This window comes from Cryobacterium sp. PH29-G1 (genome assembly GCF_030063365.1).
GTDB lineage: Bacteria > Actinomycetota > Actinomycetes > Actinomycetales > Microbacteriaceae > Cryobacterium.
Map to the genome: position 1 here is coordinate 57,672 of NZ_JASISY010000015.1, position 41,997 is coordinate 99,668.

Consider the following 41,997-nt stretch of genomic DNA (forward strand, 5'->3'; position numbering starts at 1 on the left):
GCGTTGCAGGCGCCACAGGTGTAAACGCCGGCCCGACCCTCATCGAGCAACTCGCCGGTTCCTGGGCGTTCGGTGCCGGCCTCGCGCAGCACCGCGAATTTCTCGGGGCCGAGCTCGGAGCGCCACTCGCTGCTTGACTTGTTGATTGCATAGTCCATGGTGGATATCCCTTCGTTCCGGCCGTCCGGGTCACCGAACAGCGTCTACCCAGCCTAAACTCGCCCGCCCACACGTGCATTCCGCACCCGAGGGTTTCGCAGCGTTTACACGGCACGCGCGAGTCGGCCACTGCGCCGACGCCGGGCGTGCCGGGGCAACATACAGCCGCCCACAAATAGGATTGGCCCAACGGAGTAGCCGTTGCAACTGTCTCGGGGGAGAAACATTATGAGCGAGGAACTACCAAACACGACGCCACCCGCCGAGGTTCCGGCGCAGCTGAGTGAGCGTGATGAAGCCGTGCTCTCCTTCGAACGACAGTGGTGGCGGCACGTTGGCGCCAAGGAGGAGGCCATTCGCGACACCTTCGGCCTGTCCGCTGCCCGGTACTATCAATTGTTGGGAGCTCTGGTCGATTCACCGCTGGCGCTGGCTTTTGACCCCATGCTCGTGAAACGGTTGCAGCGGATGCGTTCCGCCCGTGCCGAGGCGCGCGCGACTCGTTCGCTGCTCAACCACGACTAGCCCGAACCGTTTTCCGCCAGCACACCGACCACGGCCGCAACTCGATTCGGCCCGGCCGACCAACCAAGGATCCAACCAACATGGCGCGAAAATTTGCGAAAGACCGTTTCGATACTCACGCCCACGCTCTGGACCGCGTCGGTGCGCACCGGGCACCGGGTAAGAAAGGTCGCCACTGGGTCGCGTTCTGGTGGGCGCTTGGCGCCACGGTGCTGCTGATCGTCGTGGGCGTCATCGGAATTTTCGCCATCAACAATCGGCTCGACTTTTCCAACATTCCCGGTCTCGCCTCGGCCAGTGCCACGCCAACGCCCACCGAGACCGTCATTCCCACCGCCGAACCCACCGTTGACCCGGCGCTGTCGGTCAGCGTGCTGAACGGCTCGGAGAACAACGGTGTGGCAGCATCCGTCAGTGACACCCTCACGGCCGCCGGCTGGGACGTCGTTGACACCGGAAACGCGAGTGTCAATACGGAACCGACCACCGTGATCTACTACGCCGAGGCGACCACGGAAGGCGCCGCGCGGGGCCTCGCCGCCTCGCTGCCGGGATCGAAGATCGTCATCTCCACCAATTTTGTCGATTCGGGAGCCGACCTGACCGTGGTCGTTGGCAACGACTACGTCGCACCAGCGGGCTGACGACGCGGGCTAGAACACTCCGCGACTTAGTGGGCATTGTTCCATTCGTCAAGCCCTTTCCTTTCGCTGTGGCTTCAGTAATATCTGGTCTTGGTCACACATTTTGTTCGGGCAATACCCGCCCGGATCAGGAACGCTCGCCCAAGGTAACTTGCACTATCAGGTAACTTGCAACAGACGACTTGCTCTCGGGGATTTGCTGCTCGCACAGAATGTACGCAGTCTCTGCGGCAGGGCCCGGAACAGCCAATGGGCCGTTGCCGTCGAAATTGAGCAAGGAGTAACACATGGCGAACGGAACCGTAAAGTGGTTCAACGCTGAAAAGGGTTTCGGCTTCATCACTGTCGATGGGGGAGGCCAAGACGTTTTCGTCCACTACTCGGCCATTGACATGACCGGTTACAAGGTTCTCGAAGAAGGCCAGCAGGTTGTCTTCGAGGTCGGTGCCGGAGCGAAAGGCCCCCAGGCCGAGTCGGTTCGACCCGCCTGACCCACCCCACATTCGGGGTCGGTCCCCCACCTAACGCCGCCCGCTGCAACGGGCGGCGTTAGTGTTTACCGGTGATCAAGAAAAAAACAGCCAGCACCGCTCGACCCGTCAAGAGTGCTGCACTGCTCGCCTTGGTCGTACCGGCACTGCTGCTGAGCGCGTGTTCCGGCAGTACTCCCGGGCCCTCCGCCTCGCCCAGCGGAACCGCCTGGAACTCGGACTATGTCGACCCTGCCGCCACCCAGATCGCACCGCTGACCGGGATGACCGTCGCTGGGGACTCGGCGGCCAGCCCGTCGCTGGCGGCCAAGATCGACAATCATATTGCCGCCCGTCCGCAGATCGGGATCGATCGCACCGACCTGGTCTTTGAAGAGCTGGTTGAGGGTGGAATCACGCGGTATGTCGCGGTGTGGCAGTCCGACATTCCCGACCAGGTCGGGCCGGTGCGGTCTATCCGCCCGATGGATCCCGACATCATTGCCCCGTTCGGCGGCCTCGTCGCCTTCTCCGGGGGGCAGCAGCGCTTCGTTGATGCCATGAACGCCACCGGGCAGGTCAGCGCCATCTTCGACTACGATACGACCGGCTTGTTTTCCCGGTCCAGCGCCACCGCGGCCCCGCACAACGTGATTCTCGCGGCAACGGAATTCGTCAACCGCAACGCGTCCGTCGCCCCACCCACACAGCAGTATGCCTATGCGGCTACGCCCGCCGGGGCATCCGCTGCGGTCGATGGTGCCCCGATATCGGTGATCAACAACCGGTTCTCCACCTCGAGTGTTCGCAGCTGGACCTGGAACGCCGAGTCCGGCACCTATCTGCGCGCCCAGGACGGCGCTCCCGACCTGACGGCTGAGGGCACCCAGTTGGCTGCGACCAACGTTGCCGTGATGCGGGTGAACGTCACGGTTGACCAAAGCATCCCCAAAACCGAGCTCATCGCCTCGGGTGACGCAACGGTTTCCAGCGGAGGTAAGACTCTTCCGGCCACCTGGAGCAAGGAGTCGCAGACGGCGCCGATCCGCCTCGTCGACGCCAACGGAGTGACAATTCGGCTGGCACCGGGCAATACCTGGTTTCAGTTCGTGCCCAATGGCACCGGCGCAACCGATCTCGTTCCCTGACTGTCGGCAGAGAGCCGCCGATCAGCCCCGACGCTCGCTTGCACTCTCGACCCCAGAGTGCCAGAATCGTTTTAGCACTCTCGTCACCTGAGTGCTAACCCCCATCATCATTTTGGAACGTCCGGGAGGGACGAGTTACACATATGGCAAAAATCATTGCATTCAATGAAGAGGCCCGTCGTGGGCTTGAGCGCGGCCTGAACATTCTCGCCGACACCGTCAAGGTCACCCTCGGCCCGCGCGGCCGCAACGTCGTTCTGGAGAAGAAGTGGGGCGCCCCCACGATCACCAACGACGGCGTGTCCATCGCCAAGGAGATCGAGCTCGACGACCCGTACGAGAAGATCGGTGCGGAACTCGTCAAAGAGGTCGCCAAGAAGACGGATGACGTTGCCGGCGACGGCACGACCACCGCAACCGTTCTCGCCCAGGCCCTGGTCCGCGAAGGCCTGCGCAACGTCGCAGCCGGCGCCGACCCGATCAGCCTGAAGCGCGGCATCGAGAAGGCTACGGCCGCGGTCATCGCTGAGCTCGTCGCCAGCGCCAAGGAGATCGAAACCAAGGAAGAGATCGCGGCCACCGCATCCATTTCTGCGGGCGACCCCGAAATCGGCGCGATCATCGCCGAGGCCATCGACAAGGTCGGCAAGGAAGGTGTTGTCACCGTTGAGGAGTCGAACACCTTCGGCACCGAGCTTGAACTGACCGAGGGCATGCGCTTCGACAAGGGCTTCCTGTCGGCGTACTTCGTCACCGACCCCGACCGTCAGGAAGCCGTCTTCGAAGACGCTTACATCCTGATCGTCAACTCCAAGGTCTCCAACATCAAGGACCTGCTCCCCATCGTGGACAAGGTCATCCAGACCGGCAAGCAGCTCCTCATCATCGCGGAAGACGTCGACGGCGAGGCTCTGGCCACGCTCGTTGTGAACAAGATCCGTGGCATCTTCAAGTCCGTTGCCGTCAAGGCTCCGGGCTTCGGCGACCGTCGCAAGGCTCAGCTCCAGGACATCGCCATTCTCACCGGTGGACAGGTCATCTCGGAAGAGGTCGGCCTCAAGCTCGAGAACGTCACGCTCGACCTGCTTGGTAACGCCCGCAAGGTCGTCATCACCAAGGACGAGACCACGATCGTTGAGGGTGCCGGCGACGCTGACGCCATCGCCGGTCGCGTTTCGCAGATCCGTGCCGAGATCGAGAACACCGACAGCGACTACGACCGCGAGAAGCTCCAGGAGCGTCTCGCCAAGCTTGCTGGCGGCGTTGCTGTCATCAAGGCCGGCGCCGCAACGGAGGTTGAGCTCAAGGAGCGCAAGCACCGCATCGAAGACGCCGTGCGTAACGCCAAGGCTGCCGTCGAAGAGGGCATCGTCGCCGGTGGTGGCGTTGCACTGATCCAGGCCGGCAAGACCGCATTCGAGGGCAAGGCAATTCTTGACCTCGTTGGCGACGAGGCAACGGGTGCGAACATCGTGCGCGTCGCCATCGACGCCCCGCTCAAGCAGATCGCGCTGAACGCCGGCATGGAGCCGGGTGTTGTCGCCGACAAGGTGCGCAACCTGCCCGTCGGATGGGGCCTCAACGCCGCCACCGGCGAGTACGTCGACATGATCGCTGCCGGAATCAATGACCCGGTGAAGGTCACCCGCTCCGCGCTGCTGAATGCATCGTCGATCGCCGGACTGTTCCTCACCACCGAGGCCGTCGTTGCTGACAAGCCCGAGAAGAACTCGGCTCCGGCCGGCGACCCCTCGGGTGGCATGGACTTCTAAGTCCCCGCCAGCTAGCACCTGCACCACAAAGTGGGCGTCTCCCTCGGGAGGCGCCCACTTTTTTGTGTCCCACCACCGACGGTGAGTTGCGCGCCATTTTTTCGCGCGCACATCGGGTCGAACCTGTGCTGGCGTCAGCGAAGCGGATGCCGGTCAGCGGGCGAAGAGGCGGGTGTTGGCCTGCTCGGTCTCCGCGTACTGCTGCCCGGCCATGGTGAGGGCCTGGTTGAGCACGGTGAGGCTCTCCTCCAGCTGCTGGTGCATGCCGCGCCACTCCGCGAACGCCCCCTGAAAGGCGGCCGAGGCCTGACCGGTCCAGAACCCTTCGAGGCTGGTTAACTGGGCGTTGAGGTCGCCGACATCCGCCTGCACCCGCGCAATCGTGCCGCGGGCGGTGCTGGCGGTGCTCTGCACCGCGTCGCTGTCGACCTGGAAGCTCGTCATGGTGTGCCTTTCTGCTACGTAACAGTGTGGTTGGTGACTGTGAGCGTAGAAGGCGGGGGGTCGGCATCCACCGGTTGGGCGCGCATCTGTGAGCGGATGCGGCTCACCCCCGCCGGTGCAGGACCGGCGAGCAACCCCGCAGCCCCGAGGTAACTCAGCGGCAGCCGTGCGGCGCTCGGCCAGGGCCTCGGGCAGCCGCCTTACGGGATGATGGGCTGCGCGTGCTGCGGCGCGCTGGGCGTTCCGGCGAGGGGGAGCGAGACGCGGAACGTGGCGCCGCCGCCCGGCGTCTCGACGACATCGACTGTGCCGTTGTGGCTGGCCACGATCGCCGCGACGATGGCCAGCCCGAGGCCGCTACCACCGGTTTCTCGGGCGCGAGACGAGTCGGCCCGCCAGAAGCGTTGAAAGATCTTCTCGCGAATCTGCGGCGGGATGCCTTCGCCGTGGTCGACCACGGCGATGGATGCTCGTTGCGTGCGCGGGTCGACCATGACTTCGAGCTCGATCGGGCTCTCCGGTCCGGTGAAACGCATCGCGTTGCCCATTAGGTTGGTGATGACCTGACGAATCTTGTTCTCCTCGGCCATGACGACCGGGGGCAGTTGTGGCTCGACCGGCAGCACGGTCAGCTCGCTGTCGGGCAGTACGGCCGTTCCGCGGCGGGGCTTGCGGGTGCGCAACCGGGCCAGAGTCGCTCCAGCGAAGGCAATGGCGCCGGTGGGTGTGCCCGTGCCCGACGGCCGAGTGATGGCGCCGGTCGTGACGTCGGCCGCGCCCGTCTCGAGCGGCAGGATTTCTCCGGTGTCGCCGTCGAGTGGCGCGTCGTGCTCGAGATCGGCATCGAGCGGCCCGAAGAGTGGCGGGGGAGTGAGCACGGTGACCTTGCGGCCCGGGGAACTTGCCATGGCGTCGAGGGCGGCATCCCGGGCCAGGGGAACGAGGTCGACCGGTGTGAGGGCCAGCGGCTTGGTCTCGTCGAGACGGGCGAGTTCGAGCAGGTCTTCGACCAGCCCGCCCATGCGAATCGCCTCTTTCTCGATGCGTTCCATGGCCTGGGCGACATCTTCCGGTGTTTGCAGCGCGCCCATGCGGTAGAGCTCGGCGTAGCCGCGCACCGAGACGAGCGGGGTGCGCAGCTCATGGCTGGCATCGCCGACGAAGCGACGCATCTGGTCGATTGTGCGTGCCCGGTCTTTGAACGCCCGGTCGATGCGGCTGAGCATGATGTTGAGCGACCGATTGAGGCGGCCGACCTCGGTGTTCGGGGTCGCGCCGCCGAGCCGCTGGCTGAAATCGCCGTCGGCGATCGCGGCGGCGGTCTGCTCGGCCTCGCGCAGCGGAACGAAGGTGGTCGTGACGAGCACCCGGGTGAGCATGGCCCCGATCAGTACGACGCCGGCTCCGAAGCCCAGAAAGATCGTGAGGTAGGTGGCCATGGTGTTCTCGGTCGGCCGCAATGAGACCGCCATCACGAGCGTGCCGTAGGTGCCGGTCGGGGTGATCACGACGGGAACCATGATGGCGTGAAACTCGGTGTCGTGGGCCGCATTCCACAGGATCTGGGTCTGTCCGTCGAGCTGCGAGACCCGCTTCAGGTCGAGCGGCATTCCCACCACTGGCAGGTCCGCATTGTCGCGTTCCTGCCAGGTGCGGGTGATCAGCGCGCCGTCCTGGTCGTACAGGGCCACAAAGTAATCCGACGCGACGCCCTCGGTGTCACCCTGCGAGAACACGCTCGACGAGTATCCGCTGAGCGCGGTTTGCATATCCACCTGCAGCTGTGTGTCCACCTGGGTCACCACATACTGCTTGAGCATGGCCATGGTGCCGATGCCCGAAACGAGCAGGCCGAGCGTGAGCATCAGCACCGTGACACCGGTGATCTTGGAACGGAGGGAGATGCTGCTCCACCGTCTGGACAGGGATTCGTGCATAAGTGGCTTTAGTCTACGAAAGCTGTCTGTGTATACGGAGTGCTGTGACTAGGCCTTGGCAGCCTTGAGCATGTAGCCGAAGCCACGCTTGGTCTGAATCAGCGGCTCGCTCGAGTGCACATCAACCTTGCGGCGCAGGTACGAGATATAGCTCTCGACGATTCCCGCGTCACCGTTGAAGTCGTACTCCCAGACGTGGTCCAGAATCTGCGCCTTCGACAGCACCCGGTTGGGGTTGAGCATGAGGTAGCGCAGCAGCTTGAATTCCGTGGGGCTCAGCTCAATGGCTTCGGTGCCCACGAGAACCTCGTGCGTGTCCTGATCCATGGTGAGCTCGCCGGCGCGGATCACGGCGTCTTCATCAGCGTGCATGGTGCGACGCAGGATGGCCTTGATGCGCGCCACGATCTCGTCGAGGCTGAACGGCTTGGTCACGTAGTCATCGCCGCCGACGGTGAGGCCGGTGATCTTGTCTTCGGTGTCGTCCTTGGCGGTGAGAAAGAGGATCGGTGCGGTGTACCCGGCCGAACGCAGGCGCTTGGTGACGCCGAAACCGTTCATGTCGGGGAGCATGACGTCGAGGATGATGAGATCGGGTTCCTCCTCGAGCACGGCAGAGATTGCCTGCGCACCGTTGCCAACGGCACGCACGGCGAAGCCGGCGAAACGGAGGCTGGTGGTGAGGAGGTCGCGGATATTGGGTTCGTCATCGACGATAAGGATGCGGGGGCCGTCAGTCATGTCCCCAGTATCTGCGCGTTAGCTGGAGCTTTCCTGAGAGTGAACGGTGTGCGCAGCGATTGCGCGTCGACGCCCGGTGCGGCCGGATTACCGACATGATGGGAGGCAGCACTCGACTTGTTCCCCGGGGAGGACCGTTATGACCCACACGAGATTCGGCTCCGGTATGACCCGGGCGTCTCCCGAGATGGATGCCCCGCGCCGGCTGATCGGCGGCCGCACCTTCGACTTCGACCGTGAGGTGGCCGTGATGGCCATCATCAACCGCACGCCCGACTCGTTCTACGACCAGGGCGCAACGTTCGCGCTCGACGCATCCGTTGTGGCGGCACAGCAGGCGATCGCCGACGGCGCCGACTGGATCGACATCGGCGGCGCCAAGTTCGCGCCCGGTCCGGCGGTGCCGATCGAGCAGGAGATTGACCGGGTGGTGCCGGTGGTTGAGGCGTTGCGCGGCGCGAATGTCGTCATCTCGGTGGACACCTTTCATCCGGCCGTGGCCGCAGCGAGCATCGCTGCGGGCGCTCACGTGATCAACGACACCACGGGGGTGCACGACCCGGCCATGGCCGACGTGGTCGCCGACAGCGACGCCACCCTGGTGATCACGCACAGCCTGGCGGCGCCGCGAATGCCTTACCCGACACCGCAGTACAACGACGTCGTCGCCGAGGTGAGCGAGTTTCTGCTGGCGAGAGTTGACCGTGCCGTCTCACACGGGGTGCCGCGGGAGCGCATCATCATCGACCCGGGGCACGACCTCAACAAGACCACCCGACACTCGCTCGAACTGACCCGGCGGCTGGGCGAAATCACCGGGCTCGGCCTACCCACCCTCGTGGCCGTTTCGAACAAGGACTTCGTGGGGGAGTCGCTCGGTCGGGAGCGCGGCGAACGGGTCGAGGGGTCGCTGGCCGCCGCGGTGTTCTGCATTCTGCAGGGCGCCCGCATCGTGCGCATGCACAACGTGCGCGCCGCCGTCGATGCCGTGCGCATGACCGAGGCCATCCTCGGGTTTCGCGAGCCGGCCTACGAGCGGCACAACCTCTAAGCCGCATCAATCCAGGCACCACAACGACTAGCGGAGGCTGCCCGTGCTCAACCGGGACGAACTCATCAAGAAGTATTCGATCGACGACCGCACCGAGCCGAGGGTGCGCATGAACTTCGTGTGCAGCCTGGATGGCGCGGCGACCCACGACGGGGTGAGCGGCGCCCTCGGCAATGCCGACGACAAGCTCGTTTTCGACACCCTGCGGGTGCTCACCGACGTCATTTTGGTGGGGGCTGGAACCGTGCGCGCCGAAGGGTATGGCGGCATCCGCTTAACCGAAGCGGATGCGGCGTGGCGCAGCGCGCAGGGCTGGTCGCCTCAGCCGCGGGTTGCGATCGTCTCGGGCCGGCTGGACCTCGACCCGGCACACGGCGTGTTCACGGGCTCCGGAGTGCGGCCCCTGATTGTGACGCATGCGGCGGCACCGGCCGACCGGCTCGCGGCGCTCTCCCTGGTCGCCGACGTGCTGGTCTGCGGCGAGACTGCGATCGATCCGCTCGCGATGGTACTCGCGCTCGCGGTGCGCGGGATGCCGCAGATTCTCTGCGAGGGAGGCCCCCACCTGTTCGGCGCCCTGATCGCGGCGGACTGCGTCGACGAACTGTGCCTCACCCTGAGCCCCCTGCTCGAGGGCGGCTCGGCCGGCCGCATCGCGAGTGGTGGAGCCCAAACCAGCCGGCCGATGAGCCTGCTGCACGCTCTGCCCGCCGACGACATGCTGTTTCTGCGCTACGCGCGCCGCGAGAACTCCTGATTTTCGTCGCCGACGCGTGAGTTTGAACGGGTTTCTGACGTTTTCGGCGCCAAAACTGACACGTCGGTGTGCGAACTCCGGGGCTACGCGGCCTCGAGGCTCTGGGAATCGAGAATCGTGTAGCTGTAGCCCTGCTCGGCGAGAAACCGCTGGCGGTTCTGCGCGAAGTCCTGGTCAACCGTGTCGCGGGAGACCAGGGTGTAGAAATTCGCTGACAGCCCCGACTCCTTGGGGCGCAGCAACCGTCCGAGGCGCTGGGCCTCCTCCTGGCGTGAGCCGTACGACCCCGAGACCTGAATGGCCACGGTCGCCTCCGGCAGGTCCACCGAGAAGTTCGCGACCTTCGACACCACGAGCACCTTCACCTCGCCCACCCGGAACGCCTGGTAGAGCCGTTCGCGTTCGTCGATCGGGGTGGCTCCGGTGAGCTGCGGGGCGTTCAACACCTCGGCGAGCTCCTCGATCTGGTCTAGATACTGCCCGATCACGAGAATGCGTTCGCCCTCGTGCTTGGCGATCAGCGCCTGCACCACATCAAGCTTGGCCGGGGCGGTGGCGGCCAGACGATAGCGCTCGTCGTCGGCTGCCGCGGCGTAGCTGAGCCGCTCCGACTGCGGCAGGTCGATGCGTACCTCGTAGCAGTTGGCCGGGGAGATGAAGCCCTGGGCCTCGATCTCCTTCCACGGGGCGTCGAACCGTTTCGGCCCGATCAGGCTGAACACGTCGCCCTCGCGACCGTCTTCGCGCACGAGCGTGGCGGTGAGGCCGAGTCGGCGGCGGGCCTGCAGCTCGGCGGTGAGCTTGAACACGGGTGCGGGAAGCAGGTGCACCTCGTCGTAGATCACCAGGCCCCAGTCCATGGCATCGAGCAGTTCCAGGTGCGCGTACTCGCCCTTACGCTTGGCGGTGAGAATTTGATAGGTCGCGATGGTGACCGGCTTGACCTCTTTGACCTGGCCCGAGTACTCGCCGATCTCTTCCGGTGTCAGCGTGGTGCGCTTGAGCAGCTCGTCTCGCCACTGCCGGGCCGAGACGGTATTGGTGACCAAAATCAGCGTGTTGGTTTTTGCGGTGGCCATGGCGCCGGCACCGACGAGGGTCTTGCCCGCGCCACAGGGCAATACGACCACGCCGCTTCCGCCGTCGAAGAAGCTGGCGACCGCCTTGTTCTGATAGTCGCGCAGCGCCCAGCCGTCTTCCTTGAGTGCGATGTCGTGCGGGGTGCCCGGTGTGTACCCGGCGAGGTCCTCAGCCGGCCAGCCGAGCTTGACCAGCTCCTGCTTGAGCTGGCCGCGCGCCCACGGCTCAACGAGGTATGTTTCCGGCGACGGATGCCCGATCAGCAGCGGCGCGATACGCTTCGCCCCGGCGATTTCGGTGAGCACGGCCTGGTCGGTACTGTGCAGCACGAGGGCGCCCTCGGAATCACGCTCGATGACCAATCGGCCGTAGCGTCCGACCGTCTCGGTGATATCCACGCTGACCGTCTGAGGTATGGCGAATTTGGAATACTTCTCGAGGGTCGCGAGCATGTCTGAGGCGTCGTGTCCGGCAGCACGCGCATTCCACAGTCCGAGTCGCGTAATGCGATAGGTGTGGATGTGCTCGGGAGCGCGTTCCAGCTCCGCGAACACAGCGAGATCGTGACGAGCATCCTCGGCGAGGGGGTGGGCTACTTCGAGCAACACCGTGCGGTCACTTTGCACAATCAGGGGGCCATCAGACATAGCGCCCAATCCTACTCTCGTCACGAGTCCCCCTTCGCACCGGCCCCCGGCCGGGCCGACCAGCACCCTCGGTCAGGGGGCCGGGGTGATGCTCCGGATGCTTTTGAGCGGCAGCGTGCGCTCAATATCGGCGCGCCGGTCGCGAGCCCGGAAACGACCGTTGCTGACGCTGGCCGGTTCAAGCAGGTAGTCCACCACCGCGCCGCCCGGCATCGCAATGCTCACCAGGATGGTCTGCTTGGCCTTGATGGCGGTGTCGAGCTGGCGGGCGAGCCAGGCATCCGCTACCGAAGTGCCGTTGTCGGCGACGACCCGCAGCTTCTCGACCAGATTTCGTGCCGGATCGGTGCGGGGAGCAACGGTGACGCGGGCGATCGGGTGTCGGCGCAGGTGCACGATCTCGCCCTGCTCGTTTTCGGCGGCAACCGGATAGCGGGCGTCACGCAGCGCCCAAAACACGGCATCGCCGGCGAATCGGCTGAGCAGATGCTCGTCGTCGCTGCTGCGCACGAGCGCGAGTGCGGCCAGGGTCTGGTCGACGGCGATCGTGCCGAGAAGAGCGGCATCGGCCGAGGAGACATAGCTGAGATAGACCGTCTCGGCGCCGGTCGCTGCCGCCGGCGTTGTCTGCGCGGTCGGCCCCGCGGTGAGCCGGCCCACGCGCACCCGGCCGTAGCGAGCCGCGGACTCATTGACGAGGTACTCGACCGGCTGCGGAATTCCGGTGAGTGAAATCGAGGCGAGGAAAGCGAGGAGCGACTCGGCGTCTTCACCCGCGGCTAGGGCGCGATTGACGGATGCCGCGGTGATGCGATAACTCGACGCCAGCTCTCGGCTTTCCACGTCGGCCATCCCGCGCAGGCGGGAATCGATCGCCGGTGATAGCGGACCGGGGGCGACGACGGAGAGGTCGTGCTGCAGATACACGGCGCCGACCTCGGCCGGCAGGGCATTCGCCATCGTGGCGATAGCGGCCTCGGGGTCGCCGCGAAGCACGCTGGAACCGGCCGTGCTGGTGGTGTCGTGGGCCGTGATGCCGAGCACCTCGGCGTCACGGGCGAACTCGGTGAGCTGCGACAGCATCCACTCGCCGCCGGCGGGGTAGAGCCAGGCGATGAAAGTCGTGAGGCCATCACCCCAGAGCAGACCAACCTGTCGTGGCAGGCTGTCGGCCACGATGGGCGGGAGCGCCGCCTGCCACGCTGCGGCCAGGGCCGCCCACCGGTCGGTCGTGCGTTCGAGCAGCCAGGCTTCGCCGGCCTCGGTCTCCATCCAGTAGCCGTCGGACAGGGCGAGCAAATCGGCTCGCGCCGCCACGGCAAGGACGGAGGTGACCAGATCGACTTCGACGGTCATGACGGCGGCAAGACGTTTGGTATCGGGGAGGCCGAGTCCGCCCCGGCTGAGTTGCCGGGCAGGCTCGCGGCTCAACTCATTGATCAGCTCAGAGATCGACGACACGACCGCGAAGGCACGTTCGGCGGCCAACTGGTCGATGAAGGCAATCTCACTGCCGGGAACGGCAGTGATGGCGGCCGGGGGGAGCGTGATGGCGAGGTCGCCTGCACCGGGAAGGCCCTGGGCCGGCCAGCGCGCCAGGTGAGCCGCGACGGCGGCGTAGGGGATGCAGCATCCGTCGTTGTGCTCGGCGAGGAGGAGAACATGCAGGGTATCGACTCGGCGAGTCACCTCGGCCAGGGCGACGTCGGCGGAACCCAGCTCGGACAGCTGGCTGGTCACGGCGTTCAGCGTGGGAACGGATCCGCTGCTGGTGAGTTGTCCCGCAACGGCCAGAACGGCCAGCGTCGGGCGGTCCAGGTGGCTGAGCGCCAGCTGCACATTGCTCGGTTCAAGCAAGGCCTCGGCTAAATCGAAGAAATCGTGGATGCCGTTCGCGGTAACGCCGCGCACCGCGATGACGTGCCGCAGCTCGGCATCGGGCATGGCCCGAAGTCTCGATGCGAGGCCGAGCATTACTCGCGGTCTCGACGAGCTTCGCGACTGCGGCGAGCTCCCACAGAGATCATCAGCGCGATGATGAGCACGAAGCCGGTGGGCAGGCCATAGAGCGGCAGAATGAAGATCGGCGGCCAGACGCCGCGGCTGAATCCGTCGTTATCACCCACGCCCATCGCCGTGGCGATGATGACCGCGAGGAACGCGAGGATCGACAACCCGACCACGCTCGCCACCATGTAGGCGAGAACGCGTTCAAGCCGGCTGACGGGTTGTGGAGTTTGATTGGTCACAGACTAAGGATACGGGCACGCCGGTGCCGCAACCGAATATGCTGGGTTCACACCCCGCGCGCTTCTGTGCGCCCGAAACTCAGTGAGGTTCAGATGCCCACCGGCAAGGTCAAGTTTTACGACGAGGAGAAAGGCTTCGGCTTCATCACGAGCGATGATGGCCACGAAGTTTTCCTCCATGCTTCCGCCCTGCCCTCCGGCGTTACCGTCAAGGCCGGCGCGAAGCTCGAATTCGGCATCGCCGACGGTAAGCGCGGAGCGCAGGCGCTTTCGGTGCGTGTGATTGAAACGCCGCCGAGCCTGAGCAAATTCAATCGCAAGCCCGCCGATGACATGGCCATCATCGTGGAAGATCTCGTGAAGCTTCTCGACGGCATCGGCACCAACCTCAAGCGCGGACGCTACCCCGAGTCGAGCCACAGCAAGAAGATCGCGGCGATGCTGCGCAAGGTCGCCGAGGAACTGGATGCCTGAGACGACCCCGCAAGCCATTCTGCGACCGACCGACGCCACCCTGCTCGCGGCCGTCGATCTGGCCCGTACGGCCCTGCTGGAAATCACGAGCGACGACACCATCGGTGACGTCATCGGTCACATTGACGAGGGCGACCTCGTGGTGTCGCTGCTCTTCGATTGCCTGATGACCGGATACCCGGGCTGGCGCTGGACCGTCAGCCTGGCGCGGGTCGACGAGAATTCCGAGCCGAAGGTGCTCGAAACCGAGCTCACGCCCGGCGACGATTCGCTGCTGGCGCCCGAGTGGGTGCCGTGGTCTGACCGTCTGATCGACGATGACAGCGACGACGGCGACGATGACGGCGATGACGGCGACGACGCCGATGATGACTCCGACGACGACGCAGACGAGGAGTCCGAAGACTCAGATGACGAGTCAGGCGACGACCCAGGCGACGAAGCAGACTCCGTTGAGGACGACGCGGAAGACTCGCTCGATGCCCTCGACGGTATTGACTTTGACGAGGCGCTAGCGGCGGCGGAACTTAACCCAGGCGAGACCGCCGAGGCCGAGGCCCACACCGATCACGGTGCACCACAGCCACCAACCCGTTCCCGGCGCGCTCGCCGCCCCTAGCTCTGACTCTGACGGCGCCGTCCACGTGACAACGAGGGCGGCGCCGAGAGCGACCAGCCAGAGCAGGGTGCCCACGAACAGGGCCTTGCGGGCATCCGTTCGTGCGGGCAGCGGATCGGGCCGTCGTTCGCTGTCTTTCAACCAGAAACGCATGACCCGATCCTTTGCTCGTCGTTGTTAGTTGCCGAGGTGACCGACGACGTGCTCGATCGATGCGACGAGCTTCTTGACGTCTTCGGGATCGATCGCGGTGAAGGTCGCAACGCGCAGCTGGTTGCGGCCGAGCTTGCGATACGGTTCGGTATCGAGGATGCCGTTGGCGCGCAGGGTTTTGCTGATCGCGGACGCGTCGATGGCGTCGTCAAAGTCGATCGTGACGACAACCTGCGAGCGGTGCGTCGGGTCGGCCACGAAGGGGGTCGCGTAGTCGACGCCGGCCGCCCAGTCATACAGAACGGATGACGACGCCTGCGTACGAGCGGACGCCCATTCGAGACCGCCGCTCTGGTTGATCCAGTCGATCTGGTTCTCCATCAGCAGCAGCGTGCTGAGGGCCGGCGTGTTCAACGTCTGGTTCAGGCGCGAATTGTCGACGGCGTTCTTGAGGCTGAGGAACTCGGGAATGTACCGGCCGCTCGCGGCGATGCGTTCGACGCGCTCGAGGGCAGCGGGGGAGAACAGTGCGATCCACAGGCCACCATCGGAGGCGAGGTTCTTCTGCGGGGCGAAGTAGTAAACATCCGCTTGGCTCGCGTCGAAATCGATACCGGCGGCCGCGCTTGTTGCGTCGATCACGGTGAGGGCACCGGCATCGCCGTCAACGCGGGTGACCGGGGCCATGACGCCGGTCGAGGTCTCGTTCTGGGGCCAGGCGTAAACGTCGATGCCGTCGCGAACGACGAAGTCGCTGCGTGAGCCGGTGTCGGCCTTGATCACATCGGGGGCTTCGAGCCACGGGGCGCCGGCGGCCTTGGCGAACTTACCGCCGAATTCGCCGAAGACGAGGTTCTGGGCGCGCTTTTCGATGAGCGAGAAGGCAGCGGCGTCCCAGAACGCGGTCGAACCGCCGTTACCGAGCACAACTTCGTAGCCGTCGGGGATGCGAAAGAGTTCGCCCAGGCCGGCGCGCACGCGGCCGACGAGGTCTTTTACGGGCGGCTGGCGGTGCGACGTGCCAAGCACTCCGGTGCCAAATCCCATGAGGTGGTCGAGCTGTTCACGCCGGATTTTCGATGGGCCGCAGCCGAATCGTCCGTCGAGGGGGAGCAGATCGGTGGGTATTAGTATGTCGGCCATACGCCGATTCTAGTTGCCCTGCCACGGGCGGGTAGGCTTGTGACGCTGTGCGGGCCATTGCCGAGGCCGCTGATGGAGCACCTTTCGGTCACCCGATGACCGGTGCACGCACGAGCTGAATGAAGGGCTGCGGATGAGCGATCTGATCGACACCACGGAAATGTATCTCCGCACGATCCTTGACCTGGAGGAAGAGCAGATCGTGCCGCTGCGCGCGCGTATCTCCGAACGCCTCGGTCACTCCGGTCCGACGGTCTCGCAGACGGTCGCCCGCATGGAACGCGACGGTCTCGTCATCGTGTCCGGGGATCGGCACCTGGAATTGACCCCGGCTGGTCGCAGCAAGGCGGTGCATGTCATGCGCAAGCACCGTTTGGCCGAGCGCCTGCTCAGCGACGTGATCGGACTCGAGTGGGAATTCGTGCACGACGAAGCGTGCCGCTGGGAGCACGTGATGAGCGAGCAGGTCGAGCGCAAGATTTTGGAGATGCTCGGGCACCCGACCGAGTCGCCCTACGGCAATCCGATTCCGGGTCTGGATGAACTGGGCGATTCTCCGGCCGTCGCTTTCATGGCCGGCGTGACGAACGTCTTGTCTGTGGTCGCGAGTTCGGCCGTGCCGGTGGCGGCGGTCATCCGTCGTCTCGGTGAGCCGGTGCAGTTCGATCCCGAGCTGCTGCTGCAGCTCAAGCAGAGCGGCGTGATGCCGGGTGCGACGGGAACATTCTCTGCGGCAGGCTCGTACGTTCTAGTACAAGTCGAAGGTTTCGGTGCCGGGCTGGAACTGCCCAACGAGGTCGCCGGTCACATATTTATCACCACGCCGACCGACTACGTGCCGGTCGCTCACTGACATTGCGCCAATTTCGCGGGGGCTCAAGCGAGCCAGTCGTCTCGACTTGCCGGCGGGTCCGTTACCAATCCGTTAGAAAAGTGCCGCTCCAGGGTGACAAATGGGCGTCGTTCTTGTAGCCTCGAGGATGTCCCACAGACCAGAAACGGTCGATGGACTCGAGTCAGGACGCCTGCTTACCCCCGTCTCTTGACTTAAGAACACATCCGCTATTAGCGAAGTGACGGGACAGCAACCTAGTGTTGTCGAGGCGCCGGAGGTTAAAACTTTGGCTGCATTAGGAACGAGAAGGTCCCGGCGCGAGCTGAGCCGAGCATCCGATTCCCTGGCAACAGTGGAATCGCCGGCACACAGCCACCGATCCCCCCGTGCTTCCCCGAAGAAGCGCCGCGGCGGCATCGCCAACATCGTCGTCATGACCCTCGCGACCGGTCTGGTCGCCACAATGGCTCTCCCGGCGTATGCCTTCGCTCCCGGTTCGAAAGATGCCTCCTTCAAAGCCAGCGAATCCACAGAGATGTCCAAGGCTCAGGCGCAGGCCGTTGAGGTTGATGCGCAGGCGGCAACCGTGAGCGTCGCTCGCGAAGGATTCACCGCCACCACCCCCGAAGAACTCGCTGCCGCCGCTGCCGCGTCTGCTGCCGCCGCTGCCGCAGAAGTTCGCCGCGTTGAAGTTGCCGCGCAGATGACCACGTACGCCGCGAGCTACTCCGGCCCGAGCGCCGCCGACTACTTGGCTAACCCGGCCTACCCGAATGTTGATCTCGCATCCGTTTTCAATGTCGCGTCGCAGTACCAGGGTGTTCCGTACGTCTTCGGTGGTGCCACCCCGGCCGGTTTCGACTGCTCCGGCTTCATCATGTATGTCTACGCGCAGTTCGGCATTAGCCTGCCGCACTCCTCGGTGGGTCAGGGCGCGGCCGGAACTCGCATTTCAATTGAGGATGCCGTACCCGGCGACCTCGTGATCATGGACGGCCACGACGGCTTCTACGCCGGCAACGGAAACATCCTGCACGCGCCGTACACCGGTCAGAACGTGCGGATTCAGCCCATCTGGACCAGCGATTACTACATCGTGCGGATCGGCATCTAAATATCCTCTGCAGTGAACACTAGGTAACAGCTCACTCAAATGGCGCATACAGGTTCACCTGTTGCGCCATTTGTGGGTTAACCTAGTGCCCTGATGTAGTTGTAGGTCTTTGAGGAGAGCCCATGCATGAGCGACGCACTATCCACACCATGGATGTGCGCGGTCGCGAGTGCTTTCGGCATAGTTGTCAGAGCGAGAAGAACTGCGTGAGCGGTCAGAAGGCGTTGTCATGGTGACGGCGCCTTTTTTTGTACTCTTTTTCGCCCCGCCACGCTCCTGCACTGTACGCATCGGACGTAGTTCGAATGGCTGGAAGCCGTCCAGCCTCCTTCGAAAGGGAGCGCATGCGCACACTGGTACTCAATGCGGGCTATGAGCCCCTCGCCGTCGTCTCGTTCAAGCGAGCGCTCATTCTGGTGATGAACCAGAAAGCCACGGTCGTGCAGTCCGATCACAACCACCCCGTTTTCGCGGCTTCCGGCGCATGGGACCGCCCGAGCGTCATCCTGCTCACACGGTACGTGCGTATCCCCATGTCCCGCCTGGTGCCGGTGAGCCGCCGCGGGGTGCTGCGACGCGACAACAACCGTTGCTGCTACTGCGGCAAATCTGCGGCCACCATCGACCACGTGCTGCCGCGTTCGCGCGGTGGCCGCGATACCTGGGACAACCTGGCGGCCTGCTGCCTGCGCTGCAACAACCTCAAGAGCGACCACACCCCGGCCGAAATGGGTTGGGAGTTGCGCTTCACCCCACGGATGCCGCAGGGTACGACCTGGATCGTACGTGGCGTTGAACGCCCCGATCAGGAGTGGGGCGCCTACCTGGCCCCGGCTGCTTGAGTGTGCCGTCCCGCACAGCGCTCGCGCCGAAGGTGGTGCTCTTCATCGACCGCCGTACCGTCGCGGCGCAGCCGCCGGCCCGTAGCGGCTAAACTTTGCAAGCCAGCCTCTGTAGCTCAACGGAAGAGCAGTTCCGTCCTAAGGAAACGGTTGGGGGTTCGAATCCCTCCAGGGGCACCACGCATTAGGGCCCTGCATCCCTTGTAAACACTGGGCTGTAGGGTTTTCGCCATTCTCAGGAATGGCCCTTTGCCCACATTTTGCCCACACTTCAAAAAATTTCGATGTGATTTGGAGCAGCTGTAACGGCCCAATTTTGGCCTTTCCGCCTGCCACGGGGACGCCGGGTGAGTGGCCTGCGAGGCCGCGTCGCGAGGTGGAAAGTTCACCTAGCGGGCGGTGAATCGTCACGGCAGCGCGTCCGACCTGATCTTTGCAGTATCCAGCGCGACAGGTACGGCGTCAAGGTCATCGTCGAACAGGTCCGCATAGGCATCCAGGGTCATCGCAGCTGAGGCGTGCCCCAGCATGCGCTGCACCGCCTTCACGTTCGCGCCGGCCGAGATCGCCAGGGATGCTGCGGTGTGCCGCAAGTCATGCAGTGTCAGCCCGACAGGAATGGACGAATCGGTGAGTCGTGCGCGTTTTCGGGCTCCCGCGAACCAGCCGTCGCCGTGGGTCGGCGTGGCCAGGTAGATGTTGCCATCGCCAAACACGAGCTGGTTGCGTTGGTTGCCCGCGATCTGTTCGGTCAGCAGCGCCCCGAGAAAGGCAGGGAAGGGCACGCTGCGCATTTCATAGCCCTTGGGAGAGCGCCCACGGTTGGTCTCCTACCCGTGTTTCGACGCCCGTGGCATCTGGATCGGTCCAAACATCGACCCCGGCAACCACGCCGCCCAGCTCGCGGCCGCGCCGCAGCTCGACGGACCCGCTGACTGGAACAGATCTGATGGAACCCGCGTCTGACCTATCGGAGTAGGTATCGGTCGAAGTGCCTCGAGCTACGCGTGGCCGCTCCCGACGGCCGTCATCCAAGCGGCACAGATCGAAGCCCTAGGCAACGAATTAGGAGCGATCGTTTCTGCCCCTGTTAGCCCCCCTTCACCGGGCATTTTATTCGGCGGGTCTTACGGGAATCAATATCTGAGCCTTCACATGGCCCTCCGCGGAACACAACCGCGGGTCGTACCGTCGCGGCCGAGGTCCCCTCACCGGGCATCTCGACGAGCTCGAAGAGGTGACCACTCGACCCAGACCCTCGCGGCGCCCCTACACGTTGCAAGCGCCGTCGGACCCCGCTGGCTTGCCCCGTCGGCGGCAGCCCCATCGCCCAGTGGAACGGTGACGGGGTCCTCCACTGCCCGCAACACGATCACGACAGGCCAAGATGGGCAGTGTGATAACGCCGCCACCCATACCCATACCCGTGCCCGCTGACCCCTCGTGGACTGAGGTAGCAGGGTTCTGGGTGTCGGCTCTTGGGGCTGTCGCCAGCACGGCCATCGCTGTCGTGGCCATAGTTCTCACGGTCGGCGCCGCTCGTGCGGCGACTCGCCGCGAAGCACGCGCAGGGCGCGCCCAGTGGGCGCACGAGTACAGCGTCTGGCTTGATGCCGGGACGATTTACATGGCGGCCGGGGTGGAAGCCGCGATGCTCACAGACCTCGAGTGGATCGACCGCGGCAACGATATTCAGACCCGCGCCCGGCTGCTCGACTCTGAAGGCGCAGATCGCTACATGGTCGCGGCTCGAGCTGCTTTAGAGGACATCGCGACGAAGCCCCCCGAATTGCGCATCACGGCGGCGATAACCGCGACCAAGATGCTTTCGTTCTGGGTCGAAGGCTGGGTCAACGATCCCAAGAAGGCACCCGGGGATATCGGCGATTGGCTCAAATACTTGCGAGTCCCTGACGCAAACGCAGAGCCAGCGGATGAGGCGGACGCGGCGACTGAGAGTGCATGAGCGATGATGACCTCGCCTGGAAGGCCCCGGCTAACTGCCCGCGCGACCTCGTGCCGATGCAGCTTGACGTCGACGGCGGCTCCCTGCGCCGAGCATGCCATGAGTGCGGCCTCGTGAGCGCGACGAAGTGAGCCGTCGACCGCCCACCGAGTTGGCTCGGCTCCGCCTATTTCTCGCCTCGGTCGACGAATATGAAGACCTTGTGACGGCCATGCCCCGTCCCGAGAAGGTTAGTCTCATCCACCGCGCGGAGCCCTCGGCGCGTTGGACTTCGATTTTGCACGCAATGGTGCTGCGGAAGTACTACAGTCCCGACGATGAGCTCGCACTCGGCAAGGTCATCGGCGCAGTTGAGGCGTGCCTCACCGGGCGCCCCCCGGCGTTCGATCGGTGGAAGGCGGCGCGTCTTGATGACGTGGCCTACCAGCGTACGCACGGCTCGCCCTGGCGTGTGACGACGCCCGAAGGCCGAGAGCGAGGATTCGGTGACCTGGCGTTTGACGATCTCTATGGCGGATTGCTGCACGGAGACTGGGACAGATGGCAGCGGCGCAGCACGGGGTCGGCGATGGCCGATCACGTCATCTGGGATTGGTGCATCGACGCCGCCGGCCTGGTGCGCGACATCCGCGGCCAGATCGACGCATCTGTAGCGGCCGGCGAAATGCTCGACCCCGCTGGGGCGGCGCCTACGTCCTAGACGTATGTTCTGGCTCGACATAGGGGTGTATGGTCCAGGCCGAGATGGCGAAGATCGTCTACGACTCCACGACTCCACGGCGCTTGGCGTCGATTTCGAGCACGGATTCCGCAAGTGATAGCGAATTCCTACACCGGCGCTCGGGCGGGATCTGTTCACAAGGGGATGGCCTGACGGACAGCACGCTGCAACACAACAGCCGGCCGATTGCCGTGACCCGGCATGATGGAGTCATGCCGTTGACGCCGAACGACCTAGCGAACTTAGTCGCTATCCGATCACTTCGAGATCTCGCAGCCGGTCAAGCCAGAGCGCCCGGAGCGGTGCACCGTCAAGCGGCGGTGATTCTCCTTGACGCTGCCATTGAGCGCACCGTATTCACCGCGGCCGAGTACCTTCTTGGAACCTTCACCGACCGCGATCTTGTCGAGAAGCCCTTGCAAGCTCTCCGCGGTCATGGCTGGATACCTGATGCCGGTGTTGAAACGTCCCGGCGGCGGCTGCACCGAGTTCGCAACGTGGTCCAGCACGCCGGCACCGGTGTCGACCGCGACGAACTTCCGCAATGGGTCATCGCCACCGAGCGGGTAATCGCCAGTGTCGTGACGTTCGCCTATGGCGTTGATCTCGATGACGTGCTTTACTCGAGCGCGGTCGAAGACGAAAAGATCCGGGAGCATCTCGATTTTGCGGAGGCGCTCATGCGGAGCAGCGACTCGGTCGCTGCGATGGCCGCGGTTGTCAAGGCTTACGACGTTGTCGCTGGGATTTGGGGCAGCTTCGTGGTGTCGTCTAACTCAAAGTTGGCACCCCGTCACGCTCGCTATGAGCCAGGGTTCGGGTCCATTGGCGGCGACGACCCCAAAGTGGTCGCGCTTCAAGAGGTCGCGCTGCTGACTGCCATCGCCCCGGAACCGAGCGAGGCAATATGGTTCCTCGAAGCAAAACAGCGTCCCGAGCTGCTCATTCTTGAGGAAGTGCAGCGTGCCCTCGTGTTCGTCTTCACCTTCGCCACAGCCGTTGAGGCAAGCCCAGCTGCTCGGCAGGAGGATCGGCGACGCCGCCGAAACAAGGCGCGACGGCACGAGCGGCGATTCGACGAGGCTCACGCTAAAATTCGCGGCTATCGGGCCGAGCTGACCGGCGACCGCACGACGGTTACCCTCACCCTTGAAGATGTGCCGTCGCCGTCGGAATACAACGAATGGGCTGACGCGATTTCCGAGGAACTTAACGGGCCATGGCCGGGCCACCGCCGGTTCTTGATCCACGAGGATGGCGAACTCGTCATTACTGAGATCGAGGGTGACTTTGCTACTGCTATGACTCGCATCGAGATAGCTCTTGCTGGTGCGGAATCCGCCGTCTTGGCTCGACGCGCGACGGTTGCCTCCGAACGCGCTGAAGAACAGCAAGCGGAGGACGAATTCCGAGCTCGAGTAATCGCGGCGACTCCGCCAGTTCTACCGTCGTGGTTGCGAATTGGGATGATCGGGGACGCCCACGGTCCCAGGCAGTACGCAGTGCAGGTGCAGGTGCAGGTGCAGATCGATCGCGAGGCCGTGCGCTCGTACAGCGACGATATGCGTCAGATGTTCGAGGAAGCTGGCGCCCCAGCCTACGTAGCGAGGGGCGGCTGGGTGGTCAGCTCTGTGGAGCCTGAGGAGATTCCCGAATTCGTGGTCAAGTTCGTACCTGGCGTAGATGCAATCATCGCAAAACGTAACGATGCAGAAGCCGAGCGAGAACAGCGGCTGCGCCCCGTCCTCGAAGAACTCACGCGGCGCGGCTACCCCCGCGATGTCGGCTGAGGGGCTCGGCGCTGCGTAGCTAACGTCCGCCGGAGGATCCCTAGCCGTACGCACCGATGTCCCGCTGACGGTTCCGCTTGCGGGCACCCCGCGAAGACGAAATGCACCTGTTTTCGATCTCTGACAGGGCCCTCAAATTCGGTCCGGTGGCCGTCCCTCTTACGGCGCTCCTTACAGTTCGGGTTCATTGCGAAATCCGATCAGCCTCGAAGTGCCCCTTCAAGGCGGAATTCCTTTGGCATGTAACCTGCCCGCAGGTGACGGCCCTTGTCAAGACATTCCATTGTCCTTAAGCTTTCACGTCGCTGGAGGCACCCGTCTACTTCCTCGGACGGGTCCGCACAGATGCCACGTTGTGACAGTCCGCGCTGACCGACATCATGCCTGTGCGTGCGAGGTGAGGTCAGCCACGATGAAATCACGATCGGAGATCCGGCTGTCTACACCGTACGAGGCCCACTCGGGGGCACCAATTGTGCCACCTATCTGACATACGCTGGCCATTTCGTTTGCTGTCTCCTTGTCGATTGTCTCGATGTAGATGCCGATCACGCCGTCGTCCCTGACGGCGGTGATCGCTTCCTCAAATGGTGCCCACGTTGCGTTGTAGCTTTTCGAGACATAGCTGATCGTCTGGGCCTTGCAGAGTGCATAGACCATGACTGGATCGAGTGGGTCTGTAGGCAACGTCGCGGATGTTGCTTCCGCGTCGGAGCTGGATTCGGTAGTTGACGGCGCCGCTCCAGCCGTTTTAGACGGCGCGGAGGAAGTGGTCGCTTCGTTGGTGGAAGTGGTCGGGTTGGAGCCGCCACCGGGGGCGCTGGAGCAACCGGACAGGATTACGGTGGTCGCTATCGCAGCGAGGAACATGGTGCCAAGAAGTTTCATGGGTCCAACTATGCTCCTCTACCTCGGGACGTGTGTCCCCGGCCGCTGTAACAGTGATCACTGGGCCGACTACTTTTCTCCCTAAGCGGGTCCGTATCCTGGCGAAAAGGGTTCCGGTTACGGGCGGCCCGGCCTGTCGAAATAGCGCCTCGACCGCGCTCTCCTGAGCACCTGAAAACCCGTCCGCTGATGGTCCGGTCTCTGCGGACGATGTTGTTGAAATCAATCCCTCGGCGGATGGCAAAGAAGACGTGCTCTCTGGTCGCGGTCCTCTGATTTCGACAAGCTCGATCCAATCGCTGTCGTGTCTCGACCAGCTCGACAGCCGGCACCGTCTACGGCGCGTATCGACCCGGTGACACGCCGACGTCGCTGGCCCTCGATGAAATTGGTCATTCTGGACGTGACAATACATGGGCGCGACTTGACTAGACTCGGAAAAAAACAGGGAGTTTCACGTCGTGATCTCCCCAACGAGCGGGGGCTCAATGATTCTCAGTAATCCCAGACGTATTACCCAGTCGCTGCGTGGCCTGCGGATACTTGTCTTGGCCGCTGCGGTCGGCCTAATGGTTTCTGGGTGCGCTTCCTCGACGCCCGAAGCCCCGGAAGCGAGCGCAACCCAAACGCTTCCCGCCGTGACATCAACTCCAGCTGCGCCAATTCCTGCACCGGTAGTGTCGACCATCGTCATGAGCGGTTCACAACTGATGAGCGAGACGGCCACCGAGCAGCCGGTCTCGACTGTTAACTTCGCCGACGGCACGGAAGCCTCCGTCGCCTTTCTCACGGCCGCACTCGGGACAGCGCCCGAGCAGTTCCTCGAGAGCGAGATCGATGCGTGCAGTAACGTCACGGCCCGCTATTCCTGGGGCGGCACCGCACTCGTGCTCGACGTCTGGGAGCCGGCCGGTTTCGTGGTCACCTTCGGCGACCCCAGCTTCAATGGCATCGCGCTGCAGAGCAGTGGAGACTTCGGTGTCGGCGACAACGCCCAAGCCTTCTTTGATGCTCTTCCCGCAGAGCAGGCATTCGACGAGAACGCCGACAACTCTGGGCCCTTCGTCTACGACAAGGTAGCCGACGCCTCGCCGTGGGGAGAGGACAACGCCTATGGAGGCGTTGCCCTCATGCAACCCGGAGGAGTCGTGAGCAGGATCGTGTCGCCCGAAACGACCCGCGCTTTCTACTGTTAGTGAGGCTCCCCGCAGAGCCCCGGACGCGCGCCCGGCGCGCGCAGAGGGCGACCTTCGCGAAGTGCGATCCCAGCTGGCTTCTTCCGCGTCTGGAGCGACAATATGCAGTTCATGATCGCAGGTGGCAACTTCGTCTGCATGCAAGGCGAGACCTCCCACTTCGGCGTTCAGATGGAGCTGTAGTACACGGCACGTCAAGTGAAGCGATGAGCAACGCCCGGAGTCCGATCTGGTACCCGAATACCGGATCCCTAACTTGCCTGACTCGGCGGGCCTGGTGGCTCGTTGTCCTCAATATCTTCATCCCCGGCTCCGCTCAGGTGCTCGTCGGTAGTCGGGCACTGGGCTGGTTTGGCCTCCGCGCCACGCTGAGTTTCCTCGCCCTTGTCGTAGTGACCGGCGCCGCATATGCGATGAATCCGGAGATGCTGCTCACCGTGACCACTAACTCGATCGGTTTGTGGATCATCGCCGTCGTGATGGTGTCCTATGCCGTGGTGTGGGTTGTCTTGACGTTCGACACGATCCGGCTAGTGCGCCTGGTGAAGGCCCGACCGAAGGCGCGCCCGTTTATCGCGGGGCTCGCGACCGTCGTGCTGGTCTCCATGGAGTCGGGGAGGATTTCGATGCGGTCCACCTCACCGTGGCCGGCTACCTGACCACGGCCGGACAGGCTGTCACTGTCTAAGACAATCTGATGACCGTGCTAGCCGGCTGGGACCCGGACCAAACCTATTGGCTCACCGAAGTCACCAGGGACGGTCCAGCCCACCAGACGTGGCGATGCGACAACGACGAACGTTGGACCCTGTCCGCCGCCCGGTAGGGTTCCCCTATCGGGGCGACGGTGGAGGTTCATGCCCTGGAATGGCGTTCAGGCCCAGGGCGGCGGGACCGAGGCGCCGCCGCGCAGCGCCACCCTGAGGTTCAGGTCGTCGCCGGCCTGGAGCTGGCGGCTGGTGAGCGGGTTGAGGAAGCCGAGGTCGTCAAGCGTGATGCCGAAGCGATCGGCGATGTCGTTGAGTGTGTCGCCGGCGACCGCGCGGTAGGAGATGGGGGAACCAGTGGCTGTGGCGGTGGCGCCTCCAGCGCCGAACCGAGCGCCGGTATCGACGGCGAGCAGCCCGGGGCGGGTGTCCGGAACGTCCCAGGTGATCGTTCCGACCGCCTGGGGAGTGAGCACGCAGCTGTCAGGATCGATCGTGCCCGGGGAGCTCGCGGTGATGATGACGGCGGTCAAATAGTAACTGGGGTCGCCTCGGTAGGAGTCTCTGTCGCCCAGGGTCAGCCCTGGCTGATCGGCGTCCGTGGAGAGGTTACCGAATGAGAAGTTGTACATGTCGGCCAGGCAGGTCGTGGTCTCCGACCAGGGACTGAAGAACAGTTGCACGCCTCCGGGAACGTCCGACTTGAAGTCCTTCAGCGCGACGTCGAACCCGCCGTCTCCCGCAGTGATCACGACGGTTCCGGAGATGGTGTCGTCCTCCGAGGTCGACGTGAGCTCGGCCGTGCCGATGACACCGTCGGGGACGACGACGTCGGCCGCGTCGTCGGGTGGGGCCGGGGAATCCGTTTGGATCGTCGTGCCGACCGGCGGAGTCTCGGTCGTCGCGGGCGAGCAGGCCACCAGTCCGAGCACCAGAGCGATGCTCCCCAGAACGGATGTCGTCAGTCGTGGCATCAGGTCCCCTCCCCGCCGAGCCCAGTATGGCAGTCGGCCCCTTGCCGGTCCAGCCGCAGCCTCGACCGACGAAGTTGCTCGACGCACCGATCGCTATGAACCGTCCCGTTTCAGGTTCGGCTTGCGGGCACCGAACGTCGGCGTTGGGCGGTGCTATCAGATCGCATCGCCCAAGGAAAAGAACTGTTTTGGAACCTGAGTTTCTCAAAACCCGTGGGACACTCTGGAAGATCCGCAGGCACCTCCAGTCGGCCGGCGGACCATTGTCCCCGCTCTGTGGTGCAATTGGGCCTGCGGTTGTGCGCGCCCATGAGCCGAGGGGTGCAGTACCTCCAGTGGGACAGCATCGAGTTCAGCGATGCTTGGACGAGCTCGCCGGAGAACACCTCCGGTCGTCGACACTCGCACCCAGCAAGATTGGTGTGAACCCAATCGATTGAATCGAGCAATACGAATATGAGCCCTGATAACGACGTAATAGAGCAGTCGGCGCGTGACCCGGCCGTGTTCGCAACGTTGTACGACCGTCACGCGCCATCAGTTTTCCGGTATGCCGCACAGCGGCTAGGCGACCACGCTGCGGACGATGTGATGTCGGAGACGTTCCTGGTGGCATTCGAGCGGAGGTCGGCCTACGACTTGACGGTGGTCGATGCGCGCCCGTGGTTGCTGGGTATTGCCACGCGACTGATGCGGAAGTATGTCCGCTTGGAGGCGACGGCGTGGAAGGGGATGACAGCGGACCTCGCGGCGCAGATCGTCCCCGACCTCATCGACCTGGCCGGCGCACGTATTGACGCTCACCGCCTCACCCAGAGGTTGGCGAAGGCGCTGCGGCGACTGCCGGAGATCGATCGCGACACGTTACTGCTCTACGCGTGGGGCAACCTCGACTACGCCGCGATCGCGACAGCGATGGAAGTACCGGTCGGAACAGTGCGCTCACGACTGAATCGGGCACGGCGCCAACTGCGCCGCGCCGCAGGCATCGAAACCCTCGAACAGGAGACGGACCATGGACGAACTGACACTGCTCCGCAACACGCGTGACGACTCTCGCGAACCGAGCCCGACGGCGTTGACCGCGGGGCGGGCAGCGCTTCTCGGCCGCATTGCGGATGGCGACGCGACTCATGCGGGAGCGCAGCGTCACAAGAAGCGGCGCTGGATGCCGCGGCTGACCTGGGCTGCTGCCGGAGTGGCCGCCGCAATGACGGGCGTCCTTGTGGCGGGCAACATCACTCTGAACGCGCAGTTCGCCTACGCGAGTGACGTGCTGCGCTCTGCAGCCACCCAGACCATCCAATATGCAGATCTTGTGGCTGGCTCCGATCAGTACCTTCGTTCGCACACGCACGCTCGCTGGGGAGTCTGCGATGACACCGGATGCGAGCCGAACGATCAGATCCTGGACGTGTACATGCCCGCCGATCCCGACGCGGAATGGGTGCTCTACCGCGATTGGGGCAACATGCGGGGCGTGCTCACCGGCGAATCGATCGAGACAACCCGAGCGGTCGACGGGCAATTCTATGGCCCGGATTTATGGGTGAATGTCGTCTTTACAGACATTCCACTCGACGGCGCAGCAGCGTACGAGTGGATCAGCGCCCAGTACAACGGCGGATCGGCATCCCGTAACGAGGACAACTTTGTGCGCATCACTGACATCCTCCGGTCCGGTCTCGTTCCGGCGCCACAGCGCGCAGCTCTCCTCAACGCGCTTTCCCGTATTCCCGGAGTTACGGCGACCGACAACGTCGCGAATCTCGACGGCGTGACAGGAATCGCGATCGGCCGAAACGAGATGCTCAGAGCCGGGGAACGCCAAGAAATCATCATCGATCCCGACACCGGACTCGTCATCGGTGAACGAGCCATGAGCGGTGCCACTCTCTTCGGGTGGGGAGTCAACGAGGAAATGTCGCTGACTGCGATTGAGACGACCGTGGTGGACACGGCGCCATGAGCACTCCGAGTCACGAGGTGAACCCCGCCGCAGTTGATCTTCCGCCGACGTACTCTGTCTTGGTCCCGCTTCCATCGGCACCGGTGACGACAACTACACGGCGCCGTTGACCGCCGCCGTGGCCTGGCATTTGGAATGGATTTAACTTGCACAGCTTCCGCTCTGCGGGTGCCACAGGTCGTTGTCACAGGCAAGGAAGGGGTCCTCGCTGTTTTTGCAGACGCTGCAAGCAGGCTCTTCTCGGCTCCGCTCTTGTACTCAGCGATGGGCGCATGCGCTGACAGCCGCCTGACTCGCCTAAAGTCCATGACTGCAGTCAGCGTCCCGCAGAGGGTTCCGCTTGCGGGCGGCCCTGCCTGTTGCAATAGGGCCTCGACCGCGCTCTGGTGAGCACGGGAAAAGTCGTCCGCTGATCGTCCGGCTTACGGTCATTGCTGTGATATTTTGAGGAAATGATTACCGGATCGGCTCAAAGCCATGCACAGGTTGGCAAACCGGTAGTTCTCTGAGGTTTCTGCGGTCGTCGCGACCGGGGCATCCGTTGTCTTTGCTTGAGCAGTCGTCTCGCCGCTCGCGGGGACCCCCGAATCGGGTGTGCCGTTCTCATGCCCACGCATCCGACGGTGTTCGCGCATTCGCCAGACGACTAGAGAAACAGGAGAGCATCATTTCAGCTACGTTCAACCACACCATCATCCCCTCGAAAGACCGCAACGAATCCGCGGCCTTCTACCGGGATCTCATCGAAGCGTCGGAAGCTCCTTCCTGGGGCCCGTTCGTTAACGTCCTACTCGACGGAGGGGTGATGTTGCAGTTCGCGGAACCGCCGGTCGAGATCCAGATGCACCACTATGCCTTCCTGGTCGACGACGAGCTCTTTGATCGCGCTTACTCGCGGTTGGTCGACTGGGATGTCACCCATTGGGCCGACCCTCAGATGACCCGCCCGGGCGAGACAAACACCGAACACGGAGGGCGCGGGGTCTACTTCAAGGACCCTGCCGGCCACGCGTTAGAACTCATCACCCGGCCCTACCTCTAGGCAATCTGGAATGGAAGCGCGAGTATTCGCCCAAGCGAATGAGCTGACCATATTCTCGTCTCACCCCTCAAGCTCGCGTGACTGATCGCGAGAGGACCAGGCTTGTCGCCTGGAGCCATGAGCTTCGCCGCGTGCACTCCAAGATGCGTGAAGCCCTGCAAGTTACCCAACAGGCTGTACGCGTCGGACAATCGGGAGCGCCTGCGACGCGCGAGCTGCTGATCTATTGTCGCGGGTTCTGCGCGGCACTAGATGGGCATCACCGAGGTGAAGATCGCGCTCTGTTTCCCGCGATCGAAGCAGCTCACCCGCACCTTGCGCCGGTCTTGCGTTCGCTGGAAAGGGATCACTCGATGCTCGCAAACCTCCTACAGTCGCTGGGCTCCGCGGTAGAGCGTGCGGCACCACCTGACGAACTTGAGCTTCATCTTGAAGGAGTGGCCGCGATAATGGAGAACCACTTCCGATACGAAGAGAGACAACTCCTCGTCGTGCTGGAAGGCCTCGAATTGCGAGCTGCGGTCAAGGACGTACTTGGGCCCCTGTGAACTTTCGCGTTTCGCGTTCCGCGAGCGGACGCTCTATGCGTGCTCCTGGACGTCGACGAGCCAGCCCTTGAGCGAGCGTCGGCCGTGCTCGGGCGGTGGCACAGCAGACTCTTCGACGCGAGGCAGCGGTTCGTCGTCGTCATCGATGCGATGCCGAACTCCCTGAGCCGGGGTTAACCTCGCTGTATTCGCAACTGGCTCGATCTCGATCATGTATTGAGAGGGCGAACGGGCGAGGAACGCTCCATTGCCGAATTCGCGGCCGACCACCGCCCGCTCGTCGCCGTCCGCTGCTTTGATCGATTCCGGCGGCGCACCGTGGCCGGGACGACGTAGGGACCAACGCTCGATGACGTCTTGCGTGACCTCGTGTACCGCGACTACCCGGCCGCGCACTCGATCGGTGAATTCTTCCTCATGGTGCGACTCCATCGCTTCCACCGTGGCGAATAGTTCCGGTCCGAGCATGTCAGCGAGAGCAGCATGCGGCGTTCGCGTCTCGATACCGAAGTCGATCTCATCGCCGGTGGCAAAAGCATCGCCGCAGCACGCCCATTCCCATTCCGTCAGCCACACGCGCGTCATGACCCCACGCTAGCCCATCGCCCAAGCCGCGACGCAGCTTACTCGTTAGGGGGCCCACCGCCGGTACGTTGTAACTGCCCGCAAGACGTTCCCCCGTCAGGCACCCGACTCAACTTCGATTGTGGTGCTAACGGAGCGCACCCCAGACGAATAAGGGGCTGCGCACATCTGCGCAACCCCTTATGTTTTGATCTCGGTCAGCTAATCCGGGTTGATGTTGCAGTCGACCGCGGCTACCGGACCGTCAACAAACGGGCCGTAGTGGGTGCCTCGGACGGTCGGGTAGGCGATCTGGTCGTAGTCGTACGTAGTCCCGGTCACGCATCCTTCGAATCCGTTGACCGTTTGCACTGCGTTGTAGGGACTATCTGTTGATGTGAACTCGCGTTGCTCGGTCATGATTCCACAGGGGAATCCATTGCACGTGCTACGGAGCACCATTCGGAGAGAGTGCGGATAGATCGCGTCGGCCGGCGCGCTGGAGCACGATTCTTGACCACCCCAGTAGAGCTCGTCGCCGAGTTTGGTGATGTCAACGAATGTGCCAGCGCAGATTCCCGCTTCGTATTGCGCACTCACGTTGCCCGGCGCGGCGTCGGAGGGCAGCTGGAGAACCCAGTCGCCCGAGTCGTATAGGTAGAACTCAGCTCCGTTGGCATCGGTTTAGATGTTAGTGACCTTGCCTTGGACATCGTTCTGCTGAAGAAATTCTTCAGAAACGTTCGGTGCCGGTGCCGGGGCGGGTTCTGCTGTTGCGGCTTGGGCAGGCGCCGCCATCACGACCGACCCAAGTATCAGAAGGCCGGCCGCGCTACTGATTATGCGCTTGAATCCAATTTTCATATTGATCCCCAATCTCTATGCGTGGACTGTTCGTGCTTCCACCCTTGCCTCAAGTTCGGGGGGTATTCAAGATTGACTTTGAGGCACGTTCTGTAACCGCTGTCGGGAATTGAATAGGGCGGCGACTCCCGGGTTCTTTTGCAATTCAGTGACCGTTTCAAGCGGTAGTTGTATCGCGACGGCGATCTGATCGGCTGAGCACCCCTCTCGGCCCCAATACTCAATCAATGCATCAATCTCCACGCCCGTGGTGTCGGGGATGCGTTCCTCATACCTAACTAATTCCCACAGTCGTTCGAGTCGTTGGATGTCCGCAGCCGGTATTTCTGCGCGGTGCGTCCTATTTGGCTTGTGCAACTCGAACTGCCAGCCAGGGTGGCGGCCATCGTCTTCAATCTCGTCTCTATTGACCAAAATCATCATCTCCTCGACAGTTCGGACACGTGTCTAAAGCCATTGTTGCGCGGAGCTGGTGCGTTGTCGCGCTATGCGTGCTTGTCACGGGGTCTTGTCAAAATGAGCCGTAGCTGTGTGTGTTGGGATGGCCTCGCCGAAAAATCGAATGGAACGACTGAGGAGCAGTGAACGTCACCCATCGGTGAACGGAGCGTCTAAGGCAAGGGCGTGGACGTAGCTCAGTACCGCATCCCGAATCAACTGTGACCGCGTTATCCCGTGGGTAGAGGCGACCTGACGCACTTTGGAGTTCGGCACAGCCGTCGTCCGAATTTTCCAGGCCACGTAGGCCAACCCAACAGCTTCGAGCCGACGGCTGCCGCGGGTGATCGTCACCGCGGCGTCGAGAGTATCCGCACCTGTCTAGTCAATGAGGGAACGCTGGGCGGCTTCGGCCGCGGCGTTCCCACGCCGGATGGTCCTGCCTTTGAGATCGGATGGCCCGCTTCGGCTCGTGCGGCCCGTGCCTGCGGATGAGGGACTCGCAATAGGTCGTCACGGGGGTTAGCTCGCCAGTGCGTGTTCGCTGACGAGCAACGGGAGGTTGAGGAGCCAGAGCAACCCGAGCTGAAAAATCCGCAGGGCCGCATCAGTATGGTTAGCGGCATGGATGTGTTTGGGTGGATTGCGGCAGTCGTGGGAGCCGTGGGAGCCGTGCTCTTCATCGCGTCCTTGATCCGCACAATTCGGGCCAACCCCGACACGAGAATCCCCTTCAGCCGGAATCCTCCGGTCACCCCGGCTGGATTCATCGCGATGCGGAGCATTGGCGCAGGACTCCTTGTCTTCGGCGGGGTCGCACTCACAAATGCCCATGGAACATGGAGCATGATCGTTGTCGTCGGCGTTGTTCTCGTCACACTGGCCGTAAACACCGTTCACAACCATCGCCTGACTGTCACAGCAAACCACTGACTGCGACGGTTCCCGTTCCCGCTGACGGTTCCGCTTACGGACGCTTTGTGTGAGTGACGTACCGTGAGCTGCTTGAGTCGTTCTGGCGCGCGCATCGTCCGTTAGGCGGTGAGCAAGGCGAGCGGGATGACCGCCACGCCATCTTGTCGACGATACGCATGGGTACCCGTGTTGATGACGACGAGGTCGACGATGTGGTCGGGGAGCGACTTCTTCAGCCAGAGCAGGTGGCGAACGTCGTGGTCGGTGATCGCGGATTTGAGCTTGACTTCAATGCCGACGGCTTCCGCGTCTCCTCGGTGGATGATGAAATCAATCTCGTGCCGCCCGTCATAGTCGCGGAAGTGTGACACCTTCGCGTCGTTCGCTGCGGCATAGGTCTGGAGGCTGAGGGCTACGAGTGCCTCGAAGAAATCGCCGAGGCGAGCCCGGTCGCCGGTGTTGGTCGCGGGCGCAGTGGCTGACATCAGTTTGGCCTCGTTGAGGCCCAGCAGGCGCGTGGAAAGTGCCGGATCCGCGAGAAAATGCTTCGGCGCGAGGGCCGCCCGTGACAGGAGTTTCTGACTGGGCGACCAGGCGTCGACTTGGTCAAGCAGGTAGAGGCTGCTCAGGACGTCCCGGTAGGTGATCGACGTCTTCTTTGTCGGTCCTGTTGGTTCACCGGGGTCGAGACTGGCACCGATCTTCGCGAACGTGGTTGCGGAGGCAGTGGCCGAGGCGTAACCGCGCAACCAGCCGCGCAATAGTTCCGGCTGGCGGATGCGGTGTCCCTGTTCGGTGAAGTCGTGAGTGATTACTCGCTCGATGTAGTCATCGAGCCACACTGCGCGGGCACGATCGGTCATCTGCCGGGGTTGTGGAAATCCCGAGGCGGTGATTTCGCGGACGTAGTCACGCAGCTCGACATCACTGGAACCGTGGATGTCCGAGATATCCGCGCTGAGCAGATCGCGGACGCGGACCGTGGGCGTCGCCAGGCTGCGTTCCGCGATGGAGAGTGGTCGCATCCGGAATCTGATGATGCGACCAGCTCCGGAGTGGAGGTGGTCGCCAACGGGTGCGGCACTGCCGGCCAAGATGAACCGTTCGCCGGCCGAGTCACTGTCGACGAGGCGACGAACACGGTCCCAGACCTCGGGGACATGTTGCCATTCATCGATGAGGACGGGGGTGTCTACTCGGCCCAAGTATTTCGGATCCGCACTGATCAACTCCCGCATTTCGGGGAGGTCCAAGTCGAGTATGGTCTTCGCTCGCTGCCGCCCGGTGGAGGTCTTGCCGATCGCGCGAGCCCCGTCGATAGAGATCGCCGCGAAGGAAGGGAACAACTCGTCGAGCGTGTCGTCGATGATCCGTCTCTGATACCCGTTCATTGTGATGACCCTTCCACGCACTTCGACTAGTACACCATTTTGAGCGTTTCAAAGATACCATTTTGAGCGATACTAGTCCACCGTATTGAGCGCTCGATGAGCGGGACCGCTCCACCGTTTTCAGTGTCCCGTAGGAGGTTCCCCATACGGGCAACTCGCTCAGCGAATCGACTTGAGGAATCACGCTTCAACGCGCCCGGTGGGCGTCCCGCTTACGGGCCGCCACAGAGGGATCGCACGACAAGTCCGGGCAGGGCATCAATGGTTGAACGTGCGTTCGTCTTTGGCGCGTGCGCTGACTGTCGTGATCGTGGACGTCAAGCGGGCGGTGCTGCCCGCAAAAGGCTTTGTGTGACGGGATGCGTTTACCCTAGGTGAGTACGATCGAGCCATGGCACAAATCGAGGATGATGACCGCCCAAGCCTGGAACCCATCCGTTCGGCACCGGAGGATCCACCTTTGCAGACACTGCTGCCCGGATTCGATCGACTCTCAAGGTCGTCATTTCGCAAGGGAACGCTCAGTCGGCGGAGAATCAATCGTGCGATTCTTCTCTTTATAGCTGTCGCGGGTGTGACAGGTGCGCTCATCACTGCCAGTGTTGTGCTCTGAAGGTTGGTCGAGCGGTCTCGAACTCCGATTCCGGCAGAATGATCGTATGGCGAGAAACGTGACTCCACTTCGGTCGGTGGGCCAGGACCCAAACGCGCCCGTTCTGCCCAAGGACGTCTGGCCCGCGACACTTGCCCCGATCGCGCAGCTCCTCAAGAACGGTCTCGAACTCGGCCCAGTAACCGTTTTCGTCGGCGACAACGGCGTCGGGAAATCGACGCTCGTCGAGGCCATCGCGGGTGCATACGGAATGGGACCAGAAGGCGGATCGACTGGGTCGCGGCACACCACCCGTAGGTCTGAGTCCACCCTCGCCGATCACCTGCAACTAAGCCGAGGACTCGGCGCCCGCCGGGGTGGCTTCTTCCTTCGAGCGGAGACGATGCACGGATTCTTCACCTATCTCGAGGACAACCCGGGCGGTAACGACCCGGTGTTCCACGAGCGTTCGCACGGTGAATCCTTCCTCGACCTCGTGGCCGCCCGGGCTCGTTACCCTGGCTTGTGGATCCTCGACGAACCGGAATCAGCACTCTCGTTTACGGGATCGCTCGCCCTACTATGCGATCTTCGGGACATCCTTGCCGCCGGAGGGTCTCAAGTGATTCTGTCCACGCACTCACCGATCCTGGCCTCGATTCCAGGTGCGGAGATCTACGAAGTCGGACCGTGGGGATACCGTCCCTGCGCCTGGGGCGACCTCGACCTGGTTCGGAACTGGCGATCATTCTTAGAGGATCCGCAGCGGTACCTCCGGCATCTAACCTGACCGAGGTGTCCCGAAAGGTCTTGTCCGCTGCCTGAGCCGTTTAGCGTTCCCTTTGCGGGATCACCTATCGGGATTCGTATATCTCGCGTCGATGTCCGAGTCGGAGGATGAGCACGATTAACAGGTCGTCGTGAATCTCGTAAATGATGCGGTAGTCACCCGTTCGGACCCGCCATTCGCCAGAGCCTCCTACGAGTTGGATCGCCTTGGGCGGCCGCGGATTGTCTGCCAAGAGGTCGATCGCTGCTTGAACTCTCCGGCGGACCTGCGGATCGAACTTGCGTAGTTGCCGTTCAGCTGCTGGTGCGATCTTCACCGAGTAAGTCATGCGAGGCCGAGGTCTGCTTTCACCTGTTCCCAAGGAGTAGGTTCGTTTTTCGTGCGACGCATCTCTTCACGGGATTCCTCAGCGGCACGAATATCGGCCATGTCTTCGGCCAATTCAATGAGACGCTCCAAATCGTCGACGTCGATAACAGCCGCGACTCGCCGCCCGCGGCGAGACAAGAAGACCGGCTCGTGCTCGGTACGAGCGCGGTCGATGATCGATGCGAGCTGGTCGCGTGCATCAGAAACGCTGACGGGGACCGTGGTTGACATGTTTCAAGCGTACATTCCACTTCCCAGATGTACAAGAGATCTTTAAATGTACAAATGGCCTCTCGCGCGGGGTTCCCGTTGCCGGACCAGCGAGTCCGGCAACGAGACTTTGGTTGAGGGCCCCGATCACTGGCCCGATTCGAACTGACGTTGAATAGTGCGGTAAACGGTCGACCGCGCGACGTTGAAGAGCTCCGCAAGTTCCGCGCTGGAGTGAAGGCCAGCGTTGTGGACTTCGATCAAGTGTTTCTGCTGTGGTCCCGACAGTTTGGGCTGCTTACCGCGAAGGTGCCCTTTCGCTTTGGCCACCTGCATTCCTTCGCGCGTTCTGGCGCGAATCAGATCCGACTCGAATTCAGCGACCATCGCCAGGACGTTGAAGAGGAGGCGCCCGACCGGGTCGTTCGGATCATGCACCGCTCCGCCGATACTCAGCTTCACATCTTTGACCGTCAGCTCGTCGATGATGTCTTTCGCATCCCTGAGTGACCGTGCGAGTCTGTCGAGTTTGGCGACGACGAGGGTATCTCCAGCACGGCAGGCGGCCAAGGCTTCGCGAAGCCCGGGTCGAGCTCGGTTCGTTCCGGTGAGACCATGATCGGTGTAGATCAGTGACGATCTAACGCCCAGTCGTTCCAGGGCGTTTTGTTGGGCGGTGAGATCTTGTTCCTCTGTGGAAACGCGTGCGTATCCAATTAGTAATCCATTCATGGCGAAACTGTTCCGCTTTGCGGTGAGCGGGTCAATAATCGTCGCGCTGGACGTCCGTCTATCGGGCGCTTTCGGAAGTGGCCGAAAAGTCGAGCGATGTCAGGTACTCTGCGTTGCCGCGCATGGCGGGCTTGTACCGGTCAATCTCTTCCGAATGCACATGGTCGGCAAGCAGACTGAGAAGGCTGCCGAGAGCGGTGTTGACACGGCCGGCCGCATGCAGGCTCAGAGATTCGAATGCGCCGAGGGCAACAGAGTCCGGAAACTCCCTGCGCGCTTGCGCGAACACCGTGACCGACTCATCTATGCGGCCAAGGTTGCGGAGGGTGCTCCCGTATTGGAGGTAGCACCGGCGACGCACGTCCCCGTCGAGCCCTTCGGTCATCGCTCGCTCGTAGAACCCCAGGGCGGTCGTCTCCTCGCCCGCGGTGTCGTACGCACCGCCTACTTCGTAGAGGACTCGGGGGTCACGCGGGTGCATCTCGTAGACATGGAGAAGGGCGGCAAGCGTTGGGCCCATATTGTCTCGGTCGCGAGCCGCGAAGATGCGGTCCAGCTCGATGTGCAGTTCGATACTCATTGATGAGTGGCTCCTCGACTCGTGCCGGCCGCGCAGACGCGCGTGCTCAGGCTAGCTGCCGGACTTGATTCATTTGTCGTTCCACTGGAAACGGGTCGGGGGTCGGCGTTGACACAAATAGGGTTGGGGGCATGTCGCATGCACTTGAACAGCTCTGGCCGCCGTTTGGATTGCTGATCGAATGCGGGTCACTCTCTCTGTCTCCCGTTCGAGATTCCGATTTGCCCGACCTTGTGGCACTCGCACACGAAGGGATTCACGACTCCGCTGCGATGCCATTTGATTTTCCATGGACGGCCGGGACCCCCGACGAAGTTCGATTAAGGCTCCTGCAGTTCCACTGGGGGCGACGTTCTGCCATGACGCCAGCATCGTGGCAACTTGAATCCACAGTCCGTTTCGAGGGAGAAATCGTTGGTTGCCAAGGAATTTCGACCAGTGACTATCTCGTGACGAGAACCGGCGAGACAGGATCGTGGCTCGGGGCGAAGCATCACGGACGGGGCATCGGCACGCTAATGCGCCAAACTCTCTGTGCATTCATGTTCGACCATCTAGATGCAGCTGAGGTCACGTCCGCAGCGTTCACCGACAACCCAGCATCGCTTGCCGTGTCGAGAAAAGTCGGCTACCGAGAGAACGGCCTGGTTCGCCGCCGGCGGCGCGAAGGTGAGATGGCTTTGAGCCAACAACTGACATTGACTACCGAAACGCTCAACAGATCCGATCAGGAGTTCCGCGTCACGGGCGTGCCTCAGCTACGTGAGTTCCTTGGGCTCGAATCGGTTTAGCCGCACGAATCACCTCATTAATTGCACCGCGCGTGCAGGTGCCCAGTAGACGTTCCCCTGTGACACAACGTCGGCGTACTCGGCCGCCAGCTGGTTCGGCGCCAGATCTGTCGCGCTCGACGTCCGGCTTGCGGGAACAAAAATGATCCACCGGACGACATCCAGTGCGTCAACATGGTCGGGAAAACTCGCTTTTATCCACCCAGCCCGCAGGGTTCATCCAGCTGCCATCTTGCGGGCTGAATCAGGCTCCGCCCGCTAGTCATTGTCTGAGGCGGATGGTTGTGGCGGCTGCCATCCCTCCTGCTTTCGGATTGCTCGTTGGATCCGCCGACTGATCTCGCCCAGCTGACCTCGTTGGGCGCTTGTGAGGGGATCGAGGACTAATTCCTTGACCGAGAGGGCTTGCACCGGAGTGGCCGTGTCGAGCATCTTTAGCCCGGCGTCGGTCAGGGTGGTCAGGGTTGACCGCCCGTCCACGGGGTCTCGGGTGCGCTGTACCCAGCCCCGGCCCTCAATCCGCGACACTGCTCGAGACAGCCGCGAGAGCGAGCTGTTGGCATAGTCAGCCAGAACAGTCATCCTCAGCGCGCGGTCCGGTGCGTCAGCCAAAGCAAACAGGATGCCGTACTCAAAATGCGTGAGATCGAAACTACGAATGAGAGGGGCGTCGAGGGCCGGCGGCAACCATTCCAGCACTGTCGCAAGGGCCGCCCACGTCGCGAGGTCATCTCCTGTGAGACGGTTCGGGTCGCTGGAATCACTCATACTTACAGAATACAAGTTACTTGACTGGGCAATCAAATAAGATTAGTTTTTACTTGACTGAGCAAGTAAAAATTGAGGGGTTCGTACAATCATGGACATGCAGCTGGCAAACAAACGCGCTTTTGTAAGCGGCTCAACGCAAGGGATCGGGTATTCGATCGCGAAGGCTCTTCTCCGGGAGGGCGTTGCGGTGGTGATCAATGGCCGTGACGACAGCCGGCTCCAGCAGTCGGTGAAGAACCTCGAAGCCGAAGTGCCTGGCGGGAACGTGACGGGTATTGCGGCGGACTTCGCGGACGCCGCAGACGTGCGGCGGCTCCTCGATTCGCTCGGCGGCGTCGACATCCTCGTCAACAACGTCGGCCTCTTCGAGGTGCAGCCTTTCGCCGAAATACCCGACGACGACTGGTCGCGCTATTTCGACGTGAACGTGATGAGCGGAGTCCGCCTATCCCGAGCGCTGCTGCCGGGGATGATCGACGAAGGATGGGGCCGGATCATCTTCATTGGGAGCGAATCAGGTGTAGCCATACCCGCTGACATGACGCACTATGGTGTGACCAAAGCAGGGATGCTCGCGTTGAGTAACGGCCTCGCCAAGCTCACCCGCGGTACCGGCGTGACTGTCAACACAATTCTCGGCGGCCCGACTTACTCAGACGGCGTCGCCGATACCATCCGCGACATCGCCGAGGCGCAACGACTCTCGACGGATGATCTGAAGGCGGTCATCATTGGCGGGAACCAGACGTCTCTCCTCGAGCGCTTCATTGAGCCTGACGAAATCGCGAACCTCGCCGTGTATCTCTCCAGCCCGCTCTCCTCTGCAACGAACGGAGCTGCCGTGCGCGCTGACGGTGGAGTACTGACCGCAATGCTGTGACCGGCGCAGGGGGCAGCGCCGCCCTCCGAAGCTGTCATGAATTCCCGCCCGCGCGGGATCATTTATTTGTGCGGGCGGGGATCCCGCACAGGCGAACGAATTTGTCGCGCGGCACGTTCGGCTTACGGGTCAATTCGATGCGTCTGATCCTCCGCGGTCTTTTTCTTCTTGGCAATCAAAGCGATGACCGCGCTAGCAGCTGAGAGGACGGCTAGCAGCAGAGCGAGAACCAGACTAAAAACATGCCCTCCGTTGGTTCCCGTGTCTCCGCTCGCGATCGCAATTATCTGGATCGTTGCGTTTGCAAGCCAAAGCACGACCATTGCGAGGCTGAGCCCGACCTGGTGCCTGCCGATCCACAAAAGCATCCGTCTGCCAGTCATGGTGTCAATATATCCGTGTGATCTTCCAATTCCTACGAGTCCGATAGGGGTTCCCCTTACGGAGTCACGTCGTTCTGAAATCGGGCGACCAGGCCGGCGATGCGAGGAAACTACCGGAGGGAGAATTCCTTCGTTGCTAAGGAATGCCGAAGGCCAAGGCGCACGGCTGGCCATTCACTCGCAGTGATGGAAAATACAACCGTGTCGCGCAGAGCGCCGTCCGGTCCAACTGAGTGGCTGCGCAGCACTCCATCTTCCTTTGCGCCCAAAGCGGCTATCGCCTTTCGTGATTGGCGGTTGTGCCAGTGAGTGCGAAACTCGACGGCAATGCAGTCCAGAGCGTCGAAGGCGTACCCCAGTTGGAGGAGCTTGGCCTCTCGGTTCGCGCCCGTGCCTTGAGCGCTTTTCGCCAGCCAAGTCGAGCCAATTTCTAATCGCGGGGCATCGGTGCTCGGGTTCATAAAGGTTGTCATTCCGACGATCCGTCCAGTTGACGCGAGCCGAGTGGCCCACGGCAGCATTTTTCCTTGCTCATGGAGGCTAAGCCGGCGTTCCACCTCCGAGGTCATCGCGTCGGGGTGCGGAATAGAGGTGTACCACGCACGCCAGAGTTGGCCGTCGTTCGCAGCGCCACGGAGCTCGGCGACGTGATCGAATGACAGGGGCTCAAGGGTTACGAGCGATCCCGAGAGCGGGGGCGATTCAAAGAGATCCATGGTCCGACACTATGGCACCCGGATAACCCGTGCGTCTCGGTCGGGATGAGCCGCACTAGAACTGAACCCGTAAGAGGGTCCGCTACCGGAAAGTAGCTGTCCCGTAGGGGGGGTCCCCATACGGGCAACTCGCTCAGCGAATCGACTTGAGGAATCACGCTTCAACGCGCCCGGTGGGCGTCCGCTCACTGCACCACCTTAGGCCGGCCCAGTTCATGGGGAGCGGAATCGATTTCGGCCACGTGATAATCACCTGAGCACGAGCGTCACGCTCGTGCTCAGGTGATGCCTACTCAGGGGTGGTCGTCTCCGCGCATGCGCACGGCAACGACGAGCCCGGATGCCGCGGTCAGCGCCGCGACCACGGCCACCGCGGTCGGGATGCCGAAGGCGTCGGCGAGCAGCC

48 protein-coding genes and 1 tRNA gene (1 of these 49 cut by a window edge) are annotated in these 41,997 nt (G+C 62.9%); 28 read left to right on the forward strand and 21 right to left on the reverse strand.

What is annotated here, in order from left to right:
- Positions 1-158, reverse strand: the 5' portion of a protein-coding gene (msrB, locus tag QMK22_RS15300; protein WP_283498514.1) for a peptide-methionine (R)-S-oxide reductase MsrB. 244 nt of this gene lie to the left of the window's left edge; only the first 158 of its 402 coding nucleotides appear in the window; it begins with the start codon at positions 156-158; its stop codon lies beyond the left edge, outside the window.
- A 229-nt stretch (positions 159-387) separates the two neighbouring features.
- Between msrB and QMK22_RS15305 the strand changes: the two genes are divergently transcribed.
- The 5 genes from QMK22_RS15305 to groL all read left to right on the forward strand — a co-directional run bounded on the left by QMK22_RS15305 (position 388) and on the right by groL (position 4,718).
- The gene (locus QMK22_RS15305; protein ID WP_283498515.1) at positions 388-684 is read left to right on the forward strand and encodes a DUF3263 domain-containing protein; all 297 of its coding nucleotides are present in this window, start codon (positions 388-390) and stop codon (positions 682-684) included.
- 80 nt (positions 685-764) lie between these two features.
- A complete protein-coding gene (locus QMK22_RS15310; protein ID WP_283498516.1) occupies positions 765-1,328 on the forward strand; it encodes a LytR C-terminal domain-containing protein in 564 nt (187 codons plus the stop codon).
- 287 nt (positions 1,329-1,615) lie between these two features.
- Positions 1,616-1,819 carry a cold-shock protein gene (locus QMK22_RS15315; protein ID WP_283498517.1) on the forward strand — a complete coding sequence of 68 codons (204 nt, stop codon included), beginning with the start codon at positions 1,616-1,618 and terminating at the stop codon, positions 1,817-1,819.
- A gap of 71 nt (positions 1,820-1,890) precedes the next feature.
- Positions 1,891-2,946, forward strand: coding sequence for a DUF3048 domain-containing protein (locus QMK22_RS15320; protein ID WP_283498518.1), 1,056 nt, complete (start codon positions 1,891-1,893; stop codon positions 2,944-2,946).
- Positions 2,947-3,089: 143 nt separating this feature from the next.
- Positions 3,090-4,718 carry a chaperonin GroEL gene (gene groL / locus QMK22_RS15325; RefSeq protein WP_283498519.1) on the forward strand — a complete coding sequence of 543 codons (1,629 nt, stop codon included), beginning with the start codon at positions 3,090-3,092 and terminating at the stop codon, positions 4,716-4,718.
- Positions 4,719-4,871: 153 nt separating this feature from the next.
- Here groL and QMK22_RS15330 read toward each other — a convergent pair whose 3' ends face one another.
- The 3 genes from QMK22_RS15330 to QMK22_RS15340 all read right to left on the reverse strand — a co-directional run bounded on the left by QMK22_RS15330 (position 4,872) and on the right by QMK22_RS15340 (position 7,840).
- Positions 4,872-5,162 carry a WXG100 family type VII secretion target gene (locus QMK22_RS15330; protein WP_283498520.1) on the reverse strand — a complete coding sequence of 97 codons (291 nt, stop codon included), beginning with the start codon at positions 5,160-5,162 and terminating at the stop codon, positions 4,872-4,874.
- 200 nt (positions 5,163-5,362) lie between these two features.
- Entirely contained in the window at positions 5,363-7,099 is a 1,737-nt protein-coding gene (locus QMK22_RS15335) for a sensor histidine kinase (RefSeq protein ID WP_283498521.1), read from the reverse strand.
- A gap of 48 nt (positions 7,100-7,147) precedes the next feature.
- The gene (locus tag QMK22_RS15340) at positions 7,148-7,840 is read right to left on the reverse strand and encodes a response regulator transcription factor (protein WP_092112483.1); all 693 of its coding nucleotides are present in this window, start codon (positions 7,838-7,840) and stop codon (positions 7,148-7,150) included.
- A 139-nt stretch (positions 7,841-7,979) separates the two neighbouring features.
- On the opposite strand from QMK22_RS15340, the gene folP reads away from it, so the two are divergent.
- Together folP and QMK22_RS15350 are read left to right on the forward strand one after the other, a co-directional pair.
- A complete protein-coding gene (folP, locus tag QMK22_RS15345) occupies positions 7,980-8,891 on the forward strand; it encodes a dihydropteroate synthase (protein WP_283498522.1) in 912 nt (303 codons plus the stop codon).
- 43 nt (positions 8,892-8,934) lie between these two features.
- A complete protein-coding gene (locus tag QMK22_RS15350) occupies positions 8,935-9,648 on the forward strand; it encodes a pyrimidine reductase family protein (protein ID WP_283498523.1) in 714 nt (237 codons plus the stop codon).
- Between the two features lie 83 nt (positions 9,649-9,731).
- On the opposite strand, the gene QMK22_RS15355 is transcribed toward QMK22_RS15350, so the two are convergent.
- The 3 genes from QMK22_RS15355 to QMK22_RS15365 form a co-directional block, all read right to left on the reverse strand.
- A complete protein-coding gene (locus QMK22_RS15355; RefSeq protein WP_283498524.1) occupies positions 9,732-11,375 on the reverse strand; it encodes a DNA repair helicase XPB in 1,644 nt (547 codons plus the stop codon).
- A 72-nt stretch (positions 11,376-11,447) separates the two neighbouring features.
- A complete protein-coding gene (locus tag QMK22_RS15360; RefSeq protein WP_283498525.1) occupies positions 11,448-13,319 on the reverse strand; it encodes a helicase-associated domain-containing protein in 1,872 nt (623 codons plus the stop codon).
- 29 nt (positions 13,320-13,348) lie between these two features.
- Positions 13,349-13,624 (reverse strand): hypothetical protein, encoded by a 276-nt coding sequence (locus tag QMK22_RS15365; protein WP_283498526.1) that lies wholly within the window; start codon positions 13,622-13,624, stop codon positions 13,349-13,351.
- 93 nt (positions 13,625-13,717) lie between these two features.
- Here QMK22_RS15365 and QMK22_RS15370 point away from each other — a divergent pair, with 93 nt between their 5' ends.
- Entirely contained in the window at positions 13,718-14,098 is a 381-nt protein-coding gene (locus tag QMK22_RS15370) for a cold-shock protein (RefSeq protein WP_283498527.1), read from the forward strand.
- The gene (locus QMK22_RS15375) at positions 14,091-14,717 is read left to right on the forward strand and encodes a DUF3027 domain-containing protein (protein ID WP_283498528.1); all 627 of its coding nucleotides are present in this window, start codon (positions 14,091-14,093) and stop codon (positions 14,715-14,717) included. The genes QMK22_RS15370 and QMK22_RS15375 overlap by 8 nt, the downstream gene beginning before the upstream one ends.
- Before the next feature lie 177 nt (positions 14,718-14,894).
- On the opposite strand, the gene serC is transcribed toward QMK22_RS15375, so the two are convergent.
- Entirely contained in the window at positions 14,895-16,013 is a 1,119-nt protein-coding gene (gene serC, locus QMK22_RS15385; protein WP_283498530.1) for a phosphoserine transaminase, read from the reverse strand.
- 133 nt (positions 16,014-16,146) lie between these two features.
- Here serC and QMK22_RS15390 point away from each other — a divergent pair, with 133 nt between their 5' ends.
- The 4 genes from QMK22_RS15390 (at position 16,147) to QMK22_RS15405 (ending at position 18,984) form a co-directional block, all read left to right on the forward strand.
- The gene (locus QMK22_RS15390; protein ID WP_283498531.1) at positions 16,147-16,866 is read left to right on the forward strand and encodes an iron-dependent transcriptional repressor DtxR; all 720 of its coding nucleotides are present in this window, start codon (positions 16,147-16,149) and stop codon (positions 16,864-16,866) included.
- Between the two features lie 268 nt (positions 16,867-17,134).
- The gene (locus QMK22_RS15395; RefSeq protein WP_283498532.1) at positions 17,135-17,962 is read left to right on the forward strand and encodes a C40 family peptidase; all 828 of its coding nucleotides are present in this window, start codon (positions 17,135-17,137) and stop codon (positions 17,960-17,962) included.
- A gap of 344 nt (positions 17,963-18,306) precedes the next feature.
- Positions 18,307-18,804: an HNH endonuclease gene (locus QMK22_RS15400; RefSeq protein WP_283498533.1), complete on the forward strand. Its 498-nt coding sequence runs from the start codon at positions 18,307-18,309 to the stop codon at positions 18,802-18,804.
- A gap of 105 nt (positions 18,805-18,909) precedes the next feature.
- A tRNA-Arg gene (locus QMK22_RS15405) sits at positions 18,910-18,984 on the forward strand.
- A gap of 227 nt (positions 18,985-19,211) precedes the next feature.
- Here QMK22_RS15405 and QMK22_RS15410 read toward each other — a convergent pair.
- Positions 19,212-19,598, reverse strand: a complete 387-nt coding sequence (locus tag QMK22_RS15410) for a tyrosine-type recombinase/integrase (RefSeq protein WP_283498534.1) — start codon at positions 19,596-19,598, stop codon at positions 19,212-19,214.
- A 674-nt stretch (positions 19,599-20,272) separates the two neighbouring features.
- Here QMK22_RS15410 and QMK22_RS15415 point away from each other — a divergent pair.
- The 4 genes from QMK22_RS15415 to QMK22_RS15430 are packed head-to-tail and all read left to right on the forward strand — an operon-like array spanning position 20,273 to position 23,281.
- The gene (locus tag QMK22_RS15415) at positions 20,273-20,770 is read left to right on the forward strand and encodes a hypothetical protein (RefSeq protein WP_283498535.1); all 498 of its coding nucleotides are present in this window, start codon (positions 20,273-20,275) and stop codon (positions 20,768-20,770) included.
- Positions 20,767-20,901, forward strand: a complete 135-nt coding sequence (locus QMK22_RS15420) for a hypothetical protein (RefSeq protein ID WP_283498536.1) — start codon at positions 20,767-20,769, stop codon at positions 20,899-20,901. The genes QMK22_RS15415 and QMK22_RS15420 overlap by 4 nt, the downstream gene beginning before the upstream one ends.
- The gene (locus QMK22_RS15425; RefSeq protein ID WP_283498537.1) at positions 20,898-21,470 is read left to right on the forward strand and encodes a hypothetical protein; all 573 of its coding nucleotides are present in this window, start codon (positions 20,898-20,900) and stop codon (positions 21,468-21,470) included. The genes QMK22_RS15420 and QMK22_RS15425 overlap by 4 nt, the downstream gene beginning before the upstream one ends.
- 29 nt (positions 21,471-21,499) lie before the next feature.
- Entirely contained in the window at positions 21,500-23,281 is a 1,782-nt protein-coding gene (locus QMK22_RS15430; protein WP_283498538.1) for a hypothetical protein, read from the forward strand.
- Positions 23,282-23,659: 378 nt separating this feature from the next.
- Here QMK22_RS15430 and QMK22_RS15435 read toward each other — a convergent pair whose 3' ends face one another.
- The gene (locus tag QMK22_RS15435) at positions 23,660-24,169 is read right to left on the reverse strand and encodes a hypothetical protein (protein WP_283498539.1); all 510 of its coding nucleotides are present in this window, start codon (positions 24,167-24,169) and stop codon (positions 23,660-23,662) included.
- Positions 24,170-24,861: 692 nt separating this feature from the next.
- Between QMK22_RS15435 and QMK22_RS15440 the strand changes: the two genes are divergently transcribed.
- The 3 genes from QMK22_RS15440 to QMK22_RS15450 all read left to right on the forward strand — a co-directional run bounded on the left by QMK22_RS15440 (position 24,862) and on the right by QMK22_RS15450 (position 26,191).
- Positions 24,862-25,365, forward strand: a complete 504-nt coding sequence (locus QMK22_RS15440) for a hypothetical protein (RefSeq protein WP_283498540.1) — start codon at positions 24,862-24,864, stop codon at positions 25,363-25,365.
- Between the two features lie 206 nt (positions 25,366-25,571).
- A complete protein-coding gene (locus QMK22_RS15445; RefSeq protein ID WP_283498541.1) occupies positions 25,572-26,024 on the forward strand; it encodes a hypothetical protein in 453 nt (150 codons plus the stop codon).
- 38 nt (positions 26,025-26,062) lie between these two features.
- Complete coding sequence (locus QMK22_RS15450; RefSeq protein WP_283498542.1) at positions 26,063-26,191, forward strand: hypothetical protein; 129 nt, start codon at positions 26,063-26,065, stop codon at positions 26,189-26,191.
- A 48-nt stretch (positions 26,192-26,239) separates the two neighbouring features.
- Here the strand turns inward: QMK22_RS15450 and QMK22_RS15455 are convergent, their stop codons facing one another.
- Positions 26,240-27,046 carry a LysM peptidoglycan-binding domain-containing protein gene (locus QMK22_RS15455; protein ID WP_283498543.1) on the reverse strand — a complete coding sequence of 269 codons (807 nt, stop codon included), beginning with the start codon at positions 27,044-27,046 and terminating at the stop codon, positions 26,240-26,242.
- 456 nt (positions 27,047-27,502) lie between these two features.
- Here QMK22_RS15455 and QMK22_RS15460 point away from each other — a divergent pair, with 456 nt between their 5' ends.
- The 4 genes from QMK22_RS15460 (at position 27,503) to QMK22_RS15475 (ending at position 30,605) form a co-directional block, all read left to right on the forward strand.
- Positions 27,503-28,096, forward strand: coding sequence for an RNA polymerase sigma factor (locus QMK22_RS15460; RefSeq protein ID WP_283498544.1), 594 nt, complete (start codon positions 27,503-27,505; stop codon positions 28,094-28,096).
- The gene (locus QMK22_RS15465; protein WP_283498545.1) at positions 28,062-29,015 is read left to right on the forward strand and encodes a hypothetical protein; all 954 of its coding nucleotides are present in this window, start codon (positions 28,062-28,064) and stop codon (positions 29,013-29,015) included. Before QMK22_RS15460 ends, QMK22_RS15465 begins: the two co-directional genes overlap by 35 nt.
- 592 nt (positions 29,016-29,607) lie before the next feature.
- Complete coding sequence (locus QMK22_RS15470; protein WP_349361222.1) at positions 29,608-30,057, forward strand: VOC family protein; 450 nt, start codon at positions 29,608-29,610, stop codon at positions 30,055-30,057.
- A gap of 77 nt (positions 30,058-30,134) precedes the next feature.
- Positions 30,135-30,605: a hemerythrin domain-containing protein gene (locus tag QMK22_RS15475; protein ID WP_283498546.1), complete on the forward strand. Its 471-nt coding sequence runs from the start codon at positions 30,135-30,137 to the stop codon at positions 30,603-30,605.
- Positions 30,606-30,638: 33 nt separating this feature from the next.
- On the opposite strand, the gene QMK22_RS15480 is transcribed toward QMK22_RS15475, so the two are convergent.
- A complete protein-coding gene (locus tag QMK22_RS15480) occupies positions 30,639-31,190 on the reverse strand; it encodes a DUF6578 domain-containing protein (protein ID WP_283498547.1) in 552 nt (183 codons plus the stop codon).
- A 909-nt stretch (positions 31,191-32,099) separates the two neighbouring features.
- Positions 32,100-32,456, reverse strand: a complete 357-nt coding sequence (locus tag QMK22_RS15485) for a hypothetical protein (protein ID WP_283498548.1) — start codon at positions 32,454-32,456, stop codon at positions 32,100-32,102.
- Between the two features lie 552 nt (positions 32,457-33,008).
- Here QMK22_RS15485 and QMK22_RS15490 point away from each other — a divergent pair.
- On the forward strand, positions 33,009-33,404 hold the full coding sequence (locus QMK22_RS15490) for a hypothetical protein (protein ID WP_283498549.1): 396 nt from the start codon (positions 33,009-33,011) through the stop codon (positions 33,402-33,404).
- 101 nt (positions 33,405-33,505) lie between these two features.
- Here the strand turns inward: QMK22_RS15490 and QMK22_RS15495 are convergent, their stop codons facing one another.
- Positions 33,506-34,777 carry an ATP-binding protein gene (locus QMK22_RS15495; protein ID WP_283498550.1) on the reverse strand — a complete coding sequence of 424 codons (1,272 nt, stop codon included), beginning with the start codon at positions 34,775-34,777 and terminating at the stop codon, positions 33,506-33,508.
- A gap of 659 nt (positions 34,778-35,436) precedes the next feature.
- Here QMK22_RS15495 and QMK22_RS15500 point away from each other — a divergent pair.
- Positions 35,437-36,159 (forward strand): AAA family ATPase, encoded by a 723-nt coding sequence (locus QMK22_RS15500; protein ID WP_283498551.1) that lies wholly within the window; start codon positions 35,437-35,439, stop codon positions 36,157-36,159.
- A 64-nt stretch (positions 36,160-36,223) separates the two neighbouring features.
- Here QMK22_RS15500 and QMK22_RS15505 read toward each other — a convergent pair whose 3' ends face one another.
- From QMK22_RS15505 to QMK22_RS15520, 4 genes are all read right to left on the reverse strand, one after another.
- On the reverse strand, positions 36,224-36,487 hold the full coding sequence (locus QMK22_RS15505; RefSeq protein ID WP_283498552.1) for a type II toxin-antitoxin system RelE family toxin: 264 nt from the start codon (positions 36,485-36,487) through the stop codon (positions 36,224-36,226).
- Complete coding sequence (locus tag QMK22_RS15510; protein WP_283498553.1) at positions 36,484-36,759, reverse strand: type II toxin-antitoxin system Phd/YefM family antitoxin; 276 nt, start codon at positions 36,757-36,759, stop codon at positions 36,484-36,486. The genes QMK22_RS15505 and QMK22_RS15510 overlap by 4 nt, the downstream gene beginning before the upstream one ends.
- A 126-nt stretch (positions 36,760-36,885) precedes the next feature.
- The gene (locus QMK22_RS15515; protein ID WP_283498554.1) at positions 36,886-37,470 is read right to left on the reverse strand and encodes a recombinase family protein; all 585 of its coding nucleotides are present in this window, start codon (positions 37,468-37,470) and stop codon (positions 36,886-36,888) included.
- A 58-nt stretch (positions 37,471-37,528) separates the two neighbouring features.
- Complete coding sequence (locus QMK22_RS15520) at positions 37,529-38,050, reverse strand: tetratricopeptide repeat protein (protein WP_283498555.1); 522 nt, start codon at positions 38,048-38,050, stop codon at positions 37,529-37,531.
- Positions 38,051-38,181: 131 nt separating this feature from the next.
- On the opposite strand from QMK22_RS15520, the gene QMK22_RS15525 reads away from it, so the two are divergent.
- Positions 38,182-38,841 carry a GNAT family N-acetyltransferase gene (locus tag QMK22_RS15525; protein WP_283498556.1) on the forward strand — a complete coding sequence of 220 codons (660 nt, stop codon included), beginning with the start codon at positions 38,182-38,184 and terminating at the stop codon, positions 38,839-38,841.
- A 258-nt stretch (positions 38,842-39,099) separates the two neighbouring features.
- Here QMK22_RS15525 and QMK22_RS15530 read toward each other — a convergent pair whose 3' ends face one another.
- Positions 39,100-39,609, reverse strand: coding sequence for a MarR family winged helix-turn-helix transcriptional regulator (locus tag QMK22_RS15530; protein ID WP_283498557.1), 510 nt, complete (start codon positions 39,607-39,609; stop codon positions 39,100-39,102).
- 97 nt (positions 39,610-39,706) lie between these two features.
- Between QMK22_RS15530 and QMK22_RS15535 the strand changes: the two genes are divergently transcribed.
- A complete protein-coding gene (locus QMK22_RS15535; protein WP_349361228.1) occupies positions 39,707-40,492 on the forward strand; it encodes an SDR family NAD(P)-dependent oxidoreductase in 786 nt (261 codons plus the stop codon).
- A 122-nt stretch (positions 40,493-40,614) separates the two neighbouring features.
- On the opposite strand, the gene QMK22_RS15540 is transcribed toward QMK22_RS15535, so the two are convergent.
- Together QMK22_RS15540 and QMK22_RS15545 are read right to left on the reverse strand one after the other, a co-directional pair.
- Positions 40,615-40,875, reverse strand: a complete 261-nt coding sequence (locus QMK22_RS15540) for a hypothetical protein (RefSeq protein ID WP_283498559.1) — start codon at positions 40,873-40,875, stop codon at positions 40,615-40,617.
- 110 nt (positions 40,876-40,985) lie between these two features.
- Positions 40,986-41,591, reverse strand: coding sequence for a GNAT family N-acetyltransferase (locus QMK22_RS15545; protein ID WP_283498560.1), 606 nt, complete (start codon positions 41,589-41,591; stop codon positions 40,986-40,988).
- Positions 41,592-41,997 lie beyond the last annotated feature (406 nt).

Bases quoted from the DNA above. Each gene is read 5' to 3' on its own strand.
- QMK22_RS15330 (WP_283498520.1), bottom strand. From the start codon at position 5,162: ATGACGAGCTTCCAGGTCGACAGCGACGCGGTGCAGAGCACCGCCAGC.
- QMK22_RS15335 (WP_283498521.1), bottom strand. From the start codon at position 7,099: ATGCACGAATCCCTGTCCAGACGGTGGAGCAGCATCTCCCTCCGTTCC.
- QMK22_RS15400 (WP_283498533.1), top strand. From the start codon at position 18,307: ATGCGCACACTGGTACTCAATGCGGGCTATGAGCCCCTCGCCGTCGTC.
- QMK22_RS15500 (WP_283498551.1), top strand. From the start codon at position 35,437: ATGGCGAGAAACGTGACTCCACTTCGGTCGGTGGGCCAGGACCCAAAC.
- QMK22_RS15315 (WP_283498517.1), top strand. From the start codon at position 1,616: ATGGCGAACGGAACCGTAAAGTGGTTCAACGCTGAAAAGGGTTTCGGC.
- QMK22_RS15515 (WP_283498554.1), bottom strand. From the start codon at position 37,470: ATGAATGGATTACTAATTGGATACGCACGCGTTTCCACAGAGGAACAA.
- QMK22_RS15485 (WP_283498548.1), bottom strand. From the start codon at position 32,456: ATGATGATTTTGGTCAATAGAGACGAGATTGAAGACGATGGCCGCCAC.
- QMK22_RS15495 (WP_283498550.1), bottom strand. From the start codon at position 34,777: ATGAACGGGTATCAGAGACGGATCATCGACGACACGCTCGACGAGTTG.
- QMK22_RS15530 (WP_283498557.1), bottom strand. From the start codon at position 39,609: ATGAGTGATTCCAGCGACCCGAACCGTCTCACAGGAGATGACCTCGCG.
- QMK22_RS15465 (WP_283498545.1), top strand. From the start codon at position 28,062: ATGGACGAACTGACACTGCTCCGCAACACGCGTGACGACTCTCGCGAA.
- QMK22_RS15310 (WP_283498516.1), top strand. From the start codon at position 765: ATGGCGCGAAAATTTGCGAAAGACCGTTTCGATACTCACGCCCACGCT.
- QMK22_RS15460 (WP_283498544.1), top strand. From the start codon at position 27,503: ATGAGCCCTGATAACGACGTAATAGAGCAGTCGGCGCGTGACCCGGCC.
- QMK22_RS15390 (WP_283498531.1), top strand. From the start codon at position 16,147: ATGAGCGATCTGATCGACACCACGGAAATGTATCTCCGCACGATCCTT.
- QMK22_RS15505 (WP_283498552.1), bottom strand. From the start codon at position 36,487: ATGACTTACTCGGTGAAGATCGCACCAGCAGCTGAACGGCAACTACGC.
- groL (WP_283498519.1), top strand. From the start codon at position 3,090: ATGGCAAAAATCATTGCATTCAATGAAGAGGCCCGTCGTGGGCTTGAG.
- QMK22_RS15535 (WP_349361228.1), top strand. From the start codon at position 39,707: ATGCAGCTGGCAAACAAACGCGCTTTTGTAAGCGGCTCAACGCAAGGG.
- QMK22_RS15360 (WP_283498525.1), bottom strand. From the start codon at position 13,319: ATGCCCGATGCCGAGCTGCGGCACGTCATCGCGGTGCGCGGCGTTACC.
- QMK22_RS15445 (WP_283498541.1), top strand. From the start codon at position 25,572: ATGAGCAACGCCCGGAGTCCGATCTGGTACCCGAATACCGGATCCCTA.
- folP (WP_283498522.1), top strand. From the start codon at position 7,980: ATGACCCACACGAGATTCGGCTCCGGTATGACCCGGGCGTCTCCCGAG.
- QMK22_RS15525 (WP_283498556.1), top strand. From the start codon at position 38,182: ATGTCGCATGCACTTGAACAGCTCTGGCCGCCGTTTGGATTGCTGATC.
- QMK22_RS15435 (WP_283498539.1), bottom strand. From the start codon at position 24,169: ATGAAACTTCTTGGCACCATGTTCCTCGCTGCGATAGCGACCACCGTA.
- serC (WP_283498530.1), bottom strand. From the start codon at position 16,013: ATGGCCGACATACTAATACCCACCGATCTGCTCCCCCTCGACGGACGA.
- QMK22_RS15450 (WP_283498542.1), top strand. From the start codon at position 26,063: ATGACCGTGCTAGCCGGCTGGGACCCGGACCAAACCTATTGGCTCACC.
- QMK22_RS15520 (WP_283498555.1), bottom strand. From the start codon at position 38,050: ATGAGTATCGAACTGCACATCGAGCTGGACCGCATCTTCGCGGCTCGC.
- QMK22_RS15375 (WP_283498528.1), top strand. From the start codon at position 14,091: ATGCCTGAGACGACCCCGCAAGCCATTCTGCGACCGACCGACGCCACC.
- QMK22_RS15420 (WP_283498536.1), top strand. From the start codon at position 20,767: ATGAGCGATGATGACCTCGCCTGGAAGGCCCCGGCTAACTGCCCGCGC.
- QMK22_RS15455 (WP_283498543.1), bottom strand. From the start codon at position 27,046: ATGCCACGACTGACGACATCCGTTCTGGGGAGCATCGCTCTGGTGCTC.
- QMK22_RS15340 (WP_092112483.1), bottom strand. From the start codon at position 7,840: ATGACTGACGGCCCCCGCATCCTTATCGTCGATGACGAACCCAATATC.
- QMK22_RS15355 (WP_283498524.1), bottom strand. From the start codon at position 11,375: ATGTCTGATGGCCCCCTGATTGTGCAAAGTGACCGCACGGTGTTGCTC.
- QMK22_RS15540 (WP_283498559.1), bottom strand. From the start codon at position 40,875: ATGACTGGCAGACGGATGCTTTTGTGGATCGGCAGGCACCAGGTCGGG.
- QMK22_RS15480 (WP_283498547.1), bottom strand. From the start codon at position 31,190: ATGACGCGCGTGTGGCTGACGGAATGGGAATGGGCGTGCTGCGGCGAT.
- QMK22_RS15305 (WP_283498515.1), top strand. From the start codon at position 388: ATGAGCGAGGAACTACCAAACACGACGCCACCCGCCGAGGTTCCGGCG.
- QMK22_RS15410 (WP_283498534.1), bottom strand. From the start codon at position 19,598: ATGCGCAGCGTGCCCTTCCCTGCCTTTCTCGGGGCGCTGCTGACCGAA.
- QMK22_RS15430 (WP_283498538.1), top strand. From the start codon at position 21,500: ATGGTCCAGGCCGAGATGGCGAAGATCGTCTACGACTCCACGACTCCA.
- QMK22_RS15545 (WP_283498560.1), bottom strand. From the start codon at position 41,591: ATGGATCTCTTTGAATCGCCCCCGCTCTCGGGATCGCTCGTAACCCTT.
- QMK22_RS15440 (WP_283498540.1), top strand. From the start codon at position 24,862: ATGAGCGGTTCACAACTGATGAGCGAGACGGCCACCGAGCAGCCGGTC.
- QMK22_RS15370 (WP_283498527.1), top strand. From the start codon at position 13,718: ATGCCCACCGGCAAGGTCAAGTTTTACGACGAGGAGAAAGGCTTCGGC.
- QMK22_RS15510 (WP_283498553.1), bottom strand. From the start codon at position 36,759: ATGTCAACCACGGTCCCCGTCAGCGTTTCTGATGCACGCGACCAGCTC.